35 protein-coding genes, 1 tRNA gene and 1 riboswitch are annotated in these 44,047 nt (G+C 41.7%); of the genes, 15 read left to right on the forward strand and 21 right to left on the reverse strand.

The window, feature by feature from the left end; all coding sequences use genetic code 11:
• Window positions 1–809 precede the first annotated feature (809 nt).
• Window positions 810–1,298 carry a glutathione peroxidase gene (locus tag Q4546_RS16705; protein ID WP_102440660.1) on the reverse strand — a complete coding sequence of 163 codons (489 nt, stop codon included), beginning with the start codon at window positions 1,296–1,298 and terminating at the stop codon, window positions 810–812.
• A gap of 328 nt (window positions 1,299–1,626) precedes the next feature.
• Between Q4546_RS16705 and Q4546_RS16710 the strand changes: the two genes are divergently transcribed.
• Complete coding sequence (locus tag Q4546_RS16710) at window positions 1,627–2,163, forward strand: YfaZ family outer membrane protein (RefSeq protein ID WP_102440659.1); 537 nt, start codon at window positions 1,627–1,629, stop codon at window positions 2,161–2,163.
• 153 nt (window positions 2,164–2,316) lie between these two features.
• Here Q4546_RS16710 and Q4546_RS16715 read toward each other — a convergent pair whose 3' ends face one another.
• From Q4546_RS16715 to Q4546_RS16740, 6 genes are all read right to left on the reverse strand, one after another.
• On the reverse strand, window positions 2,317–3,444 hold the full coding sequence (locus tag Q4546_RS16715) for a patatin-like phospholipase family protein (protein ID WP_303446654.1): 1,128 nt from the start codon (window positions 3,442–3,444) through the stop codon (window positions 2,317–2,319).
• A 188-nt stretch (window positions 3,445–3,632) separates the two neighbouring features.
• Complete coding sequence (locus Q4546_RS16720; RefSeq protein WP_303446655.1) at window positions 3,633–5,348, reverse strand: proline--tRNA ligase; 1,716 nt, start codon at window positions 5,346–5,348, stop codon at window positions 3,633–3,635.
• A 138-nt stretch (window positions 5,349–5,486) separates the two neighbouring features.
• On the reverse strand, window positions 5,487–6,131 hold the full coding sequence (locus Q4546_RS16725) for a DapH/DapD/GlmU-related protein (RefSeq protein WP_102440662.1): 645 nt from the start codon (window positions 6,129–6,131) through the stop codon (window positions 5,487–5,489).
• A gap of 1 nt (window position 6,132) precedes the next feature.
• A complete protein-coding gene (gene tsaA / locus Q4546_RS16730; protein WP_102477014.1) occupies window positions 6,133–6,879 on the reverse strand; it encodes a tRNA (N6-threonylcarbamoyladenosine(37)-N6)-methyltransferase TrmO in 747 nt (248 codons plus the stop codon).
• 270 nt (window positions 6,880–7,149) lie between these two features.
• Complete coding sequence (gene rcsF / locus Q4546_RS16735) at window positions 7,150–7,545, reverse strand: Rcs stress response system protein RcsF (protein ID WP_303414390.1); 396 nt, start codon at window positions 7,543–7,545, stop codon at window positions 7,150–7,152.
• A gap of 135 nt (window positions 7,546–7,680) precedes the next feature.
• On the reverse strand, window positions 7,681–8,085 hold the full coding sequence (locus Q4546_RS16740; protein WP_076540367.1) for an H-NS family nucleoid-associated regulatory protein: 405 nt from the start codon (window positions 8,083–8,085) through the stop codon (window positions 7,681–7,683).
• A 453-nt stretch (window positions 8,086–8,538) separates the two neighbouring features.
• Between Q4546_RS16740 and Q4546_RS16745 the strand changes: the two genes are divergently transcribed.
• From Q4546_RS16745 to Q4546_RS16755, 3 genes are all read left to right on the forward strand, one after another.
• Window positions 8,539–9,288 (forward strand): electron transfer flavoprotein subunit beta/FixA family protein, encoded by a 750-nt coding sequence (locus tag Q4546_RS16745; protein WP_303446656.1) that lies wholly within the window; start codon window positions 8,539–8,541, stop codon window positions 9,286–9,288.
• 2 nt (window positions 9,289–9,290) lie between these two features.
• Window positions 9,291–10,214 (forward strand): electron transfer flavoprotein subunit alpha/FixB family protein, encoded by a 924-nt coding sequence (locus Q4546_RS16750; RefSeq protein WP_102440654.1) that lies wholly within the window; start codon window positions 9,291–9,293, stop codon window positions 10,212–10,214.
• Between the two features lie 410 nt (window positions 10,215–10,624).
• A riboswitch (Lysine riboswitch) is annotated at window positions 10,625–10,845 on the forward strand.
• A gap of 77 nt (window positions 10,846–10,922) precedes the next feature.
• A complete protein-coding gene (locus Q4546_RS16755) occupies window positions 10,923–12,479 on the forward strand; it encodes a Na+/H+ antiporter NhaC family protein (RefSeq protein WP_102476998.1) in 1,557 nt (518 codons plus the stop codon).
• A gap of 455 nt (window positions 12,480–12,934) precedes the next feature.
• Here Q4546_RS16755 and Q4546_RS16760 read toward each other — a convergent pair whose 3' ends face one another.
• Window positions 12,935–15,076, reverse strand: a complete 2,142-nt coding sequence (locus tag Q4546_RS16760; RefSeq protein ID WP_102476999.1) for a M3 family metallopeptidase — start codon at window positions 15,074–15,076, stop codon at window positions 12,935–12,937.
• 304 nt (window positions 15,077–15,380) lie between these two features.
• Here Q4546_RS16760 and Q4546_RS16765 point away from each other — a divergent pair, with 304 nt between their 5' ends.
• Window positions 15,381–15,959, forward strand: a complete 579-nt coding sequence (locus Q4546_RS16765; RefSeq protein ID WP_076540377.1) for a thymidine kinase — start codon at window positions 15,381–15,383, stop codon at window positions 15,957–15,959.
• A gap of 236 nt (window positions 15,960–16,195) precedes the next feature.
• Here the strand turns inward: Q4546_RS16765 and Q4546_RS16770 are convergent, their stop codons facing one another.
• Window positions 16,196–17,986: an acyl-CoA dehydrogenase C-terminal domain-containing protein gene (locus Q4546_RS16770; protein ID WP_102477000.1), complete on the reverse strand. Its 1,791-nt coding sequence runs from the start codon at window positions 17,984–17,986 to the stop codon at window positions 16,196–16,198.
• Between the two features lie 458 nt (window positions 17,987–18,444).
• Entirely contained in the window at window positions 18,445–19,782 is a 1,338-nt protein-coding gene (locus tag Q4546_RS16775; RefSeq protein WP_102440650.1) for a coproporphyrinogen III oxidase family protein, read from the reverse strand.
• 415 nt (window positions 19,783–20,197) lie between these two features.
• Between Q4546_RS16775 and Q4546_RS16780 the strand changes: the two genes are divergently transcribed.
• The 4 genes from Q4546_RS16780 to Q4546_RS16795 all read left to right on the forward strand — a co-directional run bounded on the left by Q4546_RS16780 (window position 20,198) and on the right by Q4546_RS16795 (window position 24,283).
• The gene (locus Q4546_RS16780; protein ID WP_102440649.1) at window positions 20,198–20,713 is read left to right on the forward strand and encodes a DUF1097 domain-containing protein; all 516 of its coding nucleotides are present in this window, start codon (window positions 20,198–20,200) and stop codon (window positions 20,711–20,713) included.
• A 153-nt stretch (window positions 20,714–20,866) separates the two neighbouring features.
• Window positions 20,867–21,268, forward strand: a complete 402-nt coding sequence (locus Q4546_RS16785) for a hypothetical protein (RefSeq protein WP_102440648.1) — start codon at window positions 20,867–20,869, stop codon at window positions 21,266–21,268.
• Between the two features lie 578 nt (window positions 21,269–21,846).
• Window positions 21,847–22,191, forward strand: a complete 345-nt coding sequence (locus Q4546_RS16790) for an FKBP-type peptidyl-prolyl cis-trans isomerase (protein ID WP_102477004.1) — start codon at window positions 21,847–21,849, stop codon at window positions 22,189–22,191.
• Between the two features lie 643 nt (window positions 22,192–22,834).
• Window positions 22,835–24,283 (forward strand): patatin-like phospholipase family protein, encoded by a 1,449-nt coding sequence (locus tag Q4546_RS16795; protein ID WP_303446657.1) that lies wholly within the window; start codon window positions 22,835–22,837, stop codon window positions 24,281–24,283.
• A 94-nt stretch (window positions 24,284–24,377) separates the two neighbouring features.
• Here the strand turns inward: Q4546_RS16795 and Q4546_RS16800 are convergent, their stop codons facing one another.
• The 8 genes from Q4546_RS16800 to Q4546_RS16835 form a co-directional block, all read right to left on the reverse strand.
• Complete coding sequence (locus Q4546_RS16800; RefSeq protein ID WP_102531866.1) at window positions 24,378–25,034, reverse strand: 3-oxoacid CoA-transferase subunit B; 657 nt, start codon at window positions 25,032–25,034, stop codon at window positions 24,378–24,380.
• Between the two features lie 11 nt (window positions 25,035–25,045).
• Window positions 25,046–25,774, reverse strand: a complete 729-nt coding sequence (locus tag Q4546_RS16805; RefSeq protein WP_303446660.1) for a CoA transferase subunit A — start codon at window positions 25,772–25,774, stop codon at window positions 25,046–25,048.
• Window positions 25,775–25,870: 96 nt separating this feature from the next.
• Window positions 25,871–26,773 (reverse strand): hydroxymethylglutaryl-CoA lyase, encoded by a 903-nt coding sequence (locus Q4546_RS16810; RefSeq protein WP_102436296.1) that lies wholly within the window; start codon window positions 26,771–26,773, stop codon window positions 25,871–25,873.
• Window positions 26,774–28,819 carry an acetyl/propionyl/methylcrotonyl-CoA carboxylase subunit alpha gene (locus Q4546_RS16815; protein WP_303446662.1) on the reverse strand — a complete coding sequence of 682 codons (2,046 nt, stop codon included), beginning with the start codon at window positions 28,817–28,819 and terminating at the stop codon, window positions 26,774–26,776.
• Window positions 28,819–29,655, reverse strand: coding sequence for an enoyl-CoA hydratase-related protein (locus Q4546_RS16820; RefSeq protein ID WP_102436300.1), 837 nt, complete (start codon window positions 29,653–29,655; stop codon window positions 28,819–28,821). The genes Q4546_RS16815 and Q4546_RS16820 overlap by 1 nt, the downstream gene beginning before the upstream one ends.
• Window positions 29,656–29,694: 39 nt before the next feature.
• Window positions 29,695–31,302: a carboxyl transferase domain-containing protein gene (locus Q4546_RS16825; protein WP_102436302.1), complete on the reverse strand. Its 1,608-nt coding sequence runs from the start codon at window positions 31,300–31,302 to the stop codon at window positions 29,695–29,697.
• Between the two features lie 229 nt (window positions 31,303–31,531).
• The gene (locus tag Q4546_RS16830) at window positions 31,532–32,701 is read right to left on the reverse strand and encodes an isovaleryl-CoA dehydrogenase (RefSeq protein WP_102477009.1); all 1,170 of its coding nucleotides are present in this window, start codon (window positions 32,699–32,701) and stop codon (window positions 31,532–31,534) included.
• 127 nt (window positions 32,702–32,828) lie between these two features.
• Window positions 32,829–33,227 carry a MerR family DNA-binding transcriptional regulator gene (locus tag Q4546_RS16835; RefSeq protein WP_102436306.1) on the reverse strand — a complete coding sequence of 133 codons (399 nt, stop codon included), beginning with the start codon at window positions 33,225–33,227 and terminating at the stop codon, window positions 32,829–32,831.
• Between the two features lie 428 nt (window positions 33,228–33,655).
• Between Q4546_RS16835 and Q4546_RS16840 the strand changes: the two genes are divergently transcribed.
• Window positions 33,656–35,575 (forward strand): propionyl-CoA synthetase, encoded by a 1,920-nt coding sequence (locus Q4546_RS16840; RefSeq protein ID WP_102436308.1) that lies wholly within the window; start codon window positions 33,656–33,658, stop codon window positions 35,573–35,575.
• A 283-nt stretch (window positions 35,576–35,858) separates the two neighbouring features.
• A complete protein-coding gene (locus tag Q4546_RS16845) occupies window positions 35,859–36,335 on the forward strand; it encodes a hypothetical protein (RefSeq protein WP_102477010.1) in 477 nt (158 codons plus the stop codon).
• 215 nt (window positions 36,336–36,550) lie between these two features.
• Here the strand turns inward: Q4546_RS16845 and Q4546_RS16850 are convergent, their stop codons facing one another.
• Complete coding sequence (locus tag Q4546_RS16850; protein WP_303446664.1) at window positions 36,551–37,549, reverse strand: LysR family transcriptional regulator; 999 nt, start codon at window positions 37,547–37,549, stop codon at window positions 36,551–36,553.
• Window positions 37,550–38,076: 527 nt separating this feature from the next.
• On the opposite strand from Q4546_RS16850, the gene gndA reads away from it, so the two are divergent.
• Window positions 38,077–39,606: an NADP-dependent phosphogluconate dehydrogenase gene (gndA, locus tag Q4546_RS16855; protein WP_303446666.1), complete on the forward strand. Its 1,530-nt coding sequence runs from the start codon at window positions 38,077–38,079 to the stop codon at window positions 39,604–39,606.
• Between the two features lie 93 nt (window positions 39,607–39,699).
• Here gndA and Q4546_RS16860 read toward each other — a convergent pair whose 3' ends face one another.
• Entirely contained in the window at window positions 39,700–40,581 is an 882-nt protein-coding gene (locus Q4546_RS16860; RefSeq protein ID WP_102439476.1) for a 1,4-dihydroxy-2-naphthoate polyprenyltransferase, read from the reverse strand.
• Window positions 40,582–40,815: 234 nt separating this feature from the next.
• Between Q4546_RS16860 and tesB the strand changes: the two genes are divergently transcribed.
• The 3 genes from tesB to Q4546_RS16875 all read left to right on the forward strand — a co-directional run bounded on the left by tesB (window position 40,816) and on the right by Q4546_RS16875 (window position 43,472).
• A complete protein-coding gene (tesB, locus tag Q4546_RS16865; protein WP_102477013.1) occupies window positions 40,816–41,679 on the forward strand; it encodes an acyl-CoA thioesterase II in 864 nt (287 codons plus the stop codon).
• Window positions 41,680–41,682: 3 nt separating this feature from the next.
• The gene (locus tag Q4546_RS16870; protein ID WP_076540422.1) at window positions 41,683–42,078 is read left to right on the forward strand and encodes a YbaY family lipoprotein; all 396 of its coding nucleotides are present in this window, start codon (window positions 41,683–41,685) and stop codon (window positions 42,076–42,078) included.
• A gap of 161 nt (window positions 42,079–42,239) precedes the next feature.
• Window positions 42,240–43,472, forward strand: coding sequence for an MFS transporter (locus tag Q4546_RS16875; protein WP_303446668.1), 1,233 nt, complete (start codon window positions 42,240–42,242; stop codon window positions 43,470–43,472).
• A 499-nt stretch (window positions 43,473–43,971) separates the two neighbouring features.
• On the opposite strand, the gene Q4546_RS16880 is transcribed toward Q4546_RS16875, so the two are convergent.
• Window positions 43,972–44,047, reverse strand: a tRNA-Glu gene (locus Q4546_RS16880).

Raw genomic sequence — 44,047 nt, forward strand, 5'->3', positions numbered from 1 at the left:
ATTTCAAAAAAGTTCATTACCGCGGTAAATTATTTTAAAATTTTTTTGGCTAGCTGGTTTGATTGGATTTTATTACTTCAATTTAGTTTTAAATCAGCAGTTTGAATTGGTGTTTAATCTCAGGTCATATTCAAGCTGAGATAAACTTGGCGCAAAAAAAATGGCAACCCAGTGGATTGCCAGAAGTATTTCTATGCGGGTCACTGTTAACGGTGCGCTAGCGTGTTAGCAATGTCCCAATTGGGAGTGATGATGAAAAAGAGTTACCAAATTCGAGTAGCGAAATAATTGGGGAGATTAAATCTATAAAAGCTCAGTATCGAAATAACCTTGATGAGGGGTTAGCCTATTACTGACTAGCTACATTACTAAGAGAGGCTAAGCTGCAAATGGTTCAATAAAATTTATTATTTTTTAAATATTTAGAATGATCGAAAGCGATACATTTTTATGTGTCTGTTTTTATTGGGTTTTTGTGATAACCTTTATTGTTCTTTTATGGCGAACATCGTCAGGATTAAGGGGTGCTTTATAAACTTTGCTTTAACAAACCAGTCTCATCAAAAATTAGCTCCATAAAAAAAGGCAATCAAACGATTGCCTATTGATCCACTTTGAGATCAAAGGGACCGCGCTAGAAGTCCCAGGGAGATGATGAAAGTGAAAACACTGTCTATATACTATGAGCATCTCAAAGTGAAATAGTTCAAAAAAACATCAATTTTTTTTATATTTTTTATCAATAATTTTTTATGCAATTAAATCAGTAGATTAAAAATACATAAAGTGTCGATTTAATGCGGTAACTATTACTTTTTCAGTAGATACTCAATTTGTTCTACTAAATTTTCAGGTTTCATGGTCGGTGCATAACGCTTTAACACCTTGCCTTCTTTGTCTATTAAGAATTTAGTGAAGTTCCACTTAATTGACTCACTGCCCAGCAACCCTTTAGCTGAAGACTTAAGAAACTGATAGATAGGTGCGGCATTGGCGCCATTAACGTCCACCTTACTAAATAATGGAAAACTAACCCCGAAATTCAGTTCACAGAATTTGCTAATGGTAGCTTCGTCGCCTTTTTCTTGGGAGCCAAACTGGTTACATGGAAACCCTAATATCACTAAACCTTGCTCTTTATATAACTGATACAGGTGCTCAAGGGGTTTATATTGATGGGTGAAGCCGCATTCGCTAGCGGTGTTAACAACCAATACCACATGATCTTTAAATTGATCCATGGATACAGTGTTACCTTGAATGTCTACTGCGCTTTGCTGATAAAATGTTTGGCTCATGGTCAACTCCTAAAACGATAATAATACTTTTAAGTTTTATCATAACTGCAAATTGGATTGTGCACAATTTAAAATGCGGATTTAATAAACGCATAAGCTGATCTGGGCTTGCCATCAACGAGAGCAGTTAATTTTACCGATTAAGTTATACTCAACCGCGACTTGATATATTAACTTACAGGTATTGCTAACTCTTATTTATTGTAACTTGGTTGTGGTTTAATTGTGTGTTAATCCATCTAGGCGCTCGTGTTAGGCCTTTTTATAAAGACTAATTAATTAGCTCAGTATAATCTTGGCCCATAAGCACTTAGGTTTGAGGTTATAAATGAATAAAAAAATGATGGCTGTTATTGCAGCGAGTGTGTTTTGCGTCAATGTTAATGCTACTGAGTTTTCTTTAGGGCTCAGTGAGCACGTGGTATCTGCTGACATTAAGACCAATATTAACCCTAATGTTAATCTTGAAGCCGGTTATGTGTATTCAGATAAAAAGGGTAACTTGGCGCAGTTTGCCATGCATATGACCCATCAAACTGGTCCGCATTCAATTGAAATTGGCCCTAAGTTATCCAGTGTTTGGTTTGATAATAGTCCTAATGGCAGTGTCATTGCCGTCGGTGGACACTATGGCTTTGCGCTAGGCAATAAAATATCGCTGCATGCTGATGCTTATTATGCGCCGTCAGTATTGTCTTTTTCGGATGTCGATGGTTACACCGAATTAGGTGGAAAAGTGCAGTATGACTTTAACCCTAATATGGCGGTTTTTTTCGGTTATAGAAATATGACCTTCCAGTATGATGGTCGTTCAGATCGTGCTTTTGAAGATGGTTTCTATATTGGTGGCACTTCACGCTTCTAATACTTATTAAGCGGCACCTGTGGAAACACTCTCCACCAAAAAAGCAAGTTGCGTGGCAACTTGCTTTTTATTATTTGTAATAGCAGCGTATTTGGCAGTGAGTTCATCTCAAAGTGAGTCGTGCTGCACTAATCATTTAGCCAAGAAGCCTATTTAGGTTTCCAGTTCAAAAAAGGTTTTGATGGTATCCATTTGGTTCATAGCGTCTTTATAACCGAGATCAATTAAGGCACTGGTGTAGGATTTTTCAAATAATAAGTATGACGCGATACTTGAGTCTGATTGACGATTAATGCCAATAAATTTCAATAATATTCTGATGGCGAGAGGTAAGTCTTGAAAGTAGCGCGCGGCAATAACACTTAAATCTTCACTGGGCTTAATGACTAAGGTGTCAATTTTACGCAAATTAACCAGCTTAGCATCGGCGGGTGGAATAAGGTCTAAGGTGCTGTTTATCCGCTCTAAGCGTTCTAAATCACTGTTTAAAGTGTCTGAGAAAATGGTATCCAGTAAATGACCTGCAATGGTTGCTGTTTTTGGGTGAGCATCTATATCACTGTGCCTTTGTTTATGAGGGCTATCTAGATTGATCACCATAATTTTTCTGGCTCCTAGATGTATCGGGCTGGATAACGGCGACAATTGGTGTACTGAGCCATCACCAAAATAGGCTTGTTTTAATTTTACCGATGGAAAAACCAATGGGATAGCTGAGGTCGCCATCAAATGATCTGTGGTTAATGTGGTGCGGGTACCTTGTCTTCTTGCCCGTTGCCAGTCGTTAATATTATGGCTAGCTTGATAAAAGCTGTAGGAATATGAGTCATTATAACTTGATGCATCTAAGCTAATAGCCTTTAACGCGCCACTACCGATGTTGCGTTCAATACGCTGAAAATCGATTAATTGATTCAGTAGTTTTCGTAATGGCTGATTATCAAGCAGGCTGCCCGCTTCGGTATTGACCTTATCACTTTGCAGTCCTTTTAAGGCCATTTTTGATAAGTGCTTTAATACATGCCAAAACGATGAACTGTAAACTTTATGGGTTTCAAAGTGACGCCATACCCAATCAAGTTTGCGAACCCCTAAATGAAAACAAGAGGCATGAGTGGCCAATGAAATGGCATTAATTGCACCTGCTGAGCTACCACTAAGAATATCAAACGGGATATGATGATTTCGCGGATAAAGCTGAACCAGCGCTTTTAGTACGCCAATTTGATACGCTGCTCGCGCGCCACCACCACCTAATACCAGTGCAATTGATTCTGACAACGATGCTCTCCTGTGTGTTTGATAAGCTGATGATATCAGTATGTATAACAATAACTGGTTATACCAATCAAAATAACATAATCATTACCAATCTAATTTTATAATCAGAAAAAAAGCTAAAAAAAAACGCACCTAAAAAGGTGCGTTGTTTACTGCACTACTGTTAGGTAATGCTCTAAGGCAATGGATTAACCTTTGATTGACGAGGTAATAAAGTCAACAATTTGGTCAAACGGGATATCTTGTTTTTCACCGGTGCGGCGGTTTTTATATTCAAACACGCCTGCATCGATATTACGATCGCCAATAACAATCACATGAGGCAAGCCAATTAGCTCCATGTCATTGAACATCACACCTGGGCGCTCTTTACGGTCATCTAATAAGATTTCGATGCCTTGGGCGCTTAAGTCAGCGTAAAGCTGCTCAGCCATGTCTTTTACGCGATGAGACTTATGCATGTTCATCGGTAAAATACCCACTGTGAACGGCGCAAGTGACTCAGGTAACTTCATTCCTCGGTCATCATGGTTTTGCTCGATTGCAGCGGCAACGATGCGGCTAACACCAGCGCCATAACAACCCATTTGCATTACTTTTGACTTACCGTTTTCATCGAGTACGGTTGCGCCCATCGCTTCTGAGTAGTTAGTACCAAGCTGGAAGATATGACCGACTTCAATACCACGAGCAAAAGCATAAACACCTTTACCATCTGGGCTTGCTTCACCTTCAACTACGTTACGAATATCCATCGCTTGTGCCATTGGTAAATCGCGCTCCCAGTTGATGCCAAAGTAATGCTTACCTTCTTGGTTAGCACCAGCAGCAAAGTCGCTCACTAGCGCGACGTCACGGTCAATGATAATAGGCATTTCAAGGCCTACAGGGCCGATTGAACCTGGACCTGCACCTACAGCTGCAACCATTTCAGCATCAGTGGCAAACTCAAGTGGTGAGGCAACGAGCTCATGCTTCTCAGCTTTTAATTCGTTTAACTCATGATCGCCACGAATAACTAATGCTACCAATGGTGCATCTTCAGTTGCGCCCTTAACAATCAAGGTTTTAACTGTTTTAGTTATTTCAAGTTCAAACTGCTCGACTAATTCAGCAATGGTTTTGGCATTTGGCGTATCAACGACAGTCATTTCCTGTGTTGGTGCGGCTAATGTGCCAGTTGGTGCTGCAGTTTCTGCTTTTTCAATGTTTGCGGCATAATCACTTTCAGTTGAATAAGCGATCAAGTCTTCACCACTGTTAGCAAGAACATGGAACTCATGTGAGGTACTACCACCAATTGAACCCGTGTCAGCAATAACAGGACGGAAAGCAAGACCCATACGATTAAAGATGTTGCAGTATGCTTGATGCATGTCTGCATAAGTCTTATCCATGCACTCTTGGGTTAAATGGAAAGAATAGGCATCTTTCATCAAAAATTCACGTGCACGCATCACGCCAAAACGAGGACGGACTTCATCACGGAATTTTGTTTGTACTTGATATAATGTCAGTGGTAATTGCTTATAAGAGCTCACTTCTTTACGGACTAAATCAGTAATCACTTCTTCATGGGTTGGGCCTAAAACGAAGTCGCGGTTATGACGATCTTGGAAGCGGAGCAATTCAGGACCAAATTTTTCCCAACGTCCTGTTTCAACCCAAAGATCGGCCGGCTGTACTAGGGGCATCAAAATTTCAATAGAACCGACTTTGTTCATTTCTTCACGAACAATGGCTTCGACTTTACGTAATACACGTAAACCACTCGGTAACCATGAATAAAGGCCTGATGCATTACGACGGATAAAGCCGGCACGTAACATCAATTGATGGCTGATGACTTCTGCATTTGCAGGTGTTTCTTTTTGTGTTGAAAGCAGGTACTTGCTAACTCGCATTCCCAATGTCCACTTAGTAGCTATTAATGTGCGACATTTTATCACCTGTAACGATGAAGTCACCAGATAATTAAGCGATACCTGACAAAGATAGCCATAGGGCTATGGCAAAATGATATGGGCGATAAATTAAAGCAACTATTTATCGCGTCGGTCGCCAATGATTTTGGCAGGGTTACCGGCAACAATCGCAAATTCGGGAACATCTTTGGTCACAATACTACCCATGCCAACAATGGCTTGGTTGCCAATAGTAACCCCATCAACAATGCCAGCTTGGGCGCCAATCCATACATCACGGCCAATGACAATACCCTTTGATTGACTGGGTTGTTGATAGATATCTTGCTCTGCTGACATGCCATGGTTAAAAGCATAAATCGTGACGTTATTGGCGATACGGGTTTTATCACCAATGGTGATGCCGCAGCGACCGCCATCAAAAGAGCAGCCATGATTAATGGCCACTTCATTGCCTAGGGTTATCGGCCCATGTAAAAACACCTCGGCGGCAATCATGCATTGATTTCCCATAGTTATATTGCGCCCAGGCTCTGCAAACACATTGGCTTCGGGGGCGATAAAACACTGCTGACCAAACTTAATGGTTTCAAGCTGCTCAAATTGTTGCTGAACTTCATCTTGCCAGGGTTTAGCCCAGGTAAATTGTTTGTCTTTTAAGGAAAAATACAACCACGGCATCCAAGATAAACGTTTTTTATGCTGAGTTTGATAATCAGGACTTTTGTTTGTATCAAGGGTGCTGTTCAAATCAGACTTCATATTAGTTTTGACCAACGCTGGTGGGTTTAATTTCAATAACATTAATCTGCTGCTCAGTGACGGTCCAAAAAATATCAATATCATATAAGGCCACTTGATATAATTTTGGATCTGCTTTGGCTTTTTTATAAGCAGGTCGAGGGTCTTGAGCTAACACGTCAGTAATAAGTTGAATTAAATCACTGTTATTGAGCTTAGATGAGTGGGCGTCAATTTGCGCTTTTGCCAAGCTTGAAAATTGTACATCAATTAATTTTGGCGCATCTTGAGCGATGCCACCTGTCGCACTTTCTATTGAGTCAGAAAATGGAATATAAGGTTTTATATCAATAATGGGGGTACCATCTAATAAATCCATGCCGGATATTTCAAGACAAACTTTGCCATTTTTCTGAATAACCTTATGCAATTTAACCACTGACTGGCCAATACCATTAGGTCTGAATGTAGAGCGGGTGGCAAATACGCCTAACTTTTCATTGCCACCTAATCTTGGTGGTCTGACGGTATTTTTCCAACCTTGCTGTAGGTTTTCATGAAAACAAAAAAGCAGCCATAAGTGTGAATATTGTTCAATACCTCTAACCGCATCAAGGTTATTGACTTGAGGGGCTAATTCAATAACACCTTTAATATTTACCAACCCTGGTTGTCTTGGGATACCAAACTTTTGTTTGTAAGGGGTACGACAATACCCGACGGCCTCTATTTGAGAACTAAAGTTTTGCGCGTTAGGATCTGTTTTCATGTCTAAGAAACCGTCAAGTGTTGTTACTAATAAATTAAGAGGGGGCATAATCAAGCATTGAACCTAATAAATGTTCAATGCTTTGTTAATTTAATACTAAAGAGCCATTAGCCAATGTAAGGTTTTAAGCAAAGCGGGTGTTAACGTCTTTAAAATGCTTCGGATAACAGCATAAATAAAATGACTTAGACACTTAGCCTGATGGTTTAATTTCTTTGACCATTAGCCATTAATAGTCGGTTGCTCTAATACTAAATTATTAACAAGTATCTACTGCTCAGTAGCGGTTTTAATTGCTTGGCCGACACAAATTGCTTGGCTGTAGCAGCTGTCGACCTGTTGTTCTGTTAATAGGCATTTTTTGATCATTAGCCCATTGGCACCTAGCTCGACCGCCTGTTTTCGTGCATCGGTTCTCGCATCTGCAATGCTTGCAGGAACCCCATCAGCAGTTTGTTGGCATGATTCACCTTCAACTAGGCCTAACACCTCAAATGACCCTTTAGGGCGTTGGTTCTCTTTATATAGAACCACATTTCCAGGTTTGAAATAGTCATCAATTGCCTTAGCGTCTAGGTTACTATTAAAAGTGTATTCACTAGCACAACCAGATAATAATATTGCTGAGCTTATAGCTAAAGAAAAAACAGGACGAGAAACGTTCATAGTAAAGCCTAATTCAAAAGAGGTGAATGTAGTATAGTTTACAATGCTTGCTAGCAGGTGGGAATAGAATACAGATAAGAAAAAAGCTTACCAAAGTAAGCTTTTTCTATATGAAGGATGTCAAAACAGCAAGTGTTATTCCATACCAGGAATTAAGAAGTCTTCCATTGTTTTGCCATTATCAACTTGGTTTTTGAACACAGTTGGCATACGGCCTTGACCCGTCCACTGGATTAATTCGCCATCAACTTCAATTTGGTATTTAGCAGGGCGCGGCGCACGTTTTTTTGGTGCAGGCTTAATTGATACTTCACCTAAGTCTTCAATTGATAAACCACTGTTTTCAATTTGCGCTAGAATTTCAGCAATGCGTGCATTTCTTTCTGCATTGGCTTCTTGTTCTGCTTTTTCGTCTTCTTCTCTTTCTGTAATGATTTTTTCAAGCTTTACTGAAAGCTCACGTAAATCTTCTACAGACAACTCTTTAACTGCAGCTTTAAAACGACGACCATGGGTTAGTATTTCTAAAAAGTCACTCATATCAATGTGCATCCTAATGGTTATTAAATAATAAGTTTTCAAGTAATGCTTTAGAGATTAAAGAATACCTATCAAAATCGCTACATTGCTTAATTATTTAGCATTGGAGTGTCAAATTTAATTGACCATTAAGCATGTCAATAAAGCACAATATTTAATAGTAAAAAAATAAGTTTACTTGAATAGTCATTAATAATAGAAACTAAATCTGAATGGATCAAATAAAATCATCAATAAGTAGATAAAAATTAATTAATCTACCTTTTAGGTACCTTATTTAATATAAATTGTGCAGATGTCAGTTCTTTTAAACGCACATTGAGCCAAAAAAAATATAAACAAGTGTTTGACTTAGGTTGACGTTAACGTTAACAGGCCGTAAAGTTGAGCCATATTACATTGGTTAAAACCAATGTGCCGTCCACATACATTGAAGGTGTAAAAGGAAATCCCATGAAAGTATTGGTGCCTGTAAAGCGCGTAGTCGATGCAAATGTGAAGGTCAGAGTAAACGCTGACAACACAAATGTTGATACTGCTAATTTGAAAATGGCGTTAAACCCATTCTGTGAAATTGCAGTTGAAGAAGCTGTAAGATTGAAAGAAGCAGGAAGTGTTACGGAAATTGTTGTGGTCACTATTGGAGCTAAAAATGCTCAAGAACAATTACGTACCTCGATGGCGCTTGGTGCCGACCGTGCTATTCATGTCCTGACTGATGACGAGTTAGTGCCGTTATCGATTGCTAAAATTTTAAAAGCGGTTCAAGAAAAAGAACAAGCAGAATTAGTGATATTTGGTAAGCAATCTATTGATGGCGACAATAACCAAACCGGTCAAATGCTAGCTGCATTAACGAATATGCCTCAAGCAACGTTTGCATCAGAGCTAACATTAACGGCAGACAGTGCAGAAGTAACCCGTGAGATTGACGGCGGCTTACAAACAATAAAAATGCCATTACCAGCGGTGGTTACGGTTGATTTACGTTTAAATGAACCTCGTTACGCATCATTACCTAATATTATGAAAGCTAAGCGTAAGCCATTAGAGACACTTTCAATTGATGATTTAGGCGTAAGCTTAAAAGCACATCAAACCATTATAAAAGTCACCCCTCCAGCTGAGCGTAAAGCTGGCATCATTGTGAATTCAGTGGCTGAATTAGTTGAAAAGTTAAAAAATGAAGCGAAGGTGATCTAATTATGACTATTTTAGTATTAGCTGAACATGATAACGCAAGCTTAAAATTAGATACCGCTAAAGCAGTAAGCGCAGCGGTTGCCATTGGTGGTGATGTGCATGTGTTAGTTGCTGGTAGTGATTGCGCTGCAGCAGTTACCGCAGCGCAAGCATTAACAGGCGTAAGCAAGGTATTAGTTGCTGATAATGCTGTGTATCAAGCGCAACTAGCAGAAAACCTTTCACAGTTAGTGGTTAACCTTGCAGGTGATTACGAACATATTATTTCTGCGGCTAGCAGTGTCGGTAAAGATACCCTGCCACGAGTCGCGGCGTTATTAGATGTGGCGCAAATTTCTGAAGTGATTGAAGTTGTAAGCACAGATACCTTCGTGCGTCCTGTTTATGCCGGTTCGGCATTAGCGACAGTGCAAAGTTTAGATGCGGTTAAAGTGCTAACAGTACGAACCAGTGCTTTTGATGCCGCAACCAATGACGGCAGTGCAGAAGCGGTTATGGTTGATTTTGTTGCCACAGCAGCGGCAGAATTTGTTTCGCAAACATTAACTGAATCAGAGCGTCCTGAGCTTGGCAGTGCTGGGGTGATTGTTTCCGGCGGCCGCGGTATGGGCAGTGGTGAGAACTTTGCTATTTTAGAAGCGCTTGCTGATAAATTAACTGCTGCTGTTGGTGCTTCGCGCGCAGCTGTTGATGCTGGCTTTGTACCGAATGATTTACAAGTAGGTCAAACTGGTAAAATTGTCGCACCTGATCTGTATATTGCTGTAGGTATCTCAGGGGCTATTCAGCATCTTGCTGGTATGAAAGACTCTAAAGTCATTGTGGCAATCAACAAAGATCCTGAAGCGCCGATTTTCCAGGTTGCAGATTATGGTCTGGAAGCTGATTTGTTTGAAGCGATCCCTGAGCTAACTAATTTGCTATAGTCCTTAATTAGAGCCCTTAATTAGAGCCCTAAATAAGAGTCCTAAATAATGCTCTTTATAATAGGATTATGGCTTACGCTAGTTTTTTAGTGAGTTAATATCCACTAATAAAAAACGGCACTAAAAGGCTTTTACCGAGAGGTAAAAGCCTTTTTTAATGTTCCGTAGATAGTTGCTGCCAATTTATACTAATGCGTTGTTATTTGCGGTGCTGTTCTATCAGTGAGCAAAAATTACCACTGCGTTAAATATGAACCCTTGCTAATAAAAGGTTACACTGGTGCTGCGTCAATGTGCGCGGTTTTAGTTGTGATGTTATATATCACAAGATAATCAAGTTTTATCTGGCAATGATGCTACTGCTTATGTTTGTATGATGGGGTGTTGATATACAGAGCCTTTCTGTTGTTAGCATAAGTAGAGGTGCATTAAGTATCAGTACGGGTGAGTTGGGTGATGCCAATAACTTATTCGGAAAGGATTTAGTGCCGAAGTAAATGGATTCTATCAAAACCATTTATTGGGGCAGTTACCGAAAGGGACTGCACTGTCATGGTAATTTCTATCCGAAAGGGTAGAAGAATATATATCGACAACGATATTGATATTACTGTGGAGTGCTACTGAAAAGAATTTCGTTTACGTATTCAACGTAAACTTGCCTTATCAGTTATTCTCCATTCGTACTCAACGAAGAAATTATAAGAAATGATGATAACAAGTTACGCCGATTCGGCTCTCTCGCTTTTGCCACCAGTAGTGGCTATTTTGCTCGCAGTATTAACTCGCCGAGTCTTACTTTCATTGGGCTTAGGTATTATCACCGGGGTGTTTTTACTCGGTGATTTTTCAGTTAGCGCTGCAGCCTCAAATTTACTGACTACCGTCACGGGTCTAGTTTGGGATGATGGCGCGCTCAATTCATGGAACCTACAAATTTTAGGTTTCTTGGTGATTTTGGGCATGATCACGGCATTAATCACGGTAAGTGGTTCAGCTCGCGCCTTTGCTGATTGGGCTCATCAACGTATTCGCAATAAACGTGATGCCAAGTTGATGACTATCTTCCTTGGTGTTGTAGTGTTTATTGATGACTACTTTAACAGTATTGTGGTGGGATCTATTGCACGTCCAATCACCGACCGTTACCACATTTCACGGGCTAAATTAGCCTACTTATTGGATTCAACAGCGGCACCAATTTGTGTTATCTCGCCTGTTTCAAGCTGGGGGGCGTACATTATCGCCCTGATCGGCGGGATTTTAACGGCTCATGGCTTTGCTGATACAGGGCATTTAAGTGTGTTCCTGCAAATGATCCCAATGAACTTTTATGCCATTTTTGCATTATTATTATTGGTGTGTGTGGCGTTATTTGGTTTAGATATTGGCCCAATGCGTAAGCATGAACAAAATGCCCAAAAGGGTGAGTTGTTCGACGAATCTAAAGGCTTACCACCAGGAGCCACAGCCGATTTACCAGAAGCGGAAACCGGTAAAATCATTGGCTTATTCTTACCTATATTAGTGTTAGTTGCGGCAACCTTCTATTTCATGGTGGCGTCAGGCGCTGATGCATTATCAGCTAATGATTTACCTTTTAGCATTTTAGGAGCATTTGAAAATACTGAAGTGAGCTCGTCACTATTTTACGGTTCACTGGTGGGGTTAGCGGTCACCTTAGTATTAACTGTGAAGCAAAAAATTGCTCTGCCTATGGTGTTCACTGGCATCAAACTTGGCGCTAAATCAATGCTACCTGCCATTTATATTTTGTTATTTGCTTGGACGATTTCAACGGTTATTGGCAACCTTGAAACCGGTAAATACATGGCCAGTTTAGCCACAGGCAATATTCCATTTGCGATGCTACCTGCAGTATTATTTTTATTAGCAGGCCTAACCGCATTTGCAACCGGCACCAGCTGGGGTACCTTCGGTATCATGTTGCCAATTGCAGCTGATATGGCGATGGGCAGTGATAGCACTATGATGTTACCTATGCTTGCAGCCGTGTTATCTGGTGCAGTATTTGGCGATCATTGTTCACCGATTTCAGATACCACTATCTTGTCGTCAACGGGGGCGAGTTGTCACCATATCGATCACGTAATGACGCAATTACCTTATGCGTTAATCGTGGCGGTCATTAGTATTATTGGCTACGGTGTATTAGGTTTTACCGCGTCAGTGGCCATGGGCTTGGTCACCTGTAGTGTGCTATTTGTATTAAGCGTTATTGGACTGAAGTTGATCACTAAATAGCGTAAGCTAACTCGGTTTGATTTAAGCTTATCGCGAACTTTAGATATAGCTAACTTGTATGAAAATGCCGCTCAGATGAGCGGCATTTTTTATGTTTTAAAATCAAGGCTGCATAATAAAGTGGTATATATAAGCTAAATATCTAAGTCGAATCACTAGAGTGAACCTCAAAGGTTTAAGCTCACATGTTTTGTTTATGCAGCAGTTATTGTTAGCGAAGAGAAGCAGCGATTAGCACTGTGAGTGAATGACTGTTTCTGCCAATGGTGGGTGCAAGGGTTAGCAATTATAGGGATTAACAGGTACTGCTAATCAGCGTACTCGGATCTAGGTGAAAATTGAGATAAAAAAATGCCGCTCAAATGAGCGGCATTTTTAGGATTTAAGTTTAAGTGCTAAATAAAATTAGCTTTAACCAAACTTAAATGATGTTAAGCCACAAGGTTCTAATAGCGTTAGTTTAAACCACGACGCTCAAGTAATGCATCAGTCGTCGGCTCTTGACCTCTGAAGGCTTTATACGCATCCATTGGTGGTACTGAGTTACCCACTTCACGAATGGTTTTGCGATACTTCATCCCAATTTCACGGTTTAGACCGCCTTGAGTTTGTACGTAAGCAAAGGCATCAGCTGCAAGGATTTCACTCCACATGTAAGCGTAATAACTTGCAGAGTAGCCGCCCGGGAAAGCGTGAGCAAAATAGCTTGAGCGGTAACGAGGTGGTACCGCTTTAATGTCAACACCGTGTTTTTTCAGGGCGCTTGCTTCAAAGCTCGCCACATCTTGTAATGGCACATCAGCAGCAAGTGAATGCCACTCTAAATCAACTAGTGCTGCCGCCATATACTCTAAGGTGTCAAACCCTTGATTAAAGCTGCGAGACTCAAGTAATTTTTCTAGTAGTGCCTCAGGAATGACTTCGCCTGTTTCATAGTGCTTAGCATAGTTAGCCAGCACTTTAGGGTGCGCTGCCCAGTCTTCTTCAAATGTCGATGGGAACTCTACAAAGTCACGTGATACTGAGGTGCCCGCAAGTGATGGGTAAGTAACTTTTGAGAACATACCGTGGGTACCATGGCCCATTTCATGGAACATGGTGGTGACTTCACTGTAGCTCACAAATGTTGGCTGACCTTCAGGGGCTTTCTTAATGTTCATCACATTAACTACCACAGGCTTGTTGTTTAATAACTCAGACTGACCCACAAACGAGTTCATCCAAGCGCCGCCACGTTTACCTTCACGAGAAAAGTAATCAGCATAAAAGATAGCCATACTGCTGCCATCTTCATCAAACATTTCATACGCTTTTACATCAGGGTGATAAACAGGCAGATCAGGTCTTGGTGTTAAGGTCACGCCATACAATTCTTTAAGAGTGAAAAACACGCCATCTTCCAGTACACGATTAAATTCAAAATAAGGCTTAATTGATGCCTCATCTAAATCAAATTTTTCTTTACGTACACGCTCGGCATAATAAGCCCAATCCCATGGTTCAAGGGTAAAGTCGCCGCCCATTTTGGTGATCATTGCTTGTATGTCTGCGGCTTCTTTTTGGGTGTTTTCAACTACAGCAGGCACCATTGAGCCAAACATCTTATAAACCGCATCTGGGGTTTTGGCCATTTGTGGCGCTAAGCGGTAATCTGCCCAACTGTCATAACCCAGTAATTGGGCTTTTTCGGCACGTAGTTGCGCTAAACGAGCCACTAAAGAAGCGGTTTCATTGTCACCCGTTAAACCGCGGTTAGCAGATGCTTGCCATACTTGTTGACGTAACTGACGGTTGTCTAGTTGGGCTAATACAGGCTGACGAGTGGTGTTGGTAATGCTAAGTAAGTATTTACCTTCATGGCCTGCTGCACTGGCATCAATGGCTGCTGATTTAATGGCGGTTGCTGATAAACCCGCAAGCTCTGACTCATCCTCAACGACTACGGCGATTTCTTTACTTAAGCGCATTAGTCGCTGTGAGAATTCGTTAGTCAAGGTTGACTGCTCTTCATTCAATACACGAATTTGCTGTTTTTGCGCTTCTGTTAGTTTAGCGCCCGCTAGAACAAAACGTTGATGATAAACTTCAATTAAGCGTTTTGCTTCAGGGCTAATTTCTAAGCCTTCACGGCTGTTATAAATCTGTTCAATGCGGCTAAAAAGTGCAGCATTTAAATTAATGTTGTCAGAATGGGCTGCCATTTTAGGCGCCATAATGCCCTGTATTTTACGTAGCTCAGGGTTACTTGTTGAACCGGTTAAATTATAAAAAACCTTCGATGTACGGCCTAATAGTTCACCGCTTTTTTCCATGGCAACAATGGTATTTTCAAAGGTTGCAGGCGCTGGATTGTTAGCAATAACCAAGATTTGCTGGTAATGCTCATTGATACCTTGCTCAAGCGCAGGTAAGAAGTGCTCATTTTTTATGTCAGCAAAATTAGGGGTTTGATATTGCAAGCTGCTTGGAGCAAAAAAAGGATTATCTGCTTGTATCATAGTGACGTTTTCAGCTTGGGTTGTATCAGTATTTGAGATTGAGCATCCACCTACGACGATTGTGGCAGCAATAGCTGCAGCAACAAGTGTTTTATGCATAGTGTTTAGACTTCCTATTATATTTTATTGTTCAAACAATCTATCAATTGTTTCTTAATCGTATCTGAAGTAATACAAAAAGCGTGAACTATGATGGCTTTTTTAACGTTAACTGTTTAATAAATGTGACATGTTAACTGGATTTAACATGTAATTACTGCTGCGAGAGGTGATTAGCTCAAAAGCGCAGCTGCACAGAGATGATTTTTTGTGATACCGACATGAGTTTATCTATTCTAACGCTTATTTCGCTGCTGAAAAAATGATAAACTGCCACGGTAAATAACCATAAGGACACACCGTTTTGGCGCAACTCTACTTCTACTATTCTGCAATGAATGCAGGTAAATCAACTTCGCTACTGCAATCATCGTACAACTACCGTGAACGTGGAATGAATACCTTAGTCATGACAGCGTCAATTGATGATCGTTATGGTATTGGCAAAGTGGCTTCTCGTATTGGTATTGAAACCGAAGCCCATGTTTTTAGTGATGGTGATAACCTTGCTTATTTTATTGAAAAGCAACTTGCTGAACAAAAGCTGCACTGCATATTAATTGATGAGTCGCAATTTTTAAGTAAAGAGCAAGTTAAGCAGTTAACCCATGTGGTTGATAATTTTGATATTCCAGTGCTGTGCTATGGTTTAAAAACCGACTTTCAAGGTGAATTGTTTACCGGAAGCCAATACTTATTAGCCTGGGCTGATAAATTGGTAGAACTTAAAACTATTTGCCATTGCGGCCGTAAAGCCAACATGGTGTTAAGACTGGATGGCAACGGTAAGCCTATGCGTGATGGTGAGCAAGTTGCCATTGGCGGTAACGAAAGTTACGAGTCGGTATGCCGTAAGCATTTTAGAGAATTTCTTTGGGACTAGTTCGTTGCAGTTAACGAGTTACTCTTAAATAAAACAGCGCCTATATTGATTTATAGGCGCTGTTTTTGTTTGGACTTGTTTTTGGTAGTTACTTACAAAGCAGCGTTAAAAATCCGCCTCATCAAAATTAGCAATATGCGCTACTCGCTTCAATTTGCTTAGGTAAACTTCGAGCCTGGCTACCCCAGTAACTCAGATATTATTAGGGCGTAGTTTGAATGTATCGTTATTTGCGATTAAAAATCCGCGTCATCAAAGCTGGCAATATGTTCGCTACTTGCTTCAATTTGCTTACGTAAGCTTCGAGTCTGACTGCCCCAGTAGCTCATATAAAACTGAGCGGTTTTAAGTTTGCCTTTATAGAACTCCGTTTCTTCAGTACCAGCTTCAATAGCTGCAAACGAGGTGGCGGCAATACGGGTCCACATCCACGCCAGTGTGGTGATGCCAAATAACTGCATGTAGGCCATAGAAGCTGCGCCAATAATATCTGGATTAGTGCTGGCAGATTTGACGATAAAGCCAGTGGCTTTTTCTAAATCGCCTGCCGCATCCATTAAGCCGGCAATGTAAGGCTGCATGTTTGCATTGGCGCTGTTTTCTTGGATGAGTTGTTTAACCATCCCTGACCACAATGTCAGTGCAGCGCCTTTATCTGAGAGTAATTTACGGCCAACTAAATCCAATGCTTGTACGCCATTGGTGCCTTCATAAATCATCGCAATGCGAATATCGCGGACAAATTGTTCCATGCCCCATTCGTTAATATATCCGTGGCCGCCATAAACTTGCTGCGCATCAACACAGGCTTTAAAGCCTTGGTCGGTGACAAAGCCTTTTACTATTGGGGTAAATAGCGCTGCCAGCATTGAAGCTTGTTTTGCTTGTGCGGGATCAGTATGGCGCTCAGCAGAGTCTAGCCAAAGCGCTTGCTGGCCCATTAAGGCGCGGGTGCCTTCATTAAATGCTTTTTGCGACAACAGCATTCTGCGCACATCGCCATGAACTAAAATAGAGTCAGCGGCTTGCTCTGGTTGTTTAGCACCAGATAACGCGCGGCCTTGAATGCGACCTTTAGCATATTCCAATGCGTTTTGATAAGCGATATCAGACACGCCTAAACCCTGAATGCCGACGCCTAAGCGGGCTTGATTCATCATGGTGAACATTGCCTTTAAACCTTGATGAGGTGCGCCGACTAATTCACCTAGAGCATTATCAAAATGCATCACACAGGTGGAGTTACCATGAATACCCATTTTATGTTCAAGGCCGGTGGCAGATAAACTATTAGCTTCCCCCAAACTGCCGTCATCGTTAACCATAAACTTAGGTACCGCAAACAATGAGATCCCTTTAACGCCTTCTGGAGCGTCAGGTAATTTAGCTAATACCAAGTGAATGATATTTTCCGCTAAATCATGATCACCAGATGAGATAAATATTTTTTCACCGCTAATGGCAAATTGGCCATCTGCAGCTGGGGTTGCCTTAGTGCGCAGTAAAGCTAAATCAGTGCCAGCATGAGACTCAGTTAAGTTCATGGTGCCAGTCCACTCACCACTGACCAGTTTGGCAAGGTATTTTTGTTTCAGTGCATCACTACCATGAACGTGGATAGCTGAGTAAGCACCATGGGTTAACCCTGGGTACATGGCAAAGGCCATATTGGTGGCGGTTTTCATTTCGGTGGCAAAGGTGCCAATAACTTCGGGTAAGCCTTGACCGCCATATTCAGGATCACAGGTTAATGTGGCCCAACCATCATCAACGTATTGTTTATACGCCTGTTTAAATCCTTTTGGGGTAATCACTTTGCCATCCACAAGCTGACAACCTTCAAGATCACCTGAAGCATTAAGCGGCAACATAATCTCGGTAGTGAAATCGGCCACGCCTTGCAAAATAGCATCAGCAAGCTCAGGGTCGATTTCATCAAAACCTGATAAGTTAGGTTGCTGATAAATATTAAGTAATTCAGATAATATGAATTGATAATCTCTAAGGGGGGCTTGATAAATCGGCATAATAGGATCCTTTCTTATGATATTTCTGTGCTTACTCGCATAGTGACAGAATTGATGTTCAAGAATTAAACAGGTGTTTAACCATAACTAACTTTGAGCAAAAACTCAGTAATTATTTATCGGCGGTTTGTTAACTTCACAGCGGCAATTATAGCGTCAGGTGTCGTTATTGAATGTGGATGGCTATTGAAAAGTGAGATTGATGTGCTTCTATTATGCTAATAGGTAATATAGTCAATGGGTTGTATTGAGCTAGTTTTGAATTAAAGCTGATTTGAGTGATTGATTTGAGTGATTGATTTGAGTGATTGATTTGAGTGATTGATTTGAGTGATTGATTTGAGTGATTGATTTGAAACTAGCACTCACATCCCTGTGAATGCTACATCGATTCAGTATTGTGGCAATGGCTGCTAAAGTTTAACTCAAAACCACGTTTATCGCCCTAGTTATAGCATTTAGTTAGTGCACGTAAGTACTGATTCAGTTAATTCGCGGTCTTGCTGTTGTGATAACGGCAACTCCCTTGCTTGCTCGCGCAGATAGTCCATTCCCGCTAAGAAACCGGAGAACATTTTCAGCGCAATAAATTGCCCTTCAGTGGTAGTGCGGTAGTTACTGCCTTGTTTCTTTATTGCCCCAGCTGCATGCAAGTAACTCATTTCTAAGGGAAATGCCTGCCACAATGTTTTACCGGTATGGGCTTTAAATTGTTGATTATCTAATACACCATGACCCATCATCATCATTAAGTGATGTTGTATTAGCGCTTTTTGCTCAAGAGGTTTGGTATAACAGGTACCACTATGGCCGGCATTGATACGCTCAATATAGGTTGGGATATCAAAGCTGGAAATGTTGAATTGCTCGCCAAAGCGGCCAAAGGCACCAGAGCCAACCCCAAAGCAATCTTCACCGTCGAGCACATATTTGTTTTCAACTGGTTGGCCAAAATTACGGCTAAATGTCCATGGGAACTCCATTATGTACTTGTCACCTAACGCTTGTTTAACAGCTAGAAATTGCGGCCAAAGCTCATTAGGCTCACCTGCAAGGCTACCTGCTTTTTTACGGTTTTTACCAATGCCGATAGTCAGTGGATAAGTAGTAATTTGATCAGGGCTTAAGCGAATCGTTTGCTCAAGATCCCAAGCAATTGACTCAGGCGTTTGCACCTTAAAGCCATACATCATATCGAGGTTTACAGTGGGGATGACCTCAATGGCGCGGCTAACGTATTCAGCTTGCTGTAATCCTGAGCCAAACTTTTCAAAACGGCCACTGGCTTTTAAAATCTTATCGTCAAAGCTTTGCACCCCAATGGACATTCTATCCACTAAGCCTTTAAGTAAATGTGGATTGCCTTCTTTAAAGTAGATTGGATCGCTTTCGCAAGAGACCTCGCGTACCGTGGTGATCGATTTAATCATCTCGATGGTTTTAATCAACTCATCTTCTAAAATGGTCGTAGTACCACCGCCAATATAAACCCGGTTAAAGGTATAGCCTTTGGCAATAACTTCTCTAATTTCTTTTCTCAGGGCTTTGAAATACTCTCTGGCAATGCCTTCAACAAATTTGATTTTATGGAATGAGCAAAAACGGCATAAAGTATGGCAAAAAGGAATGTGAATATAGAGGGTTTCGATGGGTTTTTCAGGGATATAGTCTTTGGCGTCAACATCAACTTCAACCGCATTTTTCAAGCTTAAAGAGCGTTTAATCGTTTGACCCATAACCCAGTCGAGGCTATTGGTTGCAAGGTCTAACCTTGTGGTTGAGAGAGTGGATTTCATTAAAGCCCTCATTGATATCATTATGTCTAATATAACCAGACTAATGGACTCCAGTGGTGATAAATGTCGGCTGAAGCATGAAGATACAAATATCTACAAATTAGAGGGTAATTTGTTACTAAAGTTTGATGGTTATCACTTTCTTGTAGCAGTTGCAGACTGCAATATTTTGATTATTTGTTGTTTTTTTGTACGAAGCCGTTAACCGTTCCTAATTTTCATTGTGGTTAATAGTTTATTTTGAATCACTAATATTGAATATAGTGCTAACGCTGTGGTTGCGGCAGGTGGGCAATTAATTAAAACACGCGTGTGATCACTTTTACTCAGGCTGCAAATAGCGTACATTATGCGCAATTGTATTTTTTAAAGAACTCTTCATTTTATTTTATAAACTATGTGCAAGGGGGAAACTATGAAACATCGTTGGCAGATAGCCATTTCAGCAGGGCTTTTGGCGGGATTATGGGCTGGTGTGGCCGATGTATTTCAGTTAGTTACTTGGATTGGCTTTTTAAGTTGTAGTACTTTTTTTGCTCAGGCTGAATCAGGCATAAAAGGTATGTTCATGGCCATGAGCACTAATTTATCAGGTGTATTTTGGGGCTGGTTAATTATTGCTGGCAGTAGCTTGTTTGTGTCACCGACATTTGGTTACCTCTTTACAGCTATCGCAACCTCAGCAATGTGTTTACAGGCAAGCTATCAAAAGCTGGCATTCATTCCTGGGGCATTTATTGGCTGTTGTGTCACTTTTGCCATGGGAGGCGATATTGCTGCAATATTACCGCCATTGTTAATTGGCGCTATGCTGGGTTACAGCATGAGTTTATTGACGGGGCAGTTGATTAATTTGACTGAAAAGTTTCAAGGTTTATCGGTAAATAAATCAGTTGATGCCGCTAATAATAATGCAGCGAAAGAGTTATAAGCCTGTTAGTAAACCCATTGTAAAAGCAGCATTTTTTGTTTTTGATACTTTTAATACATAGTGTTTTTTGTCATTGAGTTAGCACAAATTAATTTACTCCCTTGTGCTAACTCGCTAGGATGTTGCCCCATTTAGCATCTAGCAAGGTATCACATGAGATCCGTAACACTGGCTTTAACCCTCATCGCTTTATTCAGTCTTTTTAGCAGTTCATCAGTTAACGCCGCGCCACAAGTGGGTTTAATGGTGGGTAGTGATTCAGGTATCAATGTCAAAATTGATGATTACAAGATTGGTGTTGGATTTGACGAGTTATCTTTTACTATGGATAGAACCTTTAATTTCCAAGATAACCCAAATTTTTATTGGGGCCTTGGGGGTAAAATTGCTGACTCACATAAAGATGATATTCAGTTAGGTGCTAGAGCGGTGTTTGGTGCTCACGCTAAAGTGGAGCGTTTTACCTTTTTTGCTGAAGCACAACCGACCTTGTATATACTTGATGATGTTAAAGTGAAATTAGAAGCCATTGCTGGGGTGAGATATCACTTCTAGGTTTTCAATCTGCCGATTGAATGGCTAAGTTGAGATTTGTTGCCATCGTTTTGGTTAAAGTTGTAATCAAAGCTTTAGCTAGTGAGTTAGTGAGTTAGTGAAGTAGGGAATACCAAGGTATTCCCTTTTTTGTGGCTGATTTTTGATGGTTTGTTTGATGGTTTGTTTGATGGTTTGTTTGATGGTTTGTTTGATGGTTTGTTTGATTGGATGTAACTTGATAGCTGGTGATTGGTGATTGGTGATTGAGAGTTAGTGGCAGGATTACAAGCTGTCGGTTGCTAAAGTCAACGTCGTGGGTTATCCACCCACACCCGACGAAGAGGGGAAACAACAGCAATCCGCCTCTTACTTTTCTAAGAACCATTTTTCTTGATCCCACTTATTTAACAATGGCGGTCATTACCCCAGCGACAATGAAGATAGGCTAAAAACGTTTGGCAGTATCTAAGCATGTTTACAACAGCATTTAGCGATGAAAAACGCTGCAAAATACTGACTATGAGTTATTTTTAGCATCTGAATTGAGTCAATTTGCTGTTATCATAGCGACATTATTTTATAGAAAAGGTATTCGTATGACCTCCCTTGCAGAACTTAATATTACCGACATCACGGTTGGTGAAGGTAAAGCCGCAGAAAAAGGTGCACTAATCACTTGTAAATATACTGGTAAATTAGCCGATGGCAGCGTATTTGATAGCTCAGAAGCATTTCAAGTGGTGATCACCGCTAAACGGGTTATCCAAGGTTGGTATCAAGGTATTATTGGGGACAACCCAATGAAGGTCGGCGGAACACGTAAACTGTCAGTCCCTGCTCACCTTGGTTATGGCGAGCGCAAAATTGGCGATAAAATCCCGCCTAATTCTGATCTATTCTTTGAAATTGAATTATTAGAAGTGCTAACCCGTGATGATTAATATTAGTACTTTATAACTGCTGAGATTAATCATCAGCATTGTAGTGAATGATGAATGGCAACAGTAATGTTGCCATTGTTGTTTATGGCTAACCTATCAGGGCGAATAAAGCCTTAGCTGCAAACTCATGTTCATTTTTCAATACAAATTCTTCTACATCATCAGCGGCTTACGATGTAGATTGTTGAATCTGTAGGTTCTATTGGAGTGTTTGGATTAGTTTAATTCGATTATTTATGGCCTGCGGTCACAGTGATTAAAGTCGTGGTGCTTCGCCCACACCAGACGAAAGGGAAACAACAGCATTTCCCTTTTCGATATCCCGTGCCGCTCCGGCAAAGTGTTGATCCTCATGCTTAATTAAGCGAATTCACTACCGCCTCAGATTCGCCATCCATGGCTCAATCTAAGGCTATGTCGGCGTCCTGCCTCCATCACGCAAATTAGCTTAACGCATTCAGACACTTCCAACGGAGATCTTTGAATCGGCAGGATAAATAGGAGTCTTTCGAATAAGTTTACTCTGACCCCACTTATTTTTTCAGATATTTTAAAATATAAGTACAAAGTTTACTGTTTTAAACATTTTTGGCGTCTAAACTTTTTTGGTATATTACGAATAGAAAATGGCAAGGATGCAAACATGAAAAATATAATTATACTATTAGTCGCTTATTTCCTGCAGGGATGCGGAATTTTTGCTTCTAATCCATTCCCTAGTAACAGATATATATTAGATAAAGAAGCTGTCAAGTTTTCTGAAACAGTACCTGAAATCTCTTTTTCAAATTTACCACCGCAAGAAAAGAGAATTGGTCAAGAATTTCCTCGGACACATATTATTGTCTCTAGCTCTGGTGGCGGGGCAAGAGCAGCTGCTTTTACACTTGGAGTTTTATCTGAGCTACAAGATAATATAGTTGGAAAGGATAGTAACTTACTAAATGAAGTTGATTATTTCTCAACAGTTTCTGGGGGGGGGTGGGGGGTGGCATCCTATCTTTCTAATTCCGTAATAAAAGGGGCTCCATATGATTTAGGTGATAGTAACAACATTGAAATAATAAACCAATATGCTAAATATGAAGAGCTTAGGGATAAAATTTTTGATTGTCATTCAAATTCATTATCGACTATAACAAATAATGTAAAACTAAAAGATATTTATTCAGAAGGTCAAACTGAACCTCTTTTTCCTTATATATTGCCTAATATTACAGTTTCTGCGAATCAGTCACCGTTTGTTATAACAAAAGAGTTTGTTGAACATTATAAAATAAATAAATTTTCATCTGAAAGCTGTGAAGAAAAGTATTCTATAAATTTAAATGACATTGATAAATCAATTGGGGATATACCTTTATCTTACGCCATTGGACTCAGTAGTTCTGTGCCAGGATTTTACTTAGGTCGAGCAGAAACTGATATATGTTTACAAAGTGAAATGAAATCATCTTACTTTTGTGAGCAAGGTAAACACAAATATACAAATTTAACATTAGTTGATGGTGGTGTTTATGATAACTACGGTGTTTTTTCAGCTCTAGAAATTCTGAACTCTAAACCTCCAAATGAAAAGAAAATTCTAATTATTATAGATGCCAATGCAGATGCTACAATTCCGTTTGAAAATAGTGAAAGTTCAAATTTTGACACTGCTTATGATACGGGGCTAGCCTTGGGATTTCCCTCTAGAACTGCATTTTTCCAAAGGTACTTTACTAAAGTTGCTGATGTGCTGGGGATTGAAGTAATTTATATAGGTTTCAATACTCTTTTTCTTTCCGACAATCAATCGCAAAGTAGATATTCTTTAAATAACCTTTCTAGTTCCTACCCTGAACTTGTGGAAGCTGCAAACAATCGAATTTGTTACGATGATAAAACGGGACAATCTCTGAAACCTGGTAATTTACTTAGGCTAGAAAGCAAGGATTGCTCGAATAACAATCTTTTTCGTGCTGCGATAAACAATAAAACTACTTATGCTTTCGGGGAGGAAATGTTCAAAAGAATGTATCAACTGGGGCAAGTTGCAACTGAAATAAATTTAGAAAAGAATACATCTAAAGAAGTTTTATCATTATTTTAGAAATGTATATTTTCATCCTTATACTTGAATATACAAAAGGCGTGCTCAAATAAAAGCACGCCTAATCAAATTTAAATTGAATCACACATTCAATTTAAAACACCATTTCTGGTACATGCTCTGGCACAACCAACTTACCTGCAGTTTTAGATTGGATCTCTTCAACACTGACACCTGGGGCTCGTTCTAATAAGTGGAATGCGCCATCTTTGATTTCCATAAAGGCTAAATCTGTCATGACGCGTTTGATGCAGCCATAACCGGTTAATGGCAGTTCACATACAGGTAAAAGTTTAGAGTTACCTTTTTTGTCAGCATGCATCATGGTGACAATAATATTGTCAGCGCCTGCGACTAAATCCATGGCGCCGCCCATGCCTTTAATCAATTTACCTGGGATCATCCAAGAGGCGATTGAGCCGTTTACATCAACTTCAAAAGCGCCGAGCACGGTTAAATCGACATGGCCGCCACGGATCATGGCAAAGCTTTCAGCCGATGAGAAAAATGATGCGCCATCAACTGCGGTGACTGTTTGCTTACCTGCGTTGATGAGGTCGGCGTCAATGGTGTCTTCAGTTGGGAACTCGCCCATACCTAATAGGCCGTTTTCAGATTGCAGCATCACGCTCATGCCTGCAGGAATGTAGTTAGCCACTAAGGTCGGAATACCGATACCTAAGTTAACGTAAAAGCCGTCTTGCATTTCTTGCGCTACACGTTGAGCAAGTTGTTCTCTTGATAAAGCCATGATCTTGCTCCTTATGCTTGGTTGTCAGGTTGAGGTTGAGGTTGAGGTTTAACGGTGCGCTGCTCAATACGTTTCTCAAAACTTGCTTGAATCACCCGATCAACATAAATACCAGGGGTATGAATATGGTTTGGGTCTAGCTCGCCCGGCTGGACAATTTCTTCCGCTTCTACCACGGTGATTTTGCCTGCGGTAGCCATCATAGGATTAAAGTTAGCCGCTGTTTTACGAAAGATTAAGTTACCCATGGTATCGGCTTTCCATGCACGAACTAAGGCGAAATCGGCGGTTAGTGACTCTTCAAGCACATAATTACGGCCTTTAATTTCACGGGTTTCTTTACCATCAGCGATTGGCGTGCCGTAACCAGTTGCAGTGAAAAAGGCTGGGATACCCGCTCCGCCAGCACGAATTTTTTCAGCCAAGGTGCCTTGTGGGGTTAAGATGACATTTAACTCACCTGATAGCATTTGCTGTTCAAAAGTGGCGTTTTCACCCACGTATGAGGCAATCATGGTGGCAATTTGGCGCTGCTTTAACAATAAGCCCAAACCAAAATCATCAACCCCAGCGTTGTTTGAAATTGCGGTAAGCCCAGTTACGCCTGTGGTCACCATATGATTAATCAGGCCTTCAGGGATACCACACAGGCCAAAGCCACCGACCATAATTGTCATGTCGTTATTGAGGCCGTTTAGGGCTTCTTGGTAACTGTGAACGACTTTGTTGAGTCCTGCCATAATCTTGTCCTTTTCAGTTTGCGGTTTGCAAATTTATATCGTTTTAATGTGCGCTATTAAGCACTGACTTTAAACAATGGCCTTTTAAACAATGGCCTATACCGTTAGCGCTTGGGCGACTTTTGAACCTGTGGTGCGGCCCAATACTTGGCTGATTTGATTGCCTGCTTGGGCAAGTTTGTGTAAATCAATGCCAGTTTCTATGCCCATGCCATGGAGCATATAAACTAAATCTTCAGTGGCGAGATTACCCGATGCGCCTTTGGCATAAGGGCAGCCGCCAAGGCCTGCGACCGATGAGTCAATTACGCTTACGCCTGTGGTTAAACAGGCTTGAATGTTGGCTAATGCTTGGCCGTAGGTGTCATGAAAGTGTAGCGCCAGTTTATCGACAGGCACTAAATTAGCGACGGTTTCAACCATCTTACGGGCTTTTAGTGGCGTGCCAACACCAATGGTGTCTCCGAGGGAGATCTCGTAACAGCCCATTTTGTAAAGTATTTCAGACACCCGGGCCACTTCTGTGCTCTTTATCTCGCCTTCATAGGGGCAGCCCAGTACACAGGAAACATAACCGCGTACCTTAATGTTTCGCGCTTTAGCGAGCGCCATGACTGGCTCAAAGCGGGCGATTGACTCGTCAATCGAGCAGTTAATATTGCGTTGGCTGAAGCTTTCTGATGCGGCGCCAAAGATGGCCACTTCATCTGCGCCAGCGTCAAGGGCAAGTTCCAGCCCTTTTAAATTTGGGGTGAGGGCAGAGTAGACCACGCCTTGTTTACGCTTAATTTGCCGTAAAATATCACCTGAGTCGGCCATTTGTGGCACCCACTTAGGTGAAACAAAGCTGGCCGCTTCAATACGATTAACACCGGCAGCGGCTAACTGCTCAATAAGAGTAATTTTGTTTTCAATAGAGACCGTGGTTTCATTTTGCAGTCCGTCACGGGCACCAACTTCAAAAATACTGACCTGAGTCGGGAGATTGCTCGGTAACATTTATGCCTCCGAGTCAGCAGATTCAGGCGCTGTGACATCAAGTGTTGTTGGCTCGACATTTAGCAGTTGGGCACCATCGGTGACGAGCTCGCCGCTTTGAAAGTAAAATTCACTGACCACACCATCAAATGGCGCTTCAATGGTGTATTCCATTTTCATCGCTTCCATCACTAATAAGCCTTGGCCTTCAGTGACGCTATCGCCCACCTCAACTAAGTGAGTGACCACAGTGCCATTCATTGGCGCTTTTAATTTGTCGGCGCTATCAATGGTGTCTTCAGCTATTTGGGCTAATATCGCTTTAAAGTGATAGCTGCCGCTCGGTAAGAACAAGGTAAAGTCATCACCTTGATGGCTGACGGGAATGTTGCTTTTATGGCCATTAATTTCAGCCTGCAGCATGTCATCTTTAATGGTGCCTGCAAGCGATAATGCTTGGCCGTTAAGGTTAAGATGCAGTGCATTGCCTAAATCGGTGATGACGAGATTGTGCAATTGCTGCTCGTCACTGCTGTCGCTGAGTAGGGCAACATGATGCACGCTGGCGCTATTGAGTCTAAAGCCACTAACTTGTCCCCACGGTGAGTAAGGGTCGTGGCTGTTGGTGGCGGTGGATTTTGCCGCTTGCTGGCGAGCTAATACTTGATAAAGCCCCGCTAATGCCAGTGCGTTGTCTGACTCATCAGTAACATTGCCAATTAAACTGTCGGAATAGCGCTCGATAAAGTCGGTACAAAAATTGGCGTCTGAAAAGGCTTTATGCTCAGCAATATTAGCGAGGAACTCGATATTGTGTTTAAGGCCGCTGATTTGATACGAGCTTAATGCGTGGGTTAAGCGCTGCAGTGCGCGGGGGCGAGATTCGTCCCAGACAATCAGTTTTGAAATCATTGGGTCGTAAAAGTTACTAATGACATCATTTTCGCGAATGCCTGAATCAATGCGTACATGACGGTTTTGATCCGGCTCGCGCAAGAAGGTTAACTTGCCTGACGCGGGTAAAAATTCATTGCGGGGATCTTCAGCATAAATACGAGCTTCAAAGGCGTGGCCATGAATACGCACTTCAGCTTGGGTAAGGGGCAACTCACTGCCACTAGCGACCATTAGTTGCCATTTTACTAAGTCTTGCCCGGTGACCATTTCTGTAACTGGGTGCTCAACCTGTAGACGGGTGTTCATTTCCATGAAGTAGAAACTGCCATCAGTATCTAATAGAAACTCAACCGTGCCTGCGCCCACATAATCAATGGCTTTAGCTGCGGCTACTGCCGCTTCACCCATTTGCTTACGCAGTGCATCTGACAGCCCTGGGGCTGGCGCTTCTTCGACCACTTTTTGATGGCGACGCTGGATGGAGCAATCACGATCTGATAAATAGATGGTATTACCGAAAGTATCGGCAAACACTTGTAGCTCCACATGACGTGGCTGGCGTAAGTAGCGTTCCATTAATAATTTGTCATTACCAAACGATGATGCCGCTTCTCGACGAGCTGAGTTAATCGCTGCTAGCACTTCAGCTTGGCTTTCAACAATCTTCATGCCTTTGCCACCACCGCCATAGGCCGCTTTAATCAGCATGGGGTAACCAACATTTTCAGCTTCAGCCAGTAGGGTTTCATCTGATTGGTCATCACCATGATAACCGGGCACTAATGGCACATTGGCTGCGCCCATAATCATTTTGGCGGCGCTTTTACTGCCCATAGCATCAATGGCATCACTGCCTGGGCCGATAAATACAATGCCGTTTTGCTCACAGTTGCGAGCAAAGTCAGCGTTTTCAGACAAGAAACCATAACCGGGGTGAATCGCTTCAGCGGCTGACTTTTTCGCAATTTCAATGATCAAATCAGCTTTTAGGTATGAATCAGCCGGAGCGCTGCCACCAATGTGGAAAGATTCATCGGCCATGGTGACATGGCGGGCATCTTTATCGGCATCAGAATAAAGCGCTACAGTACGAACGCCCATGGCGCGGGCGGTGTTGATGATGCGACAGGCAATTTCACCACGATTGGCAATTAAAATCTTAGTAAACATTATTGGGCTCCTTGTGCATCAGTCTTAGCGCTGCTTTTAGTCGATTGAGCACGCCATGATGGTGAACGTTTTTCAAAGAATGCATTGAGGCCTTCTTGGCCTTCGTCTGATACACGTATGCGGGCAATCTGCTCGCTAGTATGGGCAAGGGTGGCGTCATTTATCACGCCATCTTCAAGGTGGGACACTAAGGTTTTAACCCATGCCATGCCTTGGGGACTGTTAGCGTTAAAGGCCTCGATAAACGGCTGGGCTGCTGCGTCTAAATCATCATTAACTTCATGAATTATTTGATGAGTTAAGGCTACAGTGGCACTGAAGCGCTCGGCGGTGAGCATATAACGTCGTGCTTGGCGGTTGCCCATGGCTCGCACCACATAAGGGCTGATAACCGCAGGGATTAAACCGAGTTTGACTTCACTGAGGCAAAAGCTTGCGCGCTCATTGGCAATGGCAATATCGCAGCAGCAAATTAATCCCAGTGCGCCGCCAAAGGCTGCGCCATTGACTAAGGCGATAGTCGGCTTAGGAAACTTATCTAGCACGTGCATTAATTTAGCCAGTTCATGGGCGTCATTGAGGTTTTGCTCAAAGTCCATTTTGGCTTGCTTGCGCATCCAGTTAAGGTCAGCGCCAGCACTGAAGTTTTTACCGTTGGCGCGCAATATTAATTGCTGGCATTGGTCGTTTTCGGCAAAGGCTTCGATGGCGGTGATCATTTCATTAATCATCACTTCATCAAAGGCATTATGTTTTTCAACGCGGTCTAAAATTAATTCACCAACGCCTTGGTTAAGCTGGCATTGAATGTATTGATATGGGTTGGCTATTGCCATGTTTGCATGCTCCTATTGATATTGAATGAATAACCGCAATTACATGCGGAACACACCAAACTTGGTATCTTCAATAGGCGCATTTAACGCCGCCGATAACGCTAAACCCACTACATCACGCGTTTGAGCAGGGTCGATAATGCCGTCATCCCACAGGCGTGCACTGGCATGGTAGGGATGACCTTCTTTGTCATATTGCTCAACAATCGGTTTTCTAAAGGCTTGCTCGTCTTCATCAGACCAGTCTTGGCCTTTACGGGCTAAACCGTCACGGCGAACTGTGGCCAATACACCAGCAGCTTGTTCGCCGCCCATGACTGAAATGCGAGCATTGGGCCACATCCACATCATGGTGGGCTCAAATGCACGGCCACACATGCCGTAGTTACCCGCGCCATAACTGCCACCAATGATGACGGTAAATTTAGGCACATTGGCACAAGATACTGCGGTAACCATTTTAGCGCCGTGCTTAGCAATACCCTCATGTTCGTACTTTTTACCTACCATAAAACCAGTGATGTTTTGCAGGAACAGTAATGGGATTTTGCGTTGGCAACACAATTCAATAAAGTGCGCGCCTTTTTGGGCAGATTCAGAAAATAAAATGCCATTGTTAGCCACAATGCCGACAGGGTAGCCATGAATGCGGGCAAAGCCGCAAACCAGCGTGTTACCGTAATTGGCTTTAAATTCATCAAAATCTGAGTCATCAACAACCCGGGCAATAACCTCTTTAACATCAAAGGGCTTTTTAAGGTCGGTACCGACAATGCCGTACAATTCACTGATATCGAATTTAGGTGGCTTTGATGGACTTAGCTGGGCTGTAATTTGCTTTTGATGGTTTAAGCGTGAAATGGCTTTACGGGCAAGCTCAAGTGCGTGGTCATCATTTTGGGCTAAATGGTCGGCAACACCAGAAATCTTAGTATGTACTTCAGCGCCGCCTAATTCTTCGGCGGTTACTTCTTCGCCGGTAGCGGCTTTAACTAATGGCGGGCCGGCTAAAAAAATAGTGCCTTGCTCTTTTACGATAATCGACTCATCTGCCATGGCGGGAACATAGGCGCCACCTGCTGTACACAAACCCATGACCACAGCCACTTGCGGAATGCCTTTAGCTGACATTTGCGCTTGGTTGTAAAAAATACGCCCGAAATGATCGCGATCGGGAAACACTTCATCTTGTCTTGGTAAGTTTGCCCCGCCTGAATCCACTAGGTAGATACAAGGTAAATGACAGCGACTGGCAATGTCTTGGGCCCGTAAATGCTTTTTCACCGTAATAGGGTAGTAAGTACCGCCTTTAACGGTGGCGTCATTGGCGATAATCATACATTCAACACCGCTTACACGGCCAATACCGGCAATCACACCGGCTGCGGGCACAGCTTCATCATAAACTTCATAGGCGGCGAATTGGGATATTTCTAAAAAGGGTGAGCCGGGATCGAGCAGTTTTTCGACTCGATGACGGGGCAGTAATTTACCTCGTGACAGGTGGCGTTCAAGGGCGACGGGACCGCCACCTTGTTCAATTTGGGTGAGTTTGATTTTTAGATCATCAACTAATGCCACCATGTCATCATGCTTGGCTTTAAACTCGTCACTACGGGCGTTAATACGGCTGCTCAATTGCGTCACAATTCATATCCTTAATGAGTCAAGTGAGGCGTTAGCATGGCTGAGTCTAAAGGGGGATGGGGTCTCAACCACGCTACGCACTAAACACTTTGCTATTGACGTTAACTTTTGAATAATTTGGTGTTGATTGTATTTTTTAGTGTGCTGCTAACTAGCTAAATTCTAGAAGTTATTTGGATTAGCTATCCAAATTTAACAGCTATTTGGATTAGCTATCCAAATTTAACAGCTATTTGGATTCATTAAACAGCTCACGTCCAATCAACATGCGGCGAATTTCTGAGGTTCCCGCACCAATTTCATATAACTTGGCATCACGTAATAAACGCCCTGTGGCATATTCATTGACGTAACCATTGCCACCTAGTAACTGAATCGCATCCAGTGACATTTTTGTGGCAAGCTCGGCGCTATATAAAATTGCGCCAGCAGCATCTTTACGGGTGGTTTCGCCGCGGTCACAAGATTTGGCCACGTTATAGATGTAGGATTTAGCAGCGTTCATGCCGGTGTACATATCGGCAAGCTTGCCTTGGACTAATTGGAATTGACCAATGGATTTACCAAATTGTTCCCGCTCGTGAATATAAGGCATGACAATATCCATACAGGCATTCATGATGCCTAACGGCCCACCTGATAACACCACGCGTTCGTAATCAAGGCCGCTCATCAGTACTTTTACGCCATTGTTAAGGCCGCCTAAGATATTTTCTTCAGGGACTTCACAATTCTCAAATACTAATTCACAGGTATTGGAGCCGCGCATGCCTAATTTATCGAGTTTTTGTGCGGTGCTGAAGCCTTTAAAGGTTTTTTCAACAATAAATGCAGTGATGCCATGTGGGCCTTTATCTGCATCAGTTTTGGCATAAATCACTAAGGTGTCAGCATCAGGACCATTGGTGATCCACATTTTGTTACCATTAAGAATGTAACGGTCGCCTTGTTTACGGGCGCTTAACTTCATTGACACCACGTCTGAGCCCGCATTAGGTTCACTCATGGCCAGTGCGCCGATATGTTCACCGCTAACTAATTTGGGTAAGTACTTGGCTTTTTGCTCAGCGCTGCCATTACGGTTAATTTGATTAACGCAAAGGTTTGAGTGGGCGCCGTAACTTAAGCCAATAGAAGCAGAGGCGCGGGAGATTTCTTCCATGGCGACGACATGGGCAAGGTAGCCCATATTCGCGCCGCCATACTCTTCAGGCACGGTGACGCCAAGGAGTCCCATCTCTCCTAGAACTGGCCACATGTGGTTAGGAAAAGCATTATCTTGATCAACTTGCGCCGCGATGGGCGCAATCTCGTTGCTGGCAAAATCATGTACGGCATCGCGAAGCATGTCCACGTCTTCGCCCAGGCCGAAATTAAGGCTTGTATAGAGTGATGTCATTGTCTTGTGTCCTGTTGAATATTAGCTATTTGCGCCGTGAAACTATCTTGTTCCTTAGGCTTATAATTTTTATATTGTTGCTGTTATTATTCAGTTAAACGGATCTTTTGCTGTCGATGATGAGTCGCTATTTAACACTTTCCTCTAGGGCTGACTTACATTGCTGCTCAGCAGAGTTCAGTTCCATAAGTACCACCTTGATATCGTCCATTTGCTGCTGCAAAGAAGCTTTTTTCTCTTCTACTAAATCGAGCATTGTTTGTAGTTGAGAAGTACTGCTTTTATCTGCATCGTAAAGCTCAAACAAACGACGGGTTTCCGCTAACGAAAAACCTAAACGTTTACCTCGTAATATCAGTTTTAAGCGCACACGATCTTTTAAACTATAGATACGTGTTTGACCGCGGCGCTTAGGTTTTATTAAGCCTTGGTCTTCATAAAACCGAATACTACGTGTGGTGATATCAAATTCCTTTGATAAATCACTAATTGAATAAGTGGATTGTGGGTTTAAATTTGCGCTCATCGTTTCACCAAAAGTACGTCTTTTGATGCAAGATATATGAAGTTTACGTAAAGGTAAAGTTTGTCGCCAGTTGCCAAGGCTGTTTTTGTTAAAAAACAATGTAAATACAGCTTGCCAAGGCCTAGGGATTACCGCGCGCAAGAATGGCGCAGTGACAGAATAGTGAATTCAATATTGTAGCAAAGACGCCATTAATTAGGTTAATAATTAATGGTGATTTTTAATGCTAACTTATAATTATCATTAAGTTAGCATCATAACACTGAAGTTTTTATTTAAGTGTTATTGCTGAGATTTCTATATCCCTTGGTCTAATGGGGAAACTTTTTTAACCACGCCATAATGAAGTTAATTCAATATTACTCACGGTAAGTTATTTAAAGGTATGACTTAGCGTGAAAGGTCAATCGTTCAGTGGGGAGTAGCTTATGGCTGGTTTAGGGATTGAAATGCATCAAGATTCTTTACAGGATAAACAAGGGTTTTGGGGAAAGGCTGCCAAGGCCATTACCTGGGATAAGCTGTTTGATAGTGTGTTAGATGAGGCTAATGCGCCATTTTATCAATGGTTTGCTGGTGGCGAAATGAATACCTGCTATAACGCTGTTGACCGTCATGTGTTAGCTGGCCACGGTGATCGCATTGCCATTGAATACATAAGTCCTGTAACCCAAAATCAGTACAGTATTAGTTATCAAGAATTACTATCCCAAGTGAGCCGGTTAGCCGGTTACATGCAATCCATTGGCATTGAAAAGGGCGATAGAGTGGTCATTTATATGCCGATGGTGCCAGAAACCGCCTATGCCATGCTGGCCTGTGCCCGCATAGGCGCCATTCACTCTGTGGTGTTTGGCGGCTTTGCAGCCAATGAATTAGCCACCCGGATTAATGATGCTAAACCGAAACTTATTTTATCGGCATCTTGTGGTATTGAGCCGTCAGGCGTGGTGAAGTACAAACCGCTATTAGATGATGCCTTAGCTCAAGCGTCTCACCAAGTTGACCATTGCGTTATTCTCAATCGACCTCAATATACTGCAGACTTACAAAGCCCAAGGGACGTTGACTGGCAAAGTGCTGTGAGCCATGCATCGTCAGTGGATTGCGTCGCCGTTGAAGCGACCCATCCGCTGTATGTGCTTTATACCTCAGGTACAACAGGCCAACCCAAAGGCGTGGTGAGAGATAATGGTGGCCATGGGGTGGCGCTAATCTGGTCTATGAAGCACATATATAATATCGGCGCTGGCGATGTGTTTTGGGCTGCATCAGATGTGGGCTGGGTTGTGGGTCATTCTTATATTGTTTACGGGCCATTATTAGTTGGCGCAACAACATTGATGTATGAAGGTAAGCCCATTGGTACCCCCGATGCGGGGGCTTTTTGGCGGATCATCGAACAATATAATGTAAAAAGCTTTTTTACCGCGCCGACGGCCATTCGAGCCATTAAACGCGAAGATCCTGACGGAGCATTAGTTAAAGGTGTTGATTTATCGTGTTTAGGGCAAGTATTTCTTGCGGGTGAACGCTGCGATCCCGACACGCTCAATTGGGCCCAAGATAAATTGGCCAAACCTGTTATCGATCACTGGTGGCAAACTGAAACCGGTTGGCCAGTTGCGGCGAATTTGATGGGGATAGATCCTATCGAGATTAAAGCGGGATCGCCCGCAAGACCAGTACCCGGTTATCAGGTCGAAGTACTCGATGCCATGGGCGAGCAAGTTAGCGCCAATGAAAGTGGTAATGTGGTGATTAAACTGCCGTTGCCACCGGGTAACTTAACCACCTTATGGAACAACGATAAACGCTATGTGGAGAGCTATTTATCTATGTATCAAGGTTATTATTTAACGGGCGATGCGGGCTATATTGATGAAGATGGCTACCTGTATATTATGAGCCGCATAGATGACATTATTAATGTTGCTGGGCACCGATTATCTACTGGGCGCTTTGAAGAGGTATTGTGCCAACATTCAGCGGTTGCAGAAGCGGCGGTTATTGGGGTGCAAGATAAACTCAAAGGTCAGGTACCGTTAGGGCTAGTGGTACTTAAAAATGGCGTCGAGTTATCTGATGAAGTTTTATATCAAGAGTTACTAGCATTGGTGAGACATGAAATTGGCCCAGTGGCGTCTTTTCGATTAGTCAGCGCGGTGCAAAAACTGCCTAAAACCCGCTCGGGTAAAATCTTGCGCGCCACCATGCGTAAGATTGCTGACAATAACGAATATACTATGCCTGCCACTATTGAAGATCCGATGACGCTAGATATTATTCGCACGGCATTAACTAAGATGGGCTATGCTGATGCGTTGGCCAAGGAACTCACGGTTTAGTTTGTGTGTCATGTTAACAAACGAGCCTGATGGCTCGTTTTTTTATGGATAACGCCTTTTTATCGAATATAAAGATATTAAGGACTAAATTTGGTCTAAACTGAGAGTTAAGTGCTGATTTATAGTGTTATTTAATCAAACTGAGATGTTTTTTATTTTATAATCGGCAAGGGTATTCTATCTATCGTTAAACTAGATGTATTCTCGAATTCAGTTACTCGTGGCTGAAATTGAGAAAGATGACTGTTAACCAGTAAATATGACAAAGGTTTGATCAAGTTTTATGAACAACATTAAAGAACTGCCAGAAAAGATTAATACTAAAACCAGCAGACTATTTTGGTTAACCATTTTTACTGGTGGTATTTACCCGATAATTTGGTTATTTGCTAAGTATCCCAAAATGGATGCAATTACATCAATTCGCACCGCTGATGACGACTTTATTATCGCTATCGCGGTTTGCTTTGGCTTTGGTGGTGTGCTGTCACACAGTGCAATGGGGTTATTGAGTGGAGTAGGTAGTTTGTTACTTTTTGGCGCTTTCTTCTTGTACGTGTTTTGGTCATTTAGGGCCCGTTCTGCATTACAAGACTATGCCCATGTGAATTTTGGAATTGATTTCAAAATGAACAAGTTTTTCACCGTGGTATTTAATATTTTCTATATCAATTATTGCATTAATCGATTACCTGAAGAGCAGCAAAAAGGCCACCCAGCCTATGGCAAAGGCAGTATTAACATTACAGAGATTAAGTGAAGTAACAAGCTGATAAGGCCTTAAGGATAGATACAAAAAAGCAGACTATTTTTAATCAAATAGTCTGCTTTTTATGAATAAGTTTACTGAAAAACCTTGTGGTTATTATTTTTGATGCAACGGCATCAAATTATTTATTGAACTCAGTAATAGCCTTTGCATTGTTTGCTCACCTAAATGTTGTGAGCATTGCTCGGCGTTTATGTCGCTGGTGTTTATTTTTCAAATAGACAGGCTTCATCGCTGCCATTGGCGCCCTGAGTAACCAGTTGTGCAATTTTATGTTTAACGCAATCAGTTAACTTGCGCTCTGATTTTCGGGTTTGCATATACAGGTTCATATTAGGCTTATTACGCATCAGTTCGGCGCGCTCTGTTTTCGGTATCATTTGCGCCCTAATTGCTTCATTTTGAGTTAAGTGATCAACTGCGCCTTGTGATACCACTAACGTGATGGCATCAGTGCCAATGAGGAAGTCACTAATTTCATTAAGATTATTAGTTTTGGCTGCAACGTCGAGCTCGCGTTTACGGCTATCGGCAAACTGTTTCAGTGGTGTGGCTTCAATGTCACTATTAAAGTGTAACACTTCGGTCAAAATAACCGGGTAGTTCAGCACTCTATCAAGAATAGGTTTGTATATCTCATTCCAAATTGGGTGATCATCTCTTGCGACAATGAAGGTATCTCGCACTTCACATATTTTCTGATTTTGAATCCCTACATGGCTAGATGCTTGGCAACTTATCACCACATCACATTGGCTATTTAGCAGCATTTCTTCATCATTGGGACCATTGTCTTGCAGTACCGCTGATTTCACACAGGCGCTCATGCAACTACATTGATAGAGATTTCTTAGTAGGCCATTGGTGAAGCCCGATGGAGCATGGATAACAACTTTGTTATCAAGTTTGTCATTACTTTTATCAATTTCTTGGGCTAAGTCGAGGTGGTTTATCTCGATTTTTTTAATGATGGGGTAGAGCCGTTGTGCTTTATCGCTAATTTCAAGACCGGCTACTTTTTTGACAAATAAGGGGTCATCAAATGCATCTCGCAAGCGTGATAAACAGCGGCTTATCTTTGATTGAGGAACATTAAAAGCTTCAGCAGTGAGCTTGCCACTTTTAAATTCATATAGCCTTAAAAATACTAATAATGTCATGTAATCAAGATGCTGAAGCTTGTCTTGAGTGGTCGCGTTAATCATTGATTAGTTTCCGTAGCTGATGTGAATTTTTTGAATATACCAATTTCGGGGTATAGGTTGCAGGTTAATTGTAGTATTTATTAACCTAATCACATTTTTTAATGGAATTTATTCAAGAAGTGTTAATTGGCAGAGGGGTAAAATCTAATTTTAAATCATTAGCTTAATTGCTTAAAACAGGTGGATTTAGAGAAAGTACACTTTACCTATACAATTTAGGATTGCTGGTTAAGTGAACAGGTTTAATGATTGATATGTGTTTTTAATGCCAGTAAAAGGAAATGCAAAATAACTTTTACTCGGATAAACAAAGCATCACTTCCTTATCTAAAGTTAAAAATCTAGATTAAGGTGTTGTCTTATATGAATAATTTTTTTCAGAGTCTTGTTGGTGATCTAATATGCCGCTTTTGGCAAAAGTGTATGCACGTATTATGACTGTAATTTAGTTACACAAATCAGTATAATCACCGTCCAAATGGATTCGCTATACGCGATTAATCTCTGCGACCTTTGGAAAATAATAAATGAATACCCTACCATTCAGTTCAGACATCGGCGTTATTGGCCTTGGTGTTATGGGCAAGAATCTCGCGTTAAACATCGTTGATAATGGCTACCAGGTTGCTGCTTTTGATTTAGATACTGTCAAAGTTAATGCTGCCATTAATCAAGAACAAGCGGAAAGAAAAGTCAATTCAGCCCCCCGAATGCTGGCTTGTAATAATCTTACCGAAATGCTGTCATCTCTAACTAAGCCACGTGTTATTGTGCTGTCAGTTCCTGCTGGTGGACCTGTTGATGGAGTGTGTAAATCATTAATTGAAGCGGGCATTGAGTCAGATGACATTGTCGTTGATACCGGTAATAGTTTATGGACTGATACTGTAGAACGTGAAGCACGTTATAAAGGTCAGTTTGTTTTCTTTAGCTCTGCAGTCTCTGGCGGTGAAGTTGGCGCTCGATTTGGCCCTTCTTTAATGCCTAGTGGCGATAAAGCTGCATGGCAGTATGTAGCACCTGTCTGGAATGCCATAGCAGCTAAAGTCGATCCTGCTACAGGTTTACCCATTGAACGTTTTGAGCCTGGTAACCCAGTTGTTGAAGGCGAGCCTTGTACAACATACATAGGTCCTGCCGGTTCTGGTCACTATGTGAAAATGGTACATAACGGCATTGAATATGCGGACATGCAGTTAATTTGCGAAGCATTTCAATTGCTTCATGACGGATTAGGCTTAAGTGCCCATGAAATTGGTGATATTTTCAATGGCTGGAATAATGGCAGCTTGAATAGCTATCTGATGGGGATAAGTGCAGAAGTATTGCAGCAAGATGATCCGTTAACGGGTAAACCCCTTGTTGAGATGATCCTTGATAAAGCAGGTCAAAAAGGCACAGGCCTTTGGACTGCGGTAAGCAGTTTACAAATTGGTTGCCCTGCGCCTACGATTGCCGAAGCTGTTTATGCCCGCGCGGTAAGTACTCAAAAAGATTTACGAGTACAGCTTAACAGCAAACTTGCTGGCCCTGCGGTTGTAACCCTTTCTGATGCAGAAAAAGCAGCATTTATTGCTAACTTAGAAGATGCACTATATTGCGCCAAAGTGTGCTGCTATGCACAAGGGTTCCAGCTAATGGCAATGGCCGCGAAAGAGCAAAACTGGACTTTAGATTTTGCTGAAATAGCCAAAATTTGGCGTGCAGGCTGTATTATTCGAGCCACTTTCTTGCAAGAAATTACCAAGGCTTACCAAGATAATGCTGAGCTGTCGAACTTATTAATGGCTGATACCTTCAGTGCTAGCTTATCGGCTAAACATATGAATTGGCGTAAAACGGTTGCCGCATCAGTGATGCAAGGCACGCCAGCGCCATGTATTAGCTCGGCAATTGCTTATTATGATAGTTACCGATGTGAAACTTTGCCTGCTAACTTACTTCAAGGTCAGCGCGATTTCTTTGGTGCTCATACGTTTGAACGCACTGACAAGCCAGCGGGTGAAAAGTATCATTTAGATTGGAGTGCTAAAGCGCGCACCTTATCTAAAGTTTAAATTGCAAAAGCAGTTTAAGACTTATTGTAAATCAATAGATTAAAAAAGGGCTTCTACTAAATAGTAGAAGCCCTTTTTATTGGTGATATTTTATTATTGCGGCAAACTAAACACTAAACCTATGCTAAATAACAAGCTAAAAATCATTGTGAGTTTTGCGGTTCTGCCTAGAATTGGATTGAGTGCTTCACCACTGGTGTTACTGAACTCTCCACTTAACTGACGGGCATAAACGATGGAAAGCCCGGCGAGTAAAACCGGTAAACCAGCAAGGTAGCCCATCAGAAAACCGCCAATGATGAGCCCAAAGGGTAAATACACTAAGGCTTGATAAAGCACTCTTGCCTGAGCTTGGCCGATACGAACCGCTAAGGTGTTTTTGCCAGCTTTGGTATCAGTTTGGATATCACGGGTATTATTGACGAGCATAATCGCGGCATTGAACATACCAATGGCGCTGCCAAGTAACCAAGCGCTGATACTGGTTTCCCCAGCCTGTAAGTAATAACTACCTACTACGGCCACTAGTCCAAAAAAAACAAATGCGGCGATTTCACCTAAACCGTGAGAAGCTAATGGATACGGGCCGCCACTGTAACAGACGGCACCTAATAATGAGGCTACAGCTAAAATAGCGATAGGCCAACCACCGTGTAAAATCAGTGCTGAGCCGACGATAAGTGCGAGAATAAGACACAAAATCATCGCATTTCGAACACTGTTGGGAGATATCATGCCACTTTGGGTAACTCGAACTGGACCAACACGCTCATCGGTATCAATACCGTTTTTGTAGTCAAAATAATCGTTGGCTAGGTTTACGGCTATTTGCAATAAAATAGCACACAGCATCGAGATACAAGCAATTGTAAAACTAAAAAGTTCTAAATGTAGTGCTAAAATATTACCAATTAATAATGGACCAATCGCAGCCGGTAAAGTACGTGGTCTAATAGCTAAAATCCAAGATTGCATATAATTAAGGCTTCAGGGTGTTGATTTAAATTAGAATGGACTAATAGCATAGCAATTTTTTGAGATTTTGTACGGGGTTATGATCTCGCAAATGATGAAAAAGTTATGCTATTTTTTCTTCTAGGTAGATTTAATTTTATATGCGACTCAATTTACGATTAAATTTTCCAGTAACCAAGGTTATTAAGTTAACCTATGATATTAGTGATAAGTAAATAAACTGCTAGGAATATTATGAGCCAAGTATTAAATGACCTTTTGTCTTTGTTGTCTCTAGAGCGAATTGAATTAGGGCTGTTTCGCGGTCAAAGCCAAGACTTGGGTTTTGGTCATGTTTTTGGTGGCCAGGTGATGGGGCAAGCGCTGAGCGCTGCTAAGCAAACCGTCAGTGAAGATCGCCATGTGCACTCTTTACATTCTTACTTTTTACGAGCCGGTGATGAAAAGTTACCGATTGTCTATGATGTTGAAAATATGCGTGATGGCGGCAGCTTCAGTGCAAGACGCGTAAAAGCGATTCAGAAGGGTAGGCCAATTTTTTATATGACCTGTTCTTTTCAAGCTCCAGAGGAAGGCTTTGAACATCAAGCTGAAATGCCTAATGTCCCCGGGCCTGAAGGCATACTTAATCAGCAAGAACTTGCTGTGAGTATGCGAGATAAGATCCCAGCAAGAATACTTGAAAAGTTTATGACTGACTCACCGATTGAGATGCGTTTAGTTAACCCTTCGCACCCCATCGCGCCTGATTCCACTGAGCCCAAACGATATATCTGGATGCGTGCCAGTGGTAAAATCCCAACGGATCATAATGTACAAGAATATTTATTGGCTTATGCCTCTGATTTTAATTTTTTAGTCACCGCAGCTCAGCCTCATGGGGTTTCATTTTTAACGCCTGGCGTTAGGATGGCGACTATTGATCATGCGATGTGGTTCCATAGACCGTTTAACTTTTCTGATTGGTTGCTTTACAGTGTTGAAAGCAGCAATGCTAGCGGTGGTCGCGGTTTTGTAAAGGGGCAGTTTTTTGATCAACAAGGCCGTTTAGTTGCATCAGCAACCCAAGAAGGCCTACTTAGAATGACAAAAGGATAATTTATGAAATTTTCATTTAAAATGGCGATATTTTCGTTATTAACATTAATGCTAAGTGCTTGTGTCACCGTTCAACCTGAGCCGCCAGTGGTTATTAATGGCTATGCGGGCTACTTAGAAAAAATAGCCTTGCCTCAAGGCTGTAAAATCAATATTGCCATTATTGACTTTAATACCCCAGGTTCAATCATTTCACAAAAGACCTTCGATATTGCCAGAGCTCCAGTGCCGTTTAAGTTTACTTTACCTGCTGAAGGTATTGATGATGCGGTGGATTATGGGGTGGTGGCAATGATTACCTACAATGAGCAGGTAATTTTTCAAACCTATGAAAAGTTTCAAGTCATCCACAACGACAAATTCACCACTGAAGTTGTGATGAAAAAAGTCCCTCATTAGTTTTCGTTAGGTTTAACTCACTCAACCTATAAATATAATGCCCTAAGAATCATTTTAGGGCATAAGTCACATCTTAATATTTCCGCCATTGCTTATGTTGGTTTTCGGGTAATAATCAAATTCTTCATCAATTTTTATTTAAGGCTTAAGTTGTGCCTGAATTGTCTGCATCTACAAGGACTAAAACCTGTCGGCCAAAATCTGAAATACGCTTAATTTGGGCTTTGTGCTTAGCATCTGTCGTGGTTTATATAAACTTATATGCCATGCAGGGGATGTTGCCATCCATTGCTGAACACTTTGAGGTTTCAGGTGCTAGAGCTACATTGATTCTATCTTTTACCAGTTTTTCACTGGCATTTTCATTACTGATGTATGCGGTTATTTCCGATAGAGTCGGGCGGTTAATGCCGATCATGGTGAGTATGTGGTTACTCGCAGCCTCTAATATCTTACTGATTTTTGTACAAGACTTTGACTCTTTGTTGATGGTGAGGTTACTGCAAGGGGTTTTGTTAGCTGCTGTACCAGCCATTGCGATGGCTTATTTTAAAGAGCAACTGCCAGCGAGCTTTATGCTAAAAGCTGCAGGTATTTACATTATGTCCAATAGTCTTGGTGGTATTGGCGGACGCCTGATGGGTGGGTTATTGTCACAATACTTTGATTGGCAGTCAGCAATGATGGTGAATTTTTTGGTGACCTTAACGGGTATCGCCTTGGTGACTTACCTATTACCTCGATGTGAGCAAAAAAATGCCCCACAATTAGATAAGCAAAGTACCTTTTTGAAGATAAAACAAGATATTGGCGGCTTTGTTTATCACTTAACGGATCATCAAATGCGCTTAGTGTATGTCATTGGTGGCATAGCGTTTATGATGATGGTAAACCAGTTTAGTTTTATTCAATTACACCTCATGGCTGAGCCGTATGGGTTTAGTCGTTTCGGTGCGACATTAATTTTCTTATGCTATCTCAGTGGCACTTTTACTTCGTACTTATCTGCAAAGTGGGTGGTTAAATTTGGGGTGGAATTTTTATATCGCGGCGCATTAGTTGTGATGTTCTTGGGTACTTTACTGAGCTTAGTTGATAATTTATTTGCTATCGTTATAGGCTTTTTATTAACAGCAAGTGGATTCTTTTTAACCCATAGCTGTTGTAACTCATTTGTGGCCATCAGGGCGTCCTCTCACAGGGCTAAAGCAACATCACTATACCTTTGTAGTTATTATCTCGGCGCAGCTCTTGGAGGGCCTTACTTGATGATGTTTTGGGTTCAAGCTGAATGGCAAGGTGTTGTTGTGGGTTCAGTTGGCTTATTGGTATTACTGTCGCTGGCTATATTCAGGTTGTCGCATTATCAAAGCCTAAGTAAAGCTGCTGTATAATGTCAGTCCTCTTGGGAAAATAATTTCGTCATTGTTTATAGAAGAAGCCTTAATGGCTTCTTTTTTTGTCTCAAATTTACAGTTAAATAAGACTTTATAAGCACAGAGTTGAATAGCGATTTAGTTAATGAATTTAATAAAGTCACTAATTGATGAATTGAATAGCAGGTTGTGAGTAGGCAGTGCTTAGTATTGGTTTGAATCGTTCTAGTTTGAAAGCTCTCTAAGGCGGATTTGAAGTTATCAATTGGAGGATTTTATAGTGTTTTCGCTTGGTTGCTGTAATTGGTGTGATCGAGTATATCCGTAATAGGATATATGATGGATAAGAGCTGTTTGAATTAGGTTACAGATATCGATGAGATATTAGCGATGAGTTCTTTTGGGAAATTTACTCATATTCGTCATTGGAGCTTTTTTAACACGCTACCAACTCGCCTAATTTTAGGCACAAAAAAACCACATTTAAGTGGTTTATGTTCTTTTAGAAAAAAGAAGGTGGTATCCCCTAGGGGATTCGAACCCCTGTTACCGCCGTGAAAGGGCGGTGTCCTAGGCCTCTAGACGAAGGGGAC

The organism is Shewanella sp. 4_MG-2023, assembly GCF_030548015.1.
Classification (GTDB): domain Bacteria; phylum Pseudomonadota; class Gammaproteobacteria; order Enterobacterales; family Shewanellaceae; genus Shewanella.

Bases quoted from the DNA above. Each gene is read 5' to 3' on its own strand.
- Q4546_RS16705 (WP_102440660.1), bottom strand. From the start codon at position 1,298: ATGAGCCAAACATTTTATCAGCAAAGCGCAGTAGACATTCAAGGTAAC.
- Q4546_RS16710 (WP_102440659.1), top strand. From the start codon at position 1,627: ATGAATAAAAAAATGATGGCTGTTATTGCAGCGAGTGTGTTTTGCGTC.
- Q4546_RS16720 (WP_303446655.1), bottom strand. From the start codon at position 5,348: ATGCGAGTTAGCAAGTACCTGCTTTCAACACAAAAAGAAACACCTGCA.
- Q4546_RS16725 (WP_102440662.1), bottom strand. From the start codon at position 6,131: ATGAAGTCTGATTTGAACAGCACCCTTGATACAAACAAAAGTCCTGAT.
- tsaA (WP_102477014.1), bottom strand. From the start codon at position 6,879: ATGAAAACAGATCCTAACGCGCAAAACTTTAGTTCTCAAATAGAGGCC.
- rcsF (WP_303414390.1), bottom strand. From the start codon at position 7,545: ATGAACGTTTCTCGTCCTGTTTTTTCTTTAGCTATAAGCTCAGCAATA.
- Q4546_RS16740 (WP_076540367.1), bottom strand. From the start codon at position 8,085: ATGAGTGACTTTTTAGAAATACTAACCCATGGTCGTCGTTTTAAAGCT.
- Q4546_RS16745 (WP_303446656.1), top strand. From the start codon at position 8,539: ATGAAAGTATTGGTGCCTGTAAAGCGCGTAGTCGATGCAAATGTGAAG.
- Q4546_RS16750 (WP_102440654.1), top strand. From the start codon at position 9,291: ATGACTATTTTAGTATTAGCTGAACATGATAACGCAAGCTTAAAATTA.
- Q4546_RS16755 (WP_102476998.1), top strand. From the start codon at position 10,923: ATGATGATAACAAGTTACGCCGATTCGGCTCTCTCGCTTTTGCCACCA.
- Q4546_RS16760 (WP_102476999.1), bottom strand. From the start codon at position 15,076: ATGCATAAAACACTTGTTGCTGCAGCTATTGCTGCCACAATCGTCGTA.
- Q4546_RS16770 (WP_102477000.1), bottom strand. From the start codon at position 17,986: ATGCCGATTTATCAAGCCCCCCTTAGAGATTATCAATTCATATTATCT.
- Q4546_RS16775 (WP_102440650.1), bottom strand. From the start codon at position 19,782: ATGAAATCCACTCTCTCAACCACAAGGTTAGACCTTGCAACCAATAGC.
- Q4546_RS16780 (WP_102440649.1), top strand. From the start codon at position 20,198: ATGAAACATCGTTGGCAGATAGCCATTTCAGCAGGGCTTTTGGCGGGA.
- Q4546_RS16785 (WP_102440648.1), top strand. From the start codon at position 20,867: ATGAGATCCGTAACACTGGCTTTAACCCTCATCGCTTTATTCAGTCTT.
- Q4546_RS16790 (WP_102477004.1), top strand. From the start codon at position 21,847: ATGACCTCCCTTGCAGAACTTAATATTACCGACATCACGGTTGGTGAA.
- Q4546_RS16795 (WP_303446657.1), top strand. From the start codon at position 22,835: ATGAAAAATATAATTATACTATTAGTCGCTTATTTCCTGCAGGGATGC.
- Q4546_RS16800 (WP_102531866.1), bottom strand. From the start codon at position 25,034: ATGGCTTTATCAAGAGAACAACTTGCTCAACGTGTAGCGCAAGAAATG.
- Q4546_RS16805 (WP_303446660.1), bottom strand. From the start codon at position 25,774: ATGGCAGGACTCAACAAAGTCGTTCACAGTTACCAAGAAGCCCTAAAC.
- Q4546_RS16810 (WP_102436296.1), bottom strand. From the start codon at position 26,773: ATGTTACCGAGCAATCTCCCGACTCAGGTCAGTATTTTTGAAGTTGGT.
- Q4546_RS16815 (WP_303446662.1), bottom strand. From the start codon at position 28,819: ATGTTTACTAAGATTTTAATTGCCAATCGTGGTGAAATTGCCTGTCGC.
- Q4546_RS16820 (WP_102436300.1), bottom strand. From the start codon at position 29,655: ATGGCAATAGCCAACCCATATCAATACATTCAATGCCAGCTTAACCAA.
- Q4546_RS16830 (WP_102477009.1), bottom strand. From the start codon at position 32,701: ATGACATCACTCTATACAAGCCTTAATTTCGGCCTGGGCGAAGACGTG.
- Q4546_RS16835 (WP_102436306.1), bottom strand. From the start codon at position 33,227: ATGAGCGCAAATTTAAACCCACAATCCACTTATTCAATTAGTGATTTA.
- Q4546_RS16840 (WP_102436308.1), top strand. From the start codon at position 33,656: ATGGCTGGTTTAGGGATTGAAATGCATCAAGATTCTTTACAGGATAAA.
- Q4546_RS16845 (WP_102477010.1), top strand. From the start codon at position 35,859: ATGAACAACATTAAAGAACTGCCAGAAAAGATTAATACTAAAACCAGC.
- Q4546_RS16850 (WP_303446664.1), bottom strand. From the start codon at position 37,549: ATGATTAACGCGACCACTCAAGACAAGCTTCAGCATCTTGATTACATG.
- gndA (WP_303446666.1), top strand. From the start codon at position 38,077: ATGAATACCCTACCATTCAGTTCAGACATCGGCGTTATTGGCCTTGGT.
- Q4546_RS16860 (WP_102439476.1), bottom strand. From the start codon at position 40,581: ATGCAATCTTGGATTTTAGCTATTAGACCACGTACTTTACCGGCTGCG.
- tesB (WP_102477013.1), top strand. From the start codon at position 40,816: ATGAGCCAAGTATTAAATGACCTTTTGTCTTTGTTGTCTCTAGAGCGA.
- Q4546_RS16870 (WP_076540422.1), top strand. From the start codon at position 41,683: ATGAAATTTTCATTTAAAATGGCGATATTTTCGTTATTAACATTAATG.